This window comes from Flagellimonas zhangzhouensis, assembly GCF_900102925.1.
Lineage (GTDB): Bacteria > Bacteroidota > Bacteroidia > Flavobacteriales > Flavobacteriaceae > Flagellimonas > Flagellimonas zhangzhouensis.
In genome coordinates, this window is sequence record NZ_FNKI01000007.1 from 1 (window position 1) to 57,671 (window position 57,671).

Consider the following 57,671-nt stretch of genomic DNA (forward strand, 5'->3'; position numbering starts at 1 on the left):
TCTTCCGACATCCGGAAACCTCAGAGTCCCCGCATCAAAATGGTTCTTAATTCTCTTTACGCTGTCGTTACAATATGTATATGAACTTCTTTGTTCTAAAACCGAGTTTCAATCTCATTAAATCAATTCTCTCTCGGCTTTGACCGCACAACCTCGTTGGTTAAGCGGGTGCAAATGTACAACTGTTTTTTTAACCGGCAAGCTTTTTTTTGAAAAAAAATTCAAAACATTTTCTTGACCTCAAAACAATCCTTTTACATGAACTTTTTCCTGATACACCTTAGTGTTTTTCGGGCTGCAAATGTAAAACGCTTTTTTTGATTACACAATGCTTTTTTTGATATTTTTTTCAAGCCTTTCCGACTTATCAAAACAGTATGTCAATGAGCTTTTGAACTCGCCAAAAAACAAACCCTTTGTTGTTTTTGGGGCTGCAAATGTAACACCATTTATAATATAAACAAGAGGGTTCTTTGCTTTTAGGATAGATTTATTTTCAACTCACTGAAAACAAAGCAGATAAAAATACAACTTTTTTTAAAATATCAAAACCCCCTTTTAATACATATTACATCCATCCAAAAAACCAATCATATCAACCTTATAAAGGAAGAAAATTAGTCCATATATATAATGTAGGTATTGTAGCATCTACACAAGATATTATCTTTGTCCTCCAATAATAAACTTAGAAGTTTAAACAACATGATAAAAATCACACTGCCAGATGGTGCTGTAAAAGAAGTTGAAAAGGGAACTACCCCCATGGAAGTGGCTAAAGGTATTAGTGAAGGCTTGGCTAGAAACGTTATTTCTGCCAAATTCAATGACACTGTTGTGGAAACAGTGACCCCTTTGACCAGTGATGGCACCCTTACCTTATATACTTGGAACAATGATGAAGGCAAAAAGGCATTTTGGCACTCTACCTCACACGTGGTAGCCCAAGCTTTGGAGGAATTATATCCTGGTATAAAACTAACCATCGGTCCTGCCATTGAAAATGGTTTTTATTATGATGTTGATTTTGGAGATCAAAGTATTTCTGAAAAGGACTTTCCAAAAATTGAACAGAAGGCTTTGGAAATTGCCAGAGGCAAGCACGATTACAAAATGCGAAGTGTATCCAAAGCGGAGGCTTTACAATATTATAAGGACCAAGGCAACGAATTTAAGGTTGAGCTAATTGAAAACCTTGAAGATGGCACTATCACATTTTGTGACCACAGCACCTTTACCGATCTATGTCGTGGAGGTCATATTCCTAATACAGGCATCATTAAAGCAATTAAATTATTAAGTGTAGCCGGTGCTTATTGGAGAGGTGATGAAAAGAATCCTCAGTTGACCCGTGTTTATGGTATTTCATTCCCGAAACAAAAGGAGCTTACCGAATACTTGCATTTATTGGAGGAAGCCAAAAAACGTGACCACCGAAAATTGGGTAAAGAATTGGAGCTTTTTACTTTTAGCCAAAAAGTTGGACAAGGTTTACCATTATGGCTACCTAATGGTGCTGCACTTCGTGAGCGATTGGAGCAGTTTTTAAAGAAAGCACAAAAGAAAGCTGGCTACGAAATGGTGGTAACACCTCATATAGGTCAAAAGGAATTATATGTTACTTCTGGCCACTATGCCAAATATGGTGAAGATAGCTTTCAACCAATACGCACCCCAAAAGAAGATGAGGAGTTTTTGTTGAAACCTATGAACTGTCCGCACCACTGTGAGATATACAATAGCCAACCTTTCAGCTATAAAGATTTACCGAAACGATATGCTGAATTTGGTACCGTTTATAGATATGAACAAAGTGGTGAGCTTCATGGCTTGACCCGTGTTCGAGGGTTCACTCAAGATGATGCACACATTTTCTGTACTACGGAACAGCTGAACGATGAGTTCAAAAATGTGATCGACCTTACCTTATATGTATTAAATTCTTTAGGTTTCAATAATTTTACCGCACAAGTATCAGTAAGAGACCTTGACAACCCTGAAAAATATATAGGTAATACCGACGATTGGGAAAAAGCTGAACAAGCCATCATCAATGCAGCAGAGGAAAAAGGATTGAACTATGTGGTTGAAAGTGGTGAAGCTGCTTTTTATGGCCCTAAGCTGGACTTTATGGTAAAAGATGCTTTGGGTAGAAATTGGCAGTTAGGTACCATTCAGGTGGATTACAACCTACCTAAACGTTTTGACCTTTCGTATAAAGGAAGTGATAATGAGTTGCACAGACCTGTAATGATTCACCGTGCGCCCTTTGGAAGTATGGAGCGATTTGTGGCACTATTGCTAGAGCACACAGGTGGAAACTTCCCATTATGGCTGATTCCAACGCAAGCTATTGTACTGCCCGTCAGCGAGAAACATGAAAAATATGCGGAAAAAGTTTTGAATTCGCTGGAAAATCACGAAATTCGCGCGCTCATTGATAATAGGAATGAAACCGTAGGAAAGAAAATCCGCGAGGCCGAACTCAAGAAAATCCCTTTTATGATCATCGTAGGGGAACAAGAAGAGGAGTCCGGAACCCTTTCTGTAAGGAGACACGGGGGAGACGATTTAGGCGGATTGAGCATTGAAGCGTTTTCAGACTTGGTATCTACTGAAATAAATAGTACCTTAAAGTCGTTCTAAAAATTAAGTTTAATTAAAAAGTTTAAGTCATAGCAATAAGAAGAAGATTTAGGCCCCAGCCTAGGAGGGAAAATAAAAACCCTCACAACATCAATGAAAATATTAAAGCCCGAGAAGTACGTCTTGTCGGCGATAATGTAGAAATGGGAGTTTATCCAATTTCTAAAGCACGTGAACTTGCAACAGAATTGGAATTGGATTTGGTTGAAATTTCACCCAATGCTGAACCACCAGTTTGTAAGATCATCGATTACAAAAAGTTTCTTTATGAGCAAAAGAAACGAGACAAGGCCCTAAAGGCAAAAGCAACGAAAGTTGTTGTAAAAGAAATACGTTTTGGCCCTCAAACAGATGACCACGATTACGAATTTAAAAAGCGTCACGCGGAAAAATTCTTGAAAGACGGTGCCAAATTAAAAGCCTATGTGTTCTTTAAAGGACGTTCAATCGTTTACAAAGACCAAGGTGAAATATTATTGTTGAAGCTTGCCCAAGAACTAGAAGAACTTGGTAAAGTGGAACAAATGCCGAAATTGGAAGGTAAGCGTATGACCATGTTCATTGCGCCAAAAACCAATAAGAAATAAAAAATACTGAACCAAGTTCAGCATATAATAAGCGGAGTTAAATACTAGGAAAATGCCTAAGATGAAAACAAAATCCAGTGCCAAGAAGCGTTTTAAGCTTACAGGTTCTGGTAAAATTAAAAGAAAGCACGCTTTCAAGAGTCACATTTTGACCAAGAAATCTAAAAAGCGTAAGCTTAAGTTGACGCATTCCACATTGGTACACGAGTCCGATGTGAATAGCATCAAAGAACAATTACGTTTAAAATAATTGTTCAACAGGTACATTATTTAATAACCATGGAGTCGGGCCAAAAAAGTTCCCAAACGGGGCGCCTGCTACAAAAAAATGAATCATTATGCCAAGATCAGTAAATTCAGTTGCTTCAAGAGCTAGAAGAAAAAAAGTGATGAAGCAAGCCAAAGGTTACTTTGGAAGACGTAAAAACGTTTGGACAGTAGCCAAAAATGCGGTTGAAAAAGCAATGCTTTATGCTTACCGCGATAGACGTAACAAAAAACGTACTTTCCGCGCTTTGTGGATTACCCGTATCAATGCAGGTGCCAGATTACACGGAATGTCTTACTCTCAATTTATGGGTAAAGTAAAAGCCAACGGAATCGAATTGAACAGAAAAGTTCTTGCCGATTTGGCCATGAACCACCCAGATGCCTTTAAAGCCATCGTTGAAAGAGTAAAATAAAAAATCAATATAAACTTACCCCGCTTATTAAGATCCCGCGCCTTGTGCGGGATCTTTTGTTTCAAATAAGTTCTCGACTGCGCTCGAACTGACAAATTCCAATTTATTGTCCATAGGCAGTAATGACCAATTTTCTACCAGAGGCATAATTTCGGTGCTCACACAAATAAATACCCTGCCAAATACCCATATTCAATCTTCCGTTTGATATTGGAATTTGAACAGAAGCTCCCATTAACGAAGCTTTAATGTGTGCAGGCATATCATCTGGACCTTCATAATTATGAACGTAGTACGGCATATTCTCAGGTACCATTTTATTTATATGACTTTCAAAATCGTTCCGAACGGTAGGGTCGGCATTTTCATTGATGGTTAAACTTGCAGAAGTATGCTTGATGAAAACCTGAAGAAATCCGACTTTGATTTGTTTTAGACTTGGAATGGCTTCTAATATGGTATCCGTGATCAAATGAAATCCTCTTGAATACGATCGTAATTGTAATTCTTCCTGATAAAACTGCATCCCTCCTATTTTGCTTAAGCTGCTAAATTAATGCAAACTTTACCCATTGCACATTCCCAGTTGATTGAATTACGGTAACTTTGCAGCTTAATTTTTTTATATGGACCTATCGCAGATTAAAATGGTGGTGACCGATATGGATGGTACGCTACTCAACTCCAACCACGAAGTAAGCCCTCGCTTTTTCGAAATCTACGAAGAACTCAAAAAAAAGAATATTGCTTTTGTTGCTGCCAGTGGAAGACAATACCACAGCATGGTCGACAAATTGGAGTCCATTAAGAATGAAATTTTGGTCATTGCCGAGAATGGCGCTTTGATCAAGAAACAAGGAGAAACCTTATTGACCACTCCCATCAATAAAAATGAGGTTGGTCGTATTTTGGATACCGTGAAACCTCTAGAACATGTGCATCCCGTACTTTGCTGTGAAAACAATGCTTTTGTGGGGGGCGATTCGGATGAGTTTATTGAAATGCTACGGGAATATTATTCAGAGTTTGAGATTGTAAGCGACCAAAAGCAAGTGGATGCGGAAGTTTTAAAAATCGCTATTTACCATTTTGAAAGCTCCGAACAATATATTTATCCCTCAGTTAAACATCTGGAAGATGGATTAAAAGTAAAAGTTTCTGGAGCCAATTGGGTAGATGTTTCGGACTTGAATGCCCATAAAGGTTACGCGCTAAAAAAGGTGATGGACGAATATCAATTAGCATCACACGAAATTATGGTATTCGGGGATTACAACAACGATTTGGAAATGTTGGAACTTTCAGACTTTAGTTTTGCTATGGCCAATGCCCATCCCAATGTGCTAAAAACTGCAAAATATAGCACCAGTAGCAATAACGATTTTGGTGTAGAGCGTATCTTGGAGAAATTGCTTTAAGATTTTCATTTAACAAACTTCGCGATTGTTGCTTGTTCAAAATTTGTACCTTAAGAGGGCAAATTCACTAAACAACTACAACATGGCACCTTTAAAAAAAGACGACATTAAGCAGGAGGTCTTTGACCTTTATGATGATTATGCACACAATAAAATTGATCGAAGGGAATTTATGGAAAAGCTTTCGGTGTATGCCGTAGGCGGAATTACAATAGCCTCCCTCCTTAGTTTTATGATGCCCGATTACAAAACCACCCTTGAGGTTTCCCCAAATGACCCAAGTCTAGATACCAAATTCATCACCTATAATTCTCCTAAAGGAGGTGGAGAAATCAAAGGATTGTTATCCAAACCCAAAGAAAATACAGGAAAATTGGGCGGCGTCGTCGTTGTTCATGAAAATCGAGGGCTAAATCCTTATATAGAGGATGTGGGTCGGAGAGCTGCTTTGGCGGGTTTCATTTCTTTGGCTCCCGATGCGCTAACTCCACTCGGAGGGTATCCTGGTAATGATGATGAGGGCAGGACTTTGCAAAGACAACGGGACCGAAATGAGATGCTTGAAGATTTTATAGCAGCATACGAATATTTGAAAAACCACGAAGACTGCAATGGTAAAATCGGTGTGGTCGGATTTTGTTTTGGGGGATGGATTTCTAATATGATGGCCGTAAAAGTACCTGATCTCGCCGCTGCTGTTCCTTTTTATGGCGGACAACCTGCGGATGAGGAAGTAGCTCAAATCAATGCGCGCCTCCTACTACATTATGCTGGATTGGATGAAAGAGTGAATGCGGGTTGGCCGGCTTACGAAGCCAAATTAAAGGAATTGGATAAAAAGTATGAAGCTCATATTTATCCTGAAGTAAATCACGGGTTCCATAACAACACAACACCCCGTTACGACAAAGCTTCAGCAGATTTAGCTTGGGAGCGTACGGTTCAATTTTTCAAGGATAATTTGAGTTAGGTTTTTTGTTTTTTCTTGCGAGCTGCTGGAAATAGAACATTGTTCAAAATCAGACGATACCCTGGAGAGGTTGGGTGTAGGTCCAATTCTGTTTTGGGGTCCCCTACCCTGTGTTGGTAATCTTCTGGATCGTGACCACCATAAAATGTAAAGAAACCTTTTCCTTTTATGCCGTGAATGTAACGGGCTTCGCCATTGATTTTGTTTTCACCCATGACCATAACGGTGGGTTTTATTTCTTCTCTGGTGAAAGATGTAGTCTGTCCCATAAAACCTTTTACCAAACTGGTATGGTTTTGGGTCAACATGGTAGGCACTGGATCCCATTTGGCCGAAAATTCCATTAAGGAAAAATAATCGGACTCCTTTTGCACATTAAATCGTTTGTTGGTCATGTCGATGGAAGAAAACTCATAGCGCAATGGATTTCTTTCCAACATAAAATTGGTAAACGCAAAGGTGTTGCTGTAATCCAACTTGGATTGATAATTGGGTTCGGATGGATCACCGTCGAACATAGGTTCGCAGATATCAACGTTTTCTGCTGCCAAGGCGATATCAAAACTATCGGTGGCCGAGCACATGGCGAACATAAAGCCACCACCCACAACATAATTTCTAATTTTTAAGGCTACATCGCGTTTTTCCTCAGATACTTTGGAGTAACCTAACTTTTGTGCCAAGGCTTCTGCTTCCGCTTTGGCCTCAATGTACCAAGGTGCGGCGCGGTAATGCCCATAAAAACGTCCGTATTGTCCCGTAAAATCTTCATGGTGCAAGTGCAACCAGTCGTACAATGCCAATTTATCACCCAATACTTCTTCATCATAAACTGTGGTATAGGGAATTTCGGCATAAGTGAGCACCATGGTCACAGCATCATCCCAAGGTTGGTTTCCTTTAGGTGAGTACACCGCAATTTTGGGAGCTTTTTCTAATACAACCGCATCTTGGTTTTGCGATGGACTGCTGATATCATCCAATATTTGTTCCGCCTGTCCGTCCGAAAGCACTTCAAAAGAAACTCCTCGAATTTGGCATTCTTTGCGAATAGCATCACCATCGGGCAACATAAACGAACCTCCACGATAATTGAGCAACCATTGCACTTTTTGCTGTTTGGTCAGTACCCAATAAGTGATTCCGTAAGCTTTTAAATGGTTTTTTTGTCCGTCGGCATCCATAGGAATTAGGATGACGGAGGCGAAAGATTGTAATGAAAGTAAGAGCACTATAAAAAGGAGACCTCTCGACTTCGCTCGAGGTGACAGGTAGGTGCTTTTTTTAAAACGGTACGTCGTTATCATCTGGGCCATCGTCACTGTTCATTGCGCTACCAAATGCTTCATCCGTACTTGGGAATTTTGGCGTTGCAAAGGGATTTTCTTCGTCCGCATTCATTTTCGATTGGAATTCGAATGGGGAATCAAAGTCATCCAAGTTATCAAATTTACCCAGAGCACCCACAAATTTTAACCTAATATTTTCTAAACCACCGTTTCTGTGCTTAGCTACAATAAACTCTGCTTGACCTTGGGTCGGGGTGCGTTCCTCATCGTCCCACTCGTCAATTTTATAATATTCAGGTCTATAAATAAAGGAAACAATATCCGCATCCTGCTCAATCGCTCCAGATTCCCTAAGGTCGGAAAGAATAGGTCGTTTACTTCCTCCACGGGTTTCCACTGCCCTTGATAACTGCGAAAGTGCAATTACAGGAACATCCAATTCCTTGGCCAACGCTTTTAGGTTACGGGAAATGGTCGAAATTTCTTGTTCACGGTTCCCTCCTTTTTGGCTACCTCCAGCTGTCATCAACTGCAAGTAGTCAATAATGATAAGCCTAATATTGTGCTGCGAAGCCAAACGTCTAGCTTTTGCTCTAAGGTCAAAAATGGACAAGGATGGCGTATCATCTATAAACAAAGGGGCTTTTTCCAAGGCTTTCACCTTTACATTCAATTGCTCCCATTCGTGTTTTTCCAGTTTGCCTGTTCTTAATTTTTCCGAAGAAAGCCCAGTTTCCGAAGAAATCAAACGAGTAATCAGCTGCACCGATGACATTTCCAAAGAAAAGAAAGCCACCGCTGTATTGGAATTCACGGCAATGTTCCTCGCCATAGAAAGCGTTAAGGCCGTTTTACCCATACCAGGTCTTGCTGCCACAATGATCAAATCACTGGGTTGCCAACCAGAAGTAAGTTTGTCTAGTTTATCAAATCCAGATGGGATACCACTCAATCCCTCTTTATTGGAAATTTCCTCAATTCTTTTCTTGGCTTGAATCACCAAATTTTGGGCAGTTTCGGCAGAACGTTTTAAGTTCCCTTGGGTAACCTCGTATAATTTTGCTTCCGCATTGTCCAAAAGGTCAAAAACATCTGTAGCATCTCCGTAAGCTTCCTCGATTATCTCACTTGAAATTTTAATAAGGCTTCGCTGGATAAATTTCTGGAGAATGATTCTTGCGTGAAACTCAATATGGGCCGAAGAAGCCACTTTTTGAGTCAATTTAATTAGGTAAAAGTCGCCACCTACCGCTTCTAGGTGGCCATCTTTCTTTAATTGGGAGGAAACCGTTAATAAATCCACAGGTTCCGAAGTTTCAAACAATTTAAAGATGGCTTCATAAATATACTTATGGCCTTCTTTATAGAAAACATCGGCATGGAGAATGTCAATTACCTCATCGACACCTTTTTTGTCAATCATCATCGCACCCAACACAACTTCCTCTAAATCAACGGCTTGTGGAGGTATTTTCCCTCTCTCAAGATTGATGAGGGCGGATTTATCTATACGATGTCCGACAATGGGGCTAGGTTTATCCATGGTTGCGAATGTAGCTAATTAACCTTTAGTTAACTTAACGATTGATGTATCGGATTTCAACAGGTACTCAACAATTTAATTGTTGATAACTAAAAAATCCAGTTAATAACTTAAAAAAAATAATGGATCCAACCTAATAAAAATGGTCAGCCCTTGAAAAACAGGAATTATTCGTTGAAAACACCCATATTCGAGTACTTTTCCATACGGGATTTCACCAATTCTTTTGGTGATAACTTTTTAAGTTCTTCAAAATGCGAAGAAATTTTGTTTTTTACCGTTTCAAAAGTTTTCTCGCGGTTGGCATGAGCACCACCAAGGGGTTCTTTTACGATTTCGTCCACCAATTTTTGTTTCTTCATATCGGTGGCGGTTAATTTAAGCGCATCTGCTGCTTGTTCTTTGTATTCCCAGCTTCTCCAAAGAATAGATGAACAGGATTCTGGTGAAATAACAGAGTACCACGTGTTTTCCAACATCAGCACCTTATCTCCTACACCTATCCCCAATGCACCTCCAGAAGCTCCCTCTCCAATGATCACCACTATAATTGGTACTTGAAGACGGGTCATTTCCAAAATATTACGTGCAATGGCTTCACCTTGGCCTCTTTCTTCGGCCTCGATACCTGGATATGCACCTGGAGTATCGATAAAGCAAACAACTGGAATTCCGAACTTCTCGGCAGATTTCATCAACCTTAGGGCTTTGCGATAGCCTTCTGGGTTGGCCATACCGAAGTTACGGTACTGGCGGGTTTTGGTATTGTACCCTTTTTGTTGACCAATGAACATATAGCTTTGGTCTCCAATTTTTCCAAGACCACCTACCATGGCCTTGTCGTCCTTTACATTTCTATCGCCGTGTAGCTCCAAAAATGTGTCACCGCAAATGGCATTGATGTAATCCATGGTGTATGGACGGTTGGGATGCCTGGACAATTGCACCCGCTGCCATGCGGTTAAATTTTTATAGATATCCTTTCGGGTTTCGTCAAGTTTCTTTTCAATCTGCGTGCAGGTCTCGCTAACGTCTACATCACTTTCTTCCCCAATCACCATACATTTTTGAAGTTGATCTTCAAGTTCTTTGATGGGGAGTTCAAATTCTAGATATTCCATGGGAAATTTAAATTTTCTTGAAAAACAATGGGGACAAATATAAAACTTTATGGGCAACCATTGCTAATTGTACAATACGTTTAACTTCAACAATATACGTTGTTTTTTGCGATTTATCGCTTGGCTTTCATCAGCATATATACCGCAAAAACACCAAAAATAAGGTTTGGAATTACCACGGCCAAAAGTGGGGAGAACCCAGATTGTTCTGCCAAGGTTCCAAATACCTTATCAAAGAAAATATAGACGAAAGCCACACCGATTCCAAAGGCTAAATTGAGCCCCATTCCTCCTCTACGCTTTACGGATGAAACCGCTACAGCAATAACGGTAAGAATGAAAGCCGCAATAGGCAAGGCCCAACGCTTATACTTAACCAATATGTAGGCGTTGATGTTAGAGGCACCTTTTCTTTTTTGGTCTTCGATAAAATCGTTCAATTCGAAAAGGTTTTTGGTTTCGGCCACATAGGAAACTGGGGTTAGATCATCTATTTCAAATGAGAAAATGGTGTCCAACCTACTTTTTGTTTCAATATATTCTGTGGTGTCTCTCACCTCTCTTTTTTCGTAACGGGTCAATCGATAAATACTGTCAGCGGGTATCCAGCGAATATTGTTGGCCGATATTTTATACTCCAACTGCCCAATGGAATCAAAATGTTCGTAAGTGAAATTATATCCAATCTGGCGGTTAGGGTCAAAACTGCTTACATAAATGTAATCGGTCTCATTTAATTGGTTGAAAATGTTCTCAGTGATTCTGTCCCGCTTTCCTTTTTTAAAGTACTTGTATTCAAACTCATTGAAACCGATACTGGCATGGGGCACTATAAACATCCCCATCATAAATATAAGGATGGCCACCAAGGTCGCGCCTATAAAATAAGGACGTAAAAATCGTGAATAGGACACCCCTGAACTCAGAATAGCCACCACTTCGGTGTTACTGGCCAGTTTTGAGGTAAAGAAAATAATGGATAGGAACAAAAAGATGGGCAACAACAGGTTTCCAATCACCAAAGTAAAGTTTCCGTAGAACACAATCACCTCGGATAAAGGAGCTTCGTTGTCTATGATCTTCCCGATTTTTTCGGCCAAGTTGGCCATAATTCCGATGGGAACAAATAGCATAAGCATCCCCAAAAAGGTAACTAGGTAACGCTTTAAAATGTATCTATCCAGTATGGTGAGCATTATAGCCTTTTATCCATTTGTTGAACCATCTTGTTTTTCCACTCGTAAAAATCTCCCGCTAAAATACGTTCTCTAGCCGTACGCGTCAACCATAAATAAAAACCGAGGTTGTGAATGGTCGCGATTTGCTTGCCCAAATATTCGTTTGCGGCGAACAAATGGCGTAAATACGCTTTGGAGTATTCGGTATCCACAAAAGTGATACCCATTTCGTCAATGGGTGAAAAATCGTTTTCCCATTTTTTATTTTTAATGTTGATGGTACCGTGTGCCGTAAACAACATTCCGTTTCTGGCATTTCGGGTCGGCATCACACAATCGAACATATCAATTCCCAAAGCAATGTTCTCCAAAATGTTGATCGGAGTTCCCACCCCCATCAAATATCTTGGCTTGTCTTCTGGAAGAATATCACAAACAATCTCTGTCATTTCATACATCTCCTCTGCTGGTTCCCCAACGGAAAGTCCACCAATGGCATTTCCTTCAGCTCCAACCGATGCAATATATTCTGCAGACTGCTTTCTTAAATCTTTATAGGTGGATCCTTGGACAATCGGAAAAAAGCTTTGGGAATAGCCATATTTAAAAGGAAGCGTCTCCAAATGATTGATACACCTATCCAACCATCTGTGTGTAAGATGCATGGAGCGTTTGGCATATTGGTAATCGCAAGGGTAAGGCGTACATTCATCAAAAGCCATAATAATGTCGGCCCCGATGGTCCTTTGGATTTCCATTACGTTTTCAGGTGTGAACACATGATGTGATCCATCAATATGGGATTTGAACTTAACTCCCTCTTCCTTGATCTTTCTATTATCCGACAAAGAATACACTTGGTAGCCCCCACTATCGGTCAAAATATTACGGTCCCACCCCATAAATTTGTGCAGACCACCAGCTTCTTCAAGAATACCTGTACTTGGTCTCAGGTACAAATGATAGGTGTTTCCTAAAATAATATCAGGATTTATTTCATCTTTCAACTCACGCTGGTGCACCCCTTTTACAGAGGCTACGGTGCCCACGGGCATAAATATTGGCGTCTGAATTTCACCATGATCCGTGGTCATGATTCCAGCCCGCGCCTTACTTTGCTTGTCTTTTTGTACTAATGTAAAATCCAAAAGAGTGTTTTAAGTCCGCAAATATAACCAACTCCTTTTCTGTAACCCTTAACAAAAAAATAAAGTTTCTGAGTATAAAACGATTAATAAATGTATTATATACACTTGTTTAGGAACTTTATTGCGATTACCTTTGAAATCTAATTTAAAAAAGATGCCGAACACACAAGAATTACAAGACCTGGTTTTTCAGGTGAGAAGGGACATTTTAAGAATGGTCCACAAGGTAAGTTCTGGTCACCCAGGGGGGTCTTTGGGATGTACAGAATTTTTAGTGACGCTTTACAATGAAATCATGGATTTGAAAGATGGTTTTGATATGGACGGAATCGGAGAAGATCTTTTCTTCCTTTCCAACGGTCACATCTCTCCAGTCTTTTACAGCGTATTGGCCCGTAGAGGGTATTTTCCAGTAGAGGAACTAAATACGTTTAGATTGATCGATTCCAGATTACAAGGTCACCCAACCACCCACGAAGGACTTCCAGGTGTTCGTGTGGCATCTGGTTCATTAGGACAGGGTATGTCCGTAGCCATTGGAGCTGCCTTAGCCAAAAAATTAAACGGAGATGACCATTTGGTGTTCAGTCTTCATGGTGATGGTGAATTGCAGGAAGGTCAAAACTGGGAAGCTATTATGTATGCTGCTGGTAATAAAGTGGACAACCTAATCGCAACGGTTGACCGTAACGGACAACAAATTGATGGTCCTACCGAAAAAGTACTTCCTTTAGGGGATGTTTCTGAAAAATTCAAAGTGTTCGGATGGGACGTTCTTGAAATAGAAAACGGAAACGACCTTGAGCAAGTGATTGCTGGTTTAAATGAAGCCAAGAGCAGAACTGGAAAAGGAAAACCTGTTTGTGTGGTGATGACCACCGAAATGGGTAACGGTGTTGATTTTATGATGCACACCCACGCATGGCACGGAAAAGCGCCAAGTGATGAGCAATTGGCCACCGCATTGGCCCAAAACCCAGAGACTTTAGGCGATTATTAATTCAGAAACAGAAACAATGACCAAATATACAGATCAAGGAAAACAAGATACCCGCAGTGGATATGGTGCGGGAATGACTGAACTAGGGAGAACCAACCCAAACGTTGTTGCATTATGTGCCGACTTGGTAGGATCTCTTAAAATCGAAACTTTTATCGAGGAAAGCCCAGAGCGTTTCTTTCAAACAGGAATCGCTGAAGCGAATATGATGGGTATTGCCGCTGGTTTGACCATTGGTGGAAAGATTCCTTTTGCTTCTACCTTTGCCAACTTTGCAACAGGCCGTGTGTACGATCAGATTCGTCAGTCCATTGCTTATTCCGACAAGAACGTAAAAATATGTGCTTCCCACGCAGGTTTAACGCTTGGTGAAGATGGTGCAACCCACCAGATTCTGGAAGATATCGGTTTGATGAAAATGCTACCTGGCATGACGGTAATCAATCCATGTGATTTTAACCAGACCAAAGCGGCTACCATTGCGATTGCTGAGCACCACGGTCCTGTTTACCTTCGTTTTGGTAGACCAAAAGTGGCCAACTTCACACCTGTTGACCAAAAATTCGAAATTGGTAAAGCAGTAATGTTGAGTGAAGGTACTGATGTGACCATTATTGCAACAGGACATTTGGTATGGGAAGCTTTGATTGCTGCCGAAAGTTTGGAAAACCAAGGTATTTCTGCTGAAGTGATCAATATTCACACCATTAAACCTTTGGATGAAGAAGCCATTTTGGCCTCTGTGAAGAAAACTGGATGTGTGGTAACTGCAGAAGAGCACAATTATTTAGGTGGACTTGGAGAAAGTGTTTCAGGTGTATTATCATCTCACTACCCTGCCCCTCAAGAATTTGTGGCCACCAAAGATACTTTCGGAGAAAGTGGTACCCCAGAACAATTGATGGAGAAGTACGGATTAAACAATAAAGCCATAGAAGCAGCCGTTTTAAAAGTGTTGAAACGTAAATAGTTTCAGTATCTCTTCGGAGATATTTTAACCCTAAAACAACACTTATGAAAAAAACGCTTCTCGTGGTGGCTTTTGCCTTTTTTGGCGCCACTGCATTTGCACAAAGCGGTTCAGGCTTTGGTTTAAAGGCTGGATTATCCTACAACAAGAATGGAGACCTTATCAATTCCGTCGGAGATGGTGGTGCTGATATTATTGAAGGTGCCAAAGGTAAAGCTGGATACCACATTGGAGTATTCGGTAAGCTTGACTTCACCACTATTTACTTAAGACCAGAATTGGTGTATTCCAAAACCAAAAGTGAGTACGAAGTAGATGGAGATTCCCAAGATTATGATGTATCCAAATTGGATATGCCCGTTTTACTGGGATTGAAAGTAATAGGTCCATTGCACGTATTTGCAGGTCCTGCTTTTCAATATACCTTAAAAAATGAATTAGGGGATTTGGAAATTGACGACGTGGAAAATGACTTCACGGTTGGATTAAATATCGGTGCTGGCGTTAATTTAGGCCGACTTGGTTTGGATGTACGCTACGAAAGAGGTTTTTCCAAAAACGAAGCTGAATTTATTGGCGAGAATATTACCGATGTTTCAGGTCGTGTAGATTCAAGACCATCACAAGTAATTTTTGCATTATCGCTTATGCTTTAATCAAAAAGTAGTTCCATAAAAAAAGCCCCGACTTAAGTCGGGGCTTTTTTGTTTATATATGTTTCTTTTCCTTTAGTTCACTGTCGGATCTAAATAATCTGGAACTCCATCACCATTAGAATCTGGATAAGGGAAAATAATATCCCCATTCTCATCGGATATTTCACTTCTTGTTGATACCCCATCACCATCATCATCTGCATCCCTATAGTTAGGCAAAGCTGGAAGATTTAATGGTTCAGTATCTTCATCAGTGTTATCATCCAACAAATATCTGTTATTGTTCAAATCTTCCATGATAGAAGGAATTCCATCATTATCACTATCCGTATCTTCCACATACAACCCTAATTCCACTTTAAAAAGTACAGGAGCATACGTACCAGCAGCTCCAACAGTTCTGTTAAAAGCAGCCAATCCAGAAGGCATCACAATAATGGCAATACCTCTATCTGTAATCTCATAAGATCCATCAGGATTATCTACAATGTTTTCTGATGTTCCTGCATACATTTGTGAAATACCATCCCCATAACCACGATATGTAGATGGTAATTCTTGCCAAAGAAAATCTTGACTTTCATCAAACAAGGTACCGTCCAAAGCAGAACCTTGGTAACGCACTAGGGTAGAATCAGCATAGGTTGGGCTTCCTCCGCCCCCTTTTTGCACTTCAATATAGTAGTAGGTATGAGGAATATCTTCTTCTTCGGCACTTAAACCTAAATGAGTATTGGAAACGTTTAAAGTTATCGCTTGGGCAAAATCCATCATTGGAGTTTTGTCTGCATTTGCACCAGCAATGGTATCGATTACAATTTTATAATCGAATCCTTCTGGCATGGTAACTTCATCAAAATCTTCGTAATTGTAAAAGTGGGTGTTTAAAAACTCCTTGATGGTTTCATCATCTTCGGGCTCCACTTCTGCCAATAAGCTAGGTGGCACCGTTATTATTCCATCATCATCCTTCTTACAGGAAAAAAAAGTAATTCCAAATACCAATAATACAATCAATCTGTACTTCATCCAGTGTGTTATTTAGGCGCGCAAGATACAATTTTCCATTATTTTTGCTTTGTCCGTTAACAAAGATTTGCGAAGAGCATGCGAATAGACAAATACCTTTGGTGTACTCGATATTTCAAAACACGTAATCTGGCCTCAAATGCAGTAAAAAAAGGTCAGGTAAGGGTAAACGATAGTGTTGTAAAGCCATCCAGGGAGGTTTACCCGATGGATAAAATTGTGCTGCGCAAAAATCAAATCGACTATCAACTCACCGTTTTGGATTTGCCTGAAAGTCGTGTTGGGGCTAAATTGGTAGATATTTACCGCAAGGACACCACACCAAAAGAGGCGTTCGAACACAACGATCTGCTTCAATACGCAAAAAAACACTACAGAAAAAAAGGACTTGGGCGCCCCACAAAAAAAGACCGAAGGGATATTGACGATTTTTTGGATGACCCTGAATAATCTGTTTTATATCTTTGAAATAATTTCCGTAACATGATGAACCGTATTCTAAACCACGACCAGATCCAACATATTGCAAAGCGCATCGCTTATCAAATCTACGAAACCAATGTAGAGGAGAAAGAAATTGTGGTAGCGGGCATTAATGGGGGTGGTGTGGATTTTGCCAAAAAAATAATGGACATCCTTAAGAAAATCACGGATGCCGAAATAATTTTGTGCAGGGTGGATATGGATAAAAGCAATCCGCTGGAGAGTGGTGTTAAAACTTCCATTGGTATTGAGGACTACAAAAACAAATCCATAGTGTTGATAGACGATGTGCTTAACTCTGGCACAACATTAATCTATGGAACCCATCATTTCTTAAAAACTCCAATAAAACAATTGAAAACGGCTGTTTTGGTGAATCGCAACCACAAAAGGTACCCGATAAAAGCCGACTTTAAAGGCATTTCGCTTTCTACTTCGCTCAATGAGCACATTAAAGTGGTTTTTGAAAACAAGAACAATGCAGTGTATTTAGAGTAGGCTTCTTATCTCTGTTACTACATCTTCGGGAGAACCACTCCCATTCAAAGTATATTTCGCTTGAGAATAGAAAGGAATTCGTTCAAACAAATGCTTCCCTATAAATTCAGGTAAATCTTCATCAGGAATATTTTTTACCAAAGGGCGGTCTTCTTTTTCTTTAGAAATTCGGTTGACCAATTGTGGAATTGTCATACCTAAATACACGGAGCAATCCGATTTTTCCAGAATCATTTCAATATTATTTGCATAGCAAGGTGTGCCTCCCCCAGTCGATAAGACCAAAGATTCTTCTTTTTCGAGAACCTCCAAAAGCATTTTATGCTCCAATTTTCTAAAAAAGATTTCGCCTTTTTCAGAAAAAATGGTTTTAATGGATTTTTTTTCTGAAGCTTCAATATAATCGTCCAGATCAATAAACTGAACTCCTAATTGACTGGCCAACAACCTCCCAACAGTTGACTTTCCACTCGCCATATATCCCATTAAAACTATTTTCATTTACCCGAACTTTAATCGTTTTCAAAAAAACACAAATTTATCATTAATTCACCTTGGAAAATAAATTATTGATGTTATATTTGCACCCGCTTAGCCAAACAGCTAGGCGCTGAAATTTTGACCTGGTAGCTCAGTTGGTAGAGCATCTCCCTTTTAAGGAGAGGGTCCTGGGTTCGAGCCCCAGCCAGGTCACATTAAAAAACCCTTCAAAAGCAATTTTGAAGGGTTTTGTTTTTTAGGGATTATTTTTCGAGCCGTATTAAGCTACTGCTTCTTCGTGTCGGTTACGTTCTTTAACCAATTTTTCGATCAAATCGGGTACTTTTTCGAAAGCTGCCGCCAATCCGTGGGTTTTGCCAGCTTCCAAGAATGAGATTTCTTCTCCTTTGGTCACCAAAAATCCGATAGGTTCAATACCAACACCAGCTCCAGCACCTGCGCCTTCACCTTTTCGGTTTTTACCTTCAATACCTTCGCCACCTCCAGAACCAAAGCCCATACCAACTTTAATCACTGGCACACACTTAAATTCACCCAAATCAAAGGGTTCTCCAACAATCGTTTCCGTTTTGGTCTCAGACTTGATAAAGTCAGTCACCTTGTTCATTAATTCTTCAAAATGTAAATCCATGACCTTAATTTTTACTAGTTAAACAATGATTTCAACATCCTATAAGGTCTGTTTCGAATATCCAGCACCAGTCTATTTCTGTCTTCAAAATTTATATGAAAGGAAGCCACAAACTGATTGAGCAACACAAAAACAGGATACATTTTTGCGTTGGCCACATAATCCCCCGTGTCCATATCCAAATCAAATTGTCTTACCTCGAACGACTTCAAAAGCTGAAGCATTTTTTTAAAACTCACTTTCCGTTTTCGTTTGGCTTTGTTTTTTTCGGATTGTTTTTTTTGATTGATGGATCTTGTTAAGGGGTAAAAACAGCGTTCATAAAAAAGGACCTTTAAACGCACCCTTAAAAGTTCTTTCTCGTCGGGTTCAAAACTCGCCTTTGCCAAGCCCTTCAACCGCGCAAAATAGGTGTTTGCATCGGTATCGATAAAAACCTGTATTGGAATAAAAAGTAGCCAAAGGACCAGGAGTACAACTAACAATATTACGGCAGAAAGTATCATTAGCTTTTTATTGCAAAGGAAAGTGCCGAAATCCAAATAAACAATGACATCCGTCAGCATAACCACTTAAATAGCAAAAAGTTAATAACTTTTCATCCATGGCACAGATAATGACGGAACTCATGTTACAAATCAGTTTTTATTGGTAATTTGAAGTCACTATTTACGAATCCGATGAAATATTCCGTAGTAATCGTTTGTGTTTGCGCCCTGCTTTTTTCATGCAAGGACGAAAAAGAGAAAACTTACCCTAAAAAAATGCCCTTGACTGAATCGGTATATGCTTCGGCGACTATTCAACCTGATAGTTTATACCAAGCGTATTCCAAAGTATTGGGCATTCTGGACAAAATTTGGGTAGAAGAAGGAGATACCGTTAATCGAGGTGATCCTATTCTCCAAATTACGAATACTTCTCCTGAGCTCAATGTGCAAAATGCGCAATTGGCGCTAAAACTGGCTCAAGAAAACTATCAAGGTCGAGCTGCGGTCCTAACCAGCATCCAAGATGAAATTAACGCTGCAAAACTGAAATTGAGCAATGACTCTATCAATTACTTCCGCCAGAAGAACCTTTGGGACCAAAATATTGGCTCCAAAGTGGAATACGATTCCAAACAACTGGCCTATGAATTGTCGCGAAGCAATTTGAACCTCCTCCAAAGCAAATACACCCAAACCAAAAACGAACTGGAAACCCAGCTCAAACAATCCGAAAACAATTATAAATCCTCTTTGACCAACTCGGGCGACTTTACCATTACCAGTAAAATCAACGGAACGGTGTATGCCATTTATAAAAATCCAGGGGAAATTGTGAACACCCAAGAACCCGTAGCTGCATTGGGCAAAACCGATAAATTTATTATTGAGCTGTTGGTAGATGAAGTGGACATTGTGAAACTCAAAATAGGACAACAAGTATTCTTAACGCTGGACTCCTACAACTCACAAGTTTTTGAAGCCACTTTAGATAAAATTTATCCGAGAAAAGATGAGCGCTCCCAGACTTTTTTAGTAGAAGCATTATTTAATGACCCTCCAAATATTTTGTACCCTGGATTATCTGGCGAGGGAAATATTGTGGTCTCCAAAAAAGAAGAAGCGCTAACCATTCCAAAGGAATATCTTATTGGAGATTCCAAAGTGTTGACCGACGATGGAGAAACAACGATTACCCTCGGACTTCAAAATTTGGATATGGTAGAGGTTGTTGACGGATTGGATGAAACAACAGCGATCTATAAACCTGAGCCATGATCAATTGGAGTGTGATATTGGGCATTGCCAAAACCCATTTGCTGACCAAAATGAAATCTACGGTTACCGCAACTTTAGGGGTGACTTTCGGTATTGGGGCCTATATTACTTTGGTGAGTTTTATGACGGGGCTGAATGCCATGTTGGATGATTTGGTCTTGAACCAAACTCCCCATATTCATATGTACAACGAAATTAGGCCATCCCCTACCCAACCCATTTCCCAATATCAGGGATTTTCTGATGCTTTTAATGTGGTGCACTCCATCAAGCCCAAGCAAAACCAACAAAAAATTCATAATGCCTTACCCATTTTGAGCTATCTTAAAAAACATACCAATGTACGGGGCGCAACCCCGCAACTTCGGGCTCAAATTTTTTATTTATCTGGATCTATAGAATTGGGCGGCAACTTGATCGGAGTCGATATAATGGAAGAGGCCCGATTGTCCAATATTCAAGATAATATCGTCGAAGGTTCACCCCAAGCCCTAAAAAATAACACCAACGGTATTTTATTGGGCGCTGGTCTCGCCGAAAAGATGTCACTATCGATTGGTGATCGAGTACAGATCAGTACGGTTGAGGGAAATATATTTCCCTTAAAAATTGTGGGCATTTACCAAAGTGGGATCGCGGAGATTGATAATATCCAAAGTTTTGCCAATCTAAATACTGTGCAACGCATTCTGGGTGAAGCTGAAAACTATGTGACCGATATCAATATTAAGTTGTTGGATATTGCCGAAGCAGAGCCTATGGCTCGCAGTCTGGAAAAGCAGTTCAATATAAAGGCGGTAGACATCAATGAGGCCAATGCCCAATTTGAAACGGGCTCCAACATTCGAAACTTAATTACCTATGCCGTTTCCATAACGTTGTTGATCGTGGCAGGTTTTGGCATTTACAACATCTTAAATATGTTGATCTATGAAAAAATGAAGGACATTGCCATTTTAAAGGCCACAGGTTTCTCAGGAAAGGACGTGCAGTACATTTTTATGGCCCAAGCCATTATTATTGGACTCTTTGGTGGACTCATGGGGTTATTAATAGGATTTGGATTATCACACCTCATCGACAATACGCCATTTGAAACTGAAGCGCTTCCCACTATTACCACTTATCCTGTCAACTTTAATCCTAATTTTTATGTGATTGGGATAGCCTTTGCATTGATTTCCACCTTTATTGCTGGGTATTTACCCTCCAACAAAGCCAAAAAAATAGACCCCGTTAAAATTATTAGGGGCACTTAATTAGACCATGAATTTAGTTTTAGAAGCCAAACATATCAACAAGCACTTTCATAAGCCCAAGGATTTTCATGTGCTCAAGGATATTTCCTTTGACGTTAAAAAAGGAGAATTCGCTTCCATTATGGGAAAATCAGGTTCTGGAAAATCCACTTTGCTCTATATCCTATCTACAATGGATACCGATTATACGGGGGAACTGTACCTCAACAACCAATTGGTAACGGGAAAATCACATCGAGAATTGTCACGCATCAGAAACAAGAACATCGGGTTTGTATTTCAGTTTCATTACCTGCTTTCTGAATTTAGTGTGATTGAAAATGTGATGCTACCTGCCAAAAAACTGGCTGAGAAACCCTATGCTGAAATTGAACGAAATGCGAATCAAAAATTGGAAATGCTCAACATTGGCCATTTGGCGCATCAAAAGGCATCAAGAATTTCAGGAGGTGAAAAACAACGTGTCGCCATAGCACGCGCACTCATTAACGACCCCACCATTTTAATGGGTGATGAACCTACGGGTAATTTGGACAGTCACAATTCGGAAAACGTCTTCAATATTTTCAAAAATTTAAAAGAAGAACAAGGACTTTCGCTTTTGGTGGTTACCCATGATGAAGATTTTGCCAATCGCACGGACCGCATCATTCAAATGGAAGATGGCATCATCATGAACCATCTGGTGAACAGTTGAGAAAAATCAGTTAAATCCAGTTGGAATAGTCTTAAATTTATAAGATTAAATCATGAATCATGTTGAACTCAGAAAAAACGGCCAACGAATTTTATCAAAGCCTAGGAAAATTATTCTATGCAGTGGCCATGGCCGATGATGAAGTTAGACCCGCAGAAGTTACCCGATTGCGAAAATACGTTCGCAAATATTGGTTGGATGTTGATGGTTTTGAGGATGAATTTCATACCGATGCCGCTTATCAAATAGAAATTGTATTTGATTGGTTGGATGATGAAGAGAAAGGTGCCGATCACTATTTTGAAGAGTTCAAGGAATTCTACACGGAACATGCTGATAAATTCACGGACAAATTAAAAGCTTTGATTCTTGAAACCGCCGAATCCATTGCTAGTTCTTTCGCTGGAACAAACAGGGCTGAAATGTTGGCCATTTTCAAATTAAAACAACTTTTCAATCACTAAGATGACCATAGCCCCTTATATAGATCACACCAATTTAAAGGCCACCGCAACTCCTAGCGATATTAAAAAATTATGCCAGGAAGCTATGGAGTATCATTTTTATGCGGTCTGTGTAAATGGTTGTTACGTTTCCTTGGCCAAAGAGGCATTGCAAAACAGCAATGTAAAAGTAGCCGCGGTAATCGGATTTCCTTTAGGAGCTATGTCTACCGAGGCTAAAATTTTTGAAGCCAAGGATTGTGTAAAAAACGGAGCAGATGAAATTGATATGGTCATTAATATAGGATGGTTGAAAGCAAAAAAAAATGATGCTGTCCGAGATGAAATTAAAGCTCTTAAAAAAGCTATTGGGGGTACCATTTTGAAAGTGATCATTGAAACCTGTTACCTAACCGATGCAGAAAAAGAGATCGCTTGCACACTTTCGATGGAAGCCAATGCTGATTTTGTAAAAACCTCAACGGGTTTTGGCACTGGTGGTGCCACTTTGGAAGATGTACAACTCATGAAACGGGTTGTAGGCGATAAGGCAAAAATAAAAGCCTCTGGTGGCATAAAAGACAAAGCAACAGCACTTCAATATATTGAACTTGGGGTGAGTCGCATTGGCACCTCATCAGGTCCAACCCTACTTTAAACAAAACCATGAGCACACATATTGAAGCCAAAAAAGGAGAAATCGCAGAAACCGTCTTAATGCCAGGTGACCCTTTGCGTGCCAAATGGATTGCCGAGACCTTTTTGGAAAACCCCGTTTGCTACAATAAAATTCGAGGTATGCTCGGATACACTGGAACCTATAAAGGGCAACGGGTTTCTGTACAAGGCAGTGGAATGGGCATGCCCTCGGCCATGATCTATTTTCATGAGTTGATTAATGAGTATGATGTGAAAAACATTATTCGGGTCGGCTCCGCAGGTTCCTATCAAAAGGATGTGGGGTTAAATGACGTAGTTTTGGCCATGTCCGCCTCTACCACTTCGGGAATCAATAATTCCAGATTCATAAATTCCGATTACTCTCCTACTGCGGATTTCGGACTTTTCATCAAGGCAGTAAACTACGCCCAAAAACACAACATTCCACTCAAGGCTGGAAATGTGCTCTCTTCAGATGAGTTTTACAGTGATGATCCAGAAGAATACAAACTTTGGGCACAATATGGAGTGCTCTGCGTAGAAATGGAAACGGCAGGTCTCTACACCATCGCTGCCAAATACAATGTGCGTGCGCTCACCATTTTGACCATTTCAGATTCTTTGGTAACACGTGAAAGTTTATCGGCACATGCCCGAGAAACAACTTTTAGGGATATGGTTAAAATTGCTTTGGCTGCGGCTTTGGATTAAACTTTAGTTTCTGTAACTAATGAAGTGGGCAATTCAAAAACCTCTAAAGAAAAGTAGGGTAAGGCAGCCAACAAATGGTCGAAAATATCAGCCATTACGTACTCATAGTTTTCCCAACGCTTATCGGAGCTGAACGCATAAATTTCCAAAGGAATTCCTTGTGTGGTAGGTTCCAATTGGCGCACCATTAAGGTCATCTTTTTATTGATTGCTGAATGGCTTTCCAAATAATTAGTCACATATTTTCTGAAGACACCAAAGTTGGTCAGGTTTCTACCGTTGATCAGTAAAGACTTGTCAATTTGATGATCCTGGTTATAGGTTTTGATCTGCTCAGACCTCGAATCCATATACGATTGGATCAGTTGGATTTTGTTCAAAGCTTTAATGTCATCGGGCGTCAAGAATTTGATGCTCTGTTGACGAATAATCAATGCCCTTTTAATGCGTCGACCACCCGAATCCTGCATCCCCCTCCAGTTTTTGAACGAATCTGAAATAAGAGCGTAGGTTGGAATGGTGGTAATGGTCTTATCAAAATTCTGAACCTTAACCGTGGCCAATGAGATTTCAATTACATCACCATCGGCACCATATTTATCAAAAGTGATCCAGTCCCCAATACGAACCATATCGTTGATAGTGACTTGAATACTGGCCACCAAACCTAAAATGGTATCCTTGAATATCAACAGCACAACTGCCGAAGCCGCACCCAATGCGGTGACAAACTTCCAGACCGTAGTCTCTGTAATAATGGCAAAAATGGTAAAGATTCCGATGACCCAAGCGAATATCATAAATACCTGAACATAGCTATCAATGGGCTTGTCTTTAAATCGGGGGAGCGTTTTTAAATACCCATTAATGCTTTGGAATACCTTTCGGAAAATGACCAAAACTAAAAGCACAAATAGAATGCTCATGATTTTTATGGCCACTCCTTCGGCATACTCGAAATCGGTAAATGCGACAGGAATGAATTTTAAAAAAATCAACATGGGAAGTACATGCGCCAAATAGCGTGGCACTCGGTACATCACCAAAAAATTATCGAAGTTGTTTCTGGAGCTTCTTGCTAATTTAATGGAAACTGCTCGTAGGATTTTCCAGAGTAGAAAATCCAACAAAATCACCAACACCAACATTCCTGCAAGCAAAATCAGTAAGTTGAGGTATGAGGCCCATTCCTCTCCCATTCCTGCTTCCAAGAGTCGGTTGTACAGTAATCTTCCCAACTCCTTATCCATAAAATTCAACACTGTAAACATGGGTGCAAAATTACAGTTTATAATGAAGCTTAAAACTAAAATCGGATTAGATTGCCCGCTTTATGGAATCTTGCAATAAGTTGATGGCCCGCTCCGATGGCTCCACCTCGTAGGTAGCTTGTAAACGATCTATTTCCCTTCGGATACCATTCAAAAATTTAGCTTCGGTAATGTTACCCTCTTTGTGGTTGGCAAGGGCCAAATACCATTTGAAATAAGAAAAAGAAACGAAATTTTTCACGAACTGGGCTTCTCGGTCAATAAGGTTGAACCTACGAATGACTTTCTTTACTTTTTGGTATTCTCCAAGGTGAATCAAAGTCTCAACATACGTTCTGAAGAATTTGTTCCAGTTATGCTCCAAGATATCCTTTTCATACATTTCCAATCGATTCTCGGCATATTGCTTCGAATTTTGGTATTGATCATTATCATTATAGCATTTCATCAAAGATGAAATAAACAAGGTTCGGTTGTATTTATTGGACATTTGACGGGCAAAGGGACGAGCTTCAATCAACAATTTCAGGGCCTCTTTAGATCTTCCCAATTTGAGCAGGTTAAACGAATAGTTGTTCAGGTACATAATGTAATCGTTACCTTGTTCGGTAATGGACAATTTGCCATAATACAATGCCAAATCATACTGATGCATTTTCATAAGAATGAGCTGCTTGTTCCCGTAATAATTGAGCAGTAATTTCTTAGAATAATAAGAGCCATCTTCCAATTTGGGTTCCAATTCTTTGTAATAACCCAAGACCTCTTCCAAGGAATCATTTTTCAATAAGGCCACATAGCTCATCAAAATCAGCGTTTGATATTTGTTATAGCCATCCAAGCTTTGATCCGTCCAAAGTCGTGTGAGCCAAGAAATCCATTTTATGGAGTTTTGGGAAATCTTTAAATTGTGGTAATCGGTCACGATATCCACCGTGGCTTGCGTCATTCGGTTGCTCACCTCTTTGCAACGGGCATAATCATCGTGGTAGTCGTGCACAAATTTGTGAATGAGCTCGTAATCGTTCAAGCGTACCCGAACCAAAAGAAACATCAGGTAGTTTTTTACGACCTCATAAAAACGGATAAAATGAAAATGATGTGGTTCGTATTGTTTGATGAGTTGCAACAGTTCCTTTTCCTCATCAGAAGAAATAGTGTCGGTTTTAATACGAATATCGATGTAGTTGAGTCGCTCGTAGTATTGATCGGTGCAAAAACCATCCAATCGGCTTTGCATCCAGTTCATTAAATGGGAATACTTCCGCTTATCTATTTTGGGATCGTATTCCAGTTGCGTGTCCTTACTACAGACATTTTGGTAAAGCGTTACAAAAATACCAGCTCGCTCTTCATCTTGAAATTGCTTTACACTATTGAGCAAAATAACTTCATGTGGCAATAAAGAATCCGCATAGGTCTGAAATTTTTTAAGCTTCATATTTCAATCGCTTTATTTGTTCAATGGCCTGAATGCGGATTCTTTAAAAAGAGGGTTTTACATGACCAACCCACCATCCACACTAAGGACAATTCCGTTTATAAAACTTGCTTCTTCGGAAGAAAGGAACACATAGGCATTGGCAATATCTTCGGGAGTTCCCATTCGGCCCAGCGGTGTTTTTTCCTCAAGACCTTGAATTACCTTTTCTGGAATAGTGCCTACCATTTCGGTAGCAATAAAACCAGGAGCAACGGCATTTACACAAATACCTTTTCTCCCCAGCTCACGAGCCCAAACCTTGGTCATACCAATAACACCCGATTTTGTAGCCACATAATTGGTCTGGCCAAAATTGCCGTACAGACCCACAATAGATGCCGCACTTACTATTTTGCCACTACCCTGCTCTACCATATGTTCCGATACAGCTTGCGTACAATTAAATACTCCAGTCAGGTTTACATCGATAACCATTTTCCATTGCTCTGGAGTCATTTTCTTTAAAGTAGCATCCCTAGTGATTCCTGCATTATTGATTAATATATCAATACGACCATGGTTGTCCATGATTTCCTTAACGGCAGCGTCTACAGATTCACGATCCACAGTGTTCACCTCTTGAAAATGAAAAGGCATACCTTTATAGGTATTAAATAAATCTCCAGCTGCTTTGGCATCAATATCCCAACAAATCACGGTTGCTCCTTCTTCCAAAAACCGTTTAACCGTTGCCTTACCAATTCCTTTGGCACCACCTGTTACGATGGCTACTTTATTTTTTAGTCGTTCCATGTTTTAAATTTTGGATAAAGCTAAGGTTATTGGGTAACTGCAAAGTTAGATAAATTACTTTTTAAAATATTGACTTCCATCTTTTATATATTATATATAATTGATTTTTAATTATTTATATAATTTTTTAAATATATTGACTTATTAATTTTTCATTCAAAAAATTTGCCTATAAGATAGAATATTAGGTGAAAAAGTTCTAAATTTTATCCAAATTACCATAAATATTGAATATTACCTTAAAAAAGTCCATACCTACTATTTAATTATCCCTTGACTCTTTCTCAACAAAATCAATCATATTTAAATGCGATATTCACATTATATCGTCTTATGATTTAATGATTACTCATTTTATAGCAACCTAAGATACCATTCTTAAATTATGACCGAAGCTTACCAAATTACCACCTTAATTGTCCTTATTGGATTTATGTCCCTACTATTTTATTTGGTATACAAGTCAAGAGCATCCTCAGATAGTTTAGAGGTGTACGCTTTGGGGAATAAATCCTTTTCATCCATATCGGTTGCCTTATCATTGGCCGCATCCATTACCAGTGCAGCCACCTTTATTATAAATCCAGGTTTTATTGCGCTTTATGGATTAAGTGCCTTTATAGCATTTGGGGTAGTAATGCCCTTTGCCATTTATGCGGCCCTGATCATTTTTATAAAGCGTTTTCGAAAATATGGCATGGATGTAAAGTCCATATCCATTGCAGATTGGGTAGGTAAGCGATACGACTCTCGTTTTCTTAAAATCCTATTCGGGTTTTTAAGTATGTTATTGATCACTTTTATTGTTTTGATTTGCGTTGGGATGACCAAGGTGGTATCGAAGGCATTGAACGCCAATGAGCTTTCCATACTTATTATTATAGTGGCGGTTGTATTCACTTATATGATGATTGGCGGAGCCAACACCATGGTCTACACCAATTCGGTGCAAGCTATTTTAATGATTGTTGTTGCAGTGCTCCTTTTGGGTTCTGGAGCTTACCTACTTTTTAAAACTGGGGATGATGGTTTTATCAACCGTTTGAACGAAATAGACCCTTCACTAACGCAAACATTCAATAAACAAAGTCCGTTGTTTCGGGATTTCTTTGAAGTAGTGGTCTGCAACACCATAGTAGGTATTGCCATAGTTTGTCAACCACATATTTTGACCAAATCCCTTTTGATTAAAAAAGATTCACAGGTCAATAAGTTCCTTTTATATACTGTACTAGTTCTATTGCTGTTCTTCTCCGTGGTTTTTGTGGGCATTTATGCCCGAATAAGCTTCCCTGATTTAATGTACAATGGTGCCAAGCTGAACATGGATGGAATTGTTTCAGCTTATGTACTGTACCGATTCCCTGTTTATGTGGGCATTGTGGTGATTTTGGGACTTTTGGCCGCTGGCCTTTCCACTTTGGAAGGATTGATTCAATCGATACCCACCACAATTACCAACGATTTTGTAATGCCGTTGACCAAAATGGCGAAGTTAAAAGCAGCTCCGATGAAGATCAACAAAGTGTTGACCGTAATTGTAGGAGTGATAGCGATCCTTTTGTCGTATGATCAATTGGTGAACCCAAGTTTGAGCGTGGGAATTTTTGCCCAAAACGGGGTGTATGCCTTTTTCTCGGCAGCCTTTGTTCCCGTTTTCTTTGGCATATTCACCAAAACCCAAAACAAATGGATACCTATTGCAGCTTCTTTGGTAGCCATTACCACACACTTTAGTGTGTATTATTTGGAACTGACACCTTATATGGAAGGTATGGCAGTAAAAAACCCAGCCATTGCCTCTGCGCTTGCACTGATTTCATCAACCATTACGGGATTGGCCATTTACGCCATAAAACCCATGAACAAAAAAGTACAGGAGTATGCCAGCGCTTAAATTCATTCAGAAGTCATTGAAGTGGACCCTTAGTGCCATCCTCGCATTGACTTTTACACAAAATAGTATGGGACAAGATATTGCATCCAAGAAAATACATCTTCCAGATCAAAAATTGGAAATCCATTACCTGCAAGCAGGTCAAGGAAAAACCAAATGGGTTTTGATTCATGGATTGGGCAGCTATTCCAAAGCCTATAACAAAATATTGTCCAACCTACCTGAACATGTGGAAGCTTATGCTTTGGACCTCCCTGGATTTGGAGAAACAGCACTGAATGGGACAACCATTTCCATGGAAAATTATGCTTCGGTGGTAGATGAATTCATTAAAGAACTTGATTTACAACATGTGGTTTTGGCAGGGCATTCCATGGGTGGTCAAGTTGCCATGACGGCTGCCATAAATCAACCCAAATGGTTAAAAAGCCTAATTCTTTTTGCTCCAGCAGGTATCGAACAGTTTACAGCAAAAGACCATGCATGGTTCGAGGCCGTTGCCACAGAATCATTATATCTGAATTTGACCGACGAACAAATCCGTCAAAATTTCAATGTGAATTTCTACGGCATGCAACTCCCACAAGATGCAGAGTTCATGTACCAAGACCGTATAAAAATCAAAAAGGATTCTGAGGGTTATAAAACCTACTGCTCCACCACGGTTGCGAGCATAAAAGCTATGCTTTCGGGTCCTGTTTACGACCAAATTGGTCAAATTAAAGTGCCCACCCTGGTGCTTTTTGGAAAGAATGATCTTTTGATTCCCAATAAAATTCTACATCCTGATCTAACCATTGCCCAATTAATGGAAACGCTTCAAAACGACTATCCAACAACAACAAACAAACTACTAGACGAAGCGGGACATTTTATCATCTGGGACCAGTCGGAAAAGGTTGTGGAAGAAATTCAAAATTTCACAGATGCACACAAATAATTAATAACTAAACTAAACAAACAATGAAACTTTTACAGACACTATTAGTATTGTTCATGGGCGTTACTGGACTATTTGCCCAAGATGTTGCTGTAAGCGGTACCGTTACCGATGAGGATGGAAATCCTCTTGAAGGCGCAAGCGTATATGTAGCGGAGATCAGTGTTGGTACCACAACAGATGCCAGTGGACACTACGAATTACTATTAAAACAAGGAAAACACATCGTCCAATTCTCATACATCGGGTTTTCCCCCGTTGCGAGACCCATTACCTTAGGGGCATCGGGCATGACCATTGATGTGAGTTTACAGGCCAGCATGAGCTTGGATGAAGTAGTCATCGTATCAGGATCCAAAAAAGCTGAAAAAATTACTAGCTCACCTGCAACAGTTGTGACCATTTCACCAAGACAGATCAATGAATATGCTGGTAATCCAGCTGAATTGTTGGCCAGAAAAAAAGGGATAGACTACTTCAGAGCTGGTATTGCGACCCCAGCGTTCAACATTAGAGGTTTTAACTCCAACTTTAATTCAAAAAACCTTCAAGTTGCTGATGGAAGAATTTCCAGTCTAATTGCCACAGGTCTTCCAATGGGGCCATTGACAACCACTGTTAAAGAAGATATTGAACAAATTGAGGTGGTTTTGGGACCCAATGCAACGCTTTATGGACCCAATGCCCATAATGGATTGCTAAATACAATCACCAAAGACCCAAGAAGATACGAAGGCACCACCATCGCTACCAATTTAGGTGTAAACAGTGATGGAAATGGGTATTATTCAGGAAGACTTCGTTTTGCCAAAAAATTGAGTGACAAGTGGGCTTTCAAAGCTACTGGAGAATACACCAAGGCTACAGAATTTATCTATGCCGATTCTGTTTATATAGATAGAGATTTGGATGGCATCAAAGAAGGATATCCAGAATACGATTTGGACAACGACGTAAAGTTTTTCAAAACGGAAGCCAGCGCCTATTATTCACCTACAGAAGGTACAGACCTTATCGCAACTTACGGACACAGTAACAGCACTTATCTTTCCCCGACCAATGTGGGAAGAAACCAAATTATTGATTGGAGAATCAGCTTCTATCAATTACGTTTTAAAACCCGTAATTTCTTTGCTCAGGCCTATTATACCACCAGTAAAACGGATGACACTTATTCCATCGACGAAAGAACCAAGCAATACTATCGTGGTATCGACGCTGGACTTTCAGAAGAAGAGGCATCGGGCGATTTTTCCTATGCCAGTGCTGCTAAATTTGTAGATGATTCCAAGCGTTGGAATGCAGAAGTTCAATATTCAAACACCCTTTTTGATGATAAATTGGAATTTGTAACAGGGCTTCAATGGCAATTGGATATGGCCAACAGTAAAGGCTCCTATCTATTGGATGAAGGAGGCGATATAGAAGTAAACCAATTGGGAGGATACCTTCACTTGGATTACGACTTTGGAAGCGGGTTCCGAGGTATTGCAGCAACCCGTATCGATAACCACGAAATTTACGGCACCAATGTGATTCCAAAATTTGGAGTACTTAAAGAGTTTGACAAAGGAACGCTTCGTTTCACCTACGGTCAAGGTATTGCAGCACCGACCATTCTTAACATGTACGGAAACCTATTCTCTGGGTTGATCCTGGGTAACTCTGATGGTTTCACCCTTACCGATGGCACGGTTATCCCTGCACAAGGTGTTGAAAAAGTAGACACTTATGAAATAGGTTACCGAGGCTCATTGACTCCTAAATTATACGGGGACTTCAATGCCTATTACAATATTAACAAGGATTTCTTGAGTCCTGTCACAGTAATTGGAGTGGCTACGCACCGAGGTGACACCCCAATCGAGGAAGTTCAATCTGGATATGCCTTCTACAATGGTTTGGTGGCTACGTACATCAACTTTGGACGCGTAAACACTTATGGTGCCGATTTGTCTTTGACCTATAGCATTTCACCAAAATGGAGTGCAACAGCAAACTATTCTTATTTCGATTATTCATTTGATGAAAATGATTCGGACAATGATTTTAACAATGATGGCAATGTTGACTTTTTAGACTTCTTGATCAATTCACCTACCAATAAAATTGGAGCAGGAATCAATTATAGTGGAGATAAATTCTTTGGAGGAATGTTTGGAAGATGGGTTGAGGAATACAATTATTTCTCCAGCTATCAAATTGCCTCTGAGACTTTGCCAGGGTACACCTATAGAGGAACCCCGATTGTTGAAAATGCAAGAAGCACTGATTCATTCAACTATGGTCCATTGGGAGGTTTTGTAACCTTCGACCTCAACTTTGGATACCACTTTAATAAAAACTTTACGCTTTCGTTTGCGGCTACCAACCTTTTCAACACAGAAATGAGAGAGTTCACAGCAGCTCCCCCAACTGGTGGTCTGTACGTACTAGAAGCAAAATTGAACTTGGATTAATAAAACAGTCAAATAGCATAGATGAAAAATGCAAAGATTATAGCCTCGGGAATGTATGTTCCCGAGGACATATACACCAATGCCTATTTTAACGAGATTCTGGGTGAAGATGTAGACACATGGCTACGGGAAAATGTGGAAATTTATGAGCGCAGATGGTGCAAGGAAGGAGAGTCAACTGCCGATTTATGTGAAAAAGCAGCCAACTCCGCACTTAAAAATGCAGGAATGAAAGCTTCCGAGCTGGATTTGCTCATCATTGCGACCGATACGCCCGAATACATCTCCCCTTCCACTGCAGCAGTGGTGCAACATCGAATCGGAGCGGTAAATGCAGGTACTTTCGACCTCAATTCGGCCTGCGCTGGATTTGTGACCGCTACCGAAACTGCAGCGCACTACATTAAAAGTGGTGGACTGAATAAAATCATGGTAATAGGTGCCTATGGCATGAGTAAATATTTGGACAAAACGGATAAAAAAACCGTAACCCTATTTGCTGATGGCGCTGGAGCTGTCATCATGACTTCCACCGAAGAAAAAAACAAGGGGCACCAAACAGGGAAATTAATTTCCAAAGGGGAATATGCCGACTGGATGGGAATTTATGCAGGAGGAACCAAACATCCTTCTACACACAATGTGATAGACCACAAAGACCATCAACTCAAATTTGTAAAGAAGTTTCCGCCCGAACTCAATCCTCAAATGTGGAGCATGTTGGCCAATCAACTGGCAGAAAACATGGGAATTGGGGTTTCAGAAGTTGACCAGTTTCTCATTACGCAAATCAACATCAATGCCATTCGAGAAACCTTAAAACTTCTTGGCGTTCCAGAAGACAAAGCTTATACGGTAATGCACAATTATGGTTATACAGGATCCGCCTGTATTCCGATGGCGTTGCACAAGGCTTGGGAAAATCAAAAAATCAAAGAAGGCGACACCTTATTTTTTATTGGCTCAGGTGGTGGATTGGCCTTTGCTGCAAATGCTTTTATACTGTAACTTTAAAGTATTATGATCAACACCTTTGATTGGTTTAATAAATGGTCGGGCTACACCCCGAATAAAGTAGCCTTAAAGGATGCCGAAACGGGTAAGACCCTTACCTATGCACAAATCAACAATGCTGCAAATAGCATTGCACATTATCTAAAAGATAAACATCAGCTCGGGAAAGGGGATAGAATTGCCATAATTGCCGAAAACGAATTAACCCAGGTTTTACTATTTGGAGCGGCACAAAAAATGGGAATCATATTGGTCCCCATCAATTATAGGTTGGCTCCTGCAGAGGTAGAATATTTATTGAACGATTCTGCATCTACCTTGGTGCTCTTTGATGAAAATTGTTATGACGTCCATGCCTTAAAACATAAGGCCGAATACGAACCTATTGCTCCTTTTATTCATTTTGTTGAGGATGAAGGACCTGATTATGCCGTACAATTTCATGAAGAGGATCCTATCTTTATTTTATACACAAGTGGGACAACTGGATTCCCAAAAGGAACCTTGTACACTCACAAAATGTTGTTTTGGAACAGCATCAATACCGCCCTTAGTTTGGTAATAAGCAGTGCTACCAAAACATTGAACTGCATGCCACTTTTCCATACGGGTGGATGGAACGTGCTTTTGGCACCAGTGCTCCATCATGGAGGCACCATCATCATGTTCAAAAAGTTTGATGCTGAAAAAATATTGAATTCCATTGTCACGGAAAAACTGGACCTTTTTATGGGCGTTCCCACCATGCTTAAAATGATTGCCGAACTCCCACAATTTGATGCCACCGACATAAGTTTTCTCAACTACATTATTGTGGGTGGCGAAAGTATGCCCGTACCCTTGATTCGCAAATACCATGATAAAGAGGTACCCATTCGGCAAGGTTATGGTCTAACCGAAGTAGGCCCAAACCTGACTTCTTTGCACCAAAGCATGGCTGAAAAAAAGCAAGGATCCATCGGCAAGCCTAACTTTTATGTTCAAGTACGCGTGATGGACGACGAGGGCAATGAACTACCGCGAAACGAACCTGGAGAACTTTGGATTACAGGCCCGATGGTCACCCCTGGGTATTGGCAAAATACTAAAGCCACTAAAAACAGTATTGAAAATGGGTGGTTTAAAACGGGTGATGTGGCCATCATGGATGAAGAGGGCTTTATTTTTATAGTTGATCGCAAAAAGCATATGTACATTAGTGGTGGGGAAAATGTGTACCCTGTGGAAGTAGAGCGTGTACTTTTACAACACAAGTCCATCAACGAAGCTGTTGTATTCGGAATTCCACATGAAAAATGGGGTGAATGTGGAGCCGCCTTGATTGTGAAAGGATCAGAAATATCAGAAGAGGAAATAAAAGCTTACTGCTTGGAAAATTTGGCCAAATTCAAAGTGCCTTCCGAAATACATTTTATCGATTCCGTGCCTAAAGGAGATACAGGTAAAATTGACCGAAAGAACATGAAGAAAAACTTTATGTCCGAAAGAAATTTGATTTAAAATTTTTGCTCAAATTTTGATTTCATTCGATAGTTCAATCGAAAAAAAAGGGCGGCACCATTTGGTTGCCTCCCTTTTATCATTTTTTATCTAAAGCTTCTAAAATCTTTTCAAAGATCTCTGTGTTTTCATACACCCCACTGAAATTATCAGCCTGTGGACCATAGGCAAACAATGGCACCATAATTCCTGTATGATCTACCGTTAAAAAATCACCTTGAACTGTACCCAATTCCAAACTTCCACCCACAATGCCGAATCCTGAAGTTTCGTGATCAGCAGTAATGACTACCAAAGTATTTTTATTTGCATCGGCAAACTTTAATGCCTCGGCAATGGCTAGATCAAAATCCAACATTTCTTGAACAATATCCTTTGTACTGTTCGAATGCCCACCGTTGTCAATTTGCGCACCTTCGACCATCAATAAAAATGGTGCTTCTGAACTTTCCAATACCTCCAAACTTTTCCGAATGGCAGATGGAAAAACACCTCCTCTATCATTTTCCATGGTGGGGGCTTTGTTATCCCCCAAATAAATGGCAGTCGGTTTCTTAAAGTCCTCGAAAATTTCCAAAGTTTTTTCAGTAAAGACTTTATCAATGGTTCCTTTTTCGTTTTTACCTCCCGCAATGAAAAAATCCAACTGGCTTTTGTTCAGATCCTCAATCAATCCAGGCGTATCATCTCTTTCAATACGATGCGCATAAAATGAGGATGGCGTAGCGCCAAATATAGCATCGGTGGTTACAATTGCTGTGTTATAACCCCTACCTCCAAGTACATCCACCAAATTGGTCATCGCCTTTGCTTTAGGATCAACCCCAATAGCCCGATTGTTCGTTTTAGTACCTGTGGCCATCGCCGAAGCTCCCGCAGCAGAGTCCGTGATCAAATCATCCGCTGAAGCTATTTTTACCAGACCAATGTTTTTTAAACCTGTAACCGTAAGATTTCCACGATTCGCAATCATAGCTGATGAAATTTGTGCTAAACCGTTCCCATCTCCTATCATTAAAATGATATTCTTTGGAGTTGATTTCTCGTCATATAAAAACTTAGGTGCGTAGACCTCATTTTTCTGCTCCATATGAAAGGTGTTTGCATCTAATTTGTCCAAGTATTGTTTGGCCAAGGCTGGATGATCGGTGTTGATGTAATCCACACCCATTTTGGCCAATCGTGCCCAAGCTGTTTTGGTGTCGGGAGTAGCCCAAAAACGAAAAGGCTTTCCTGCTGATTTTGCCTTTTCGATGGCATTTGTAACTGCTTCAAGATCTGGGGCCGTCATTCTACCATAACCATTCCAAACAGAATAATTTTTAAAGCTAACACTGACCAAGGCTACTTTAGTTAGATCATTCCTGTTCAACTCCTCCAAGTTTTGATGATCGAACCAGATAAAATCAGGATAATTTTTATAATGCCCAGGTTCAGGTCTATTGCCCGAAATCACAAACTTCACTTTTCCACTTTCAATCAAAGTTGGGTAATCTCCTAATAGCTTAACCAATTTTGCAAGGGTGGTATAGGCTTCCGATTTTAGGTCAATGAGCAATTGAATTTCTCCTAACTCCCCATCAGCTTCCAAACCCTGCAACCTATCCAAATACAATTTTTTGAATGTATGTTTTGGATTGATTTCATCTTCGGCATGAGTCACATAAAGTACGTTGTCTTTTAAGAACAAATCAGCTTCAATTGAAGATGCCCCATTGCTATAAGCAAACCAAAAGGGTAATTCTTGAGCGTAATCGTTGTGGGAATGAATTTTATATGTGGATTGCGCATAAACCCCTTGAAGGATAACTAAGAAAACTATTAAACTCAAAACATGTCTCCAAGATAGGAATGAAGATTTCCTTAGCGTTTGTGTTAATAAACTCATTGAGGTTTAATTATTATTGTTAATACAACAAATTTGACCAAAAATAACTGGCTCCCATATTAACTTTCGGTAAAGTTTAAAAGTCAAAATAAAAATTGTGACCTAGCATTTTAGAGGAAAAAAATTATCTTTGCACACTCAAAATTCCAATGCCCACGTGGTGGAATTGGTAGACACGCTACCTTGAGGGGGTAGTGTTCGTAAGGACGTGCTGGTTCGACTCCAGTCGTGGGCACTTGTAAAACGCAATCTTTTTAGGTTGCGTTTTTTATTTCCACAAAGTTTATAGTGTATTGTATTTGGAATATCCTGGTGGCCGAATACCCTTAACTCGCAAATAGGAGACGGCTTGAGCCCTATGATGTGCAGTATGACTCTCTGCCCTTAAAATCAAATCCAAATTGGTGTGTCCCTCCAAATACCAAGGTTTTATCTTATCCAACCCTTGGGTTAAACTTTGATCACGTACACTTTCCAAACTTTCAATTACATAGTCGAATGTTTTTGAAACGTAACCTGACACTAAGGTCTTGTTATCCTCAGGAGCTCTTTCTTGTAAAAAATCGGGTTGAAACAAATTGATTGGATCAGGAAGTTCCAAGAAAAAATCGGCTTGCATCATAGCATTAAAGTCTGGGTAAGTTTTTTGGTCCATCAAAATGCCGATAAAGGAATTGTTTGTGAACCCTATATGCATAAAATGTTGGGCAAAACTCATTTGTTCCTGTGAAGGTTTGAACTCCAGTTCCTCGGCTGGCATGGTATCCAATACCGCCAAGGTATATTCCTTAGATCTTTTCCACCTTTTTATTAAATTATCAACTATTGGATTATCTAGGGATGGGATTTTTGAAGCCATAAACGACAATGGACCTAACCCCAATAATCCTAAGGTGAGTCTTCTTTTCATAAAATGGGATTTAAGATTACAATTCTTCTACTTTCGAAGATATATCTTTTATATCCACAACCACATGAAATTCAGGTTTTTTAGCGGATTCAGAAATACTTTTATCCAGGCTGTAAACCGTATAAATATATATAAAGGGAGCTCGCTTTTTTTCTAATTCAGCATGCGTTTCAATGCCATCTTTTTCAAGTTTTTTACGCAGCCTTTTTGCCTTAGCATCGGTTCGATAAATATCTTCCGCAGATGCAATCTTCTCATTCTCCTCGGTTAACCTTGTTCTAAAAACTTGCTTGGAGTTTAATTGCAATTTGTCATCTAGTTTTTCCCACATTTGGGCATTTTGTGCTTCAATGCTGTCCAAGGTCTTCCTGCTCAGCGATATATCCATTCGGACTAAATCGATATCCATCTCTTCGGCAACAAATTCCACGGCTTTATTAAGTCCATAATCTTCATTCCCCATGATCAACAATCTAAGGGATTCTTGATCAGTATTTTGGCCATGGCAAAACGAAACAAATAAGAAAAATACAAGGAGGGAGGTAATTTTATTAATCATGCGCAGGTTCAAATTCTGTAGTAAAATACATCGATTTGAGCACAAAACATGATAAAATCGATAGAATACACAGAAACTTTCTCAATATCTCACAAACAAAAACTCTAAGTTGCTGAATCACAAACATCCTTCTAAAATTTATGATAAAAAACTAGGTCACTATTTTTTAAATTGTAAATTTGTTTAACGTTTACTTCAAAAGAATGAACAACGTAAAGACATCGTTCAGCATTAGGGATATGGAGAACCTTTCTGGGATAAAGGCCCATACCATTCGTATTTGGGAAAAGAGGTACAATCTATTCAGTCCCGAAAGAACTGACACCAATATTAGAACATATAACCTCACCAGTCTACAAAAACTGTTGAACGTTACTCTACTATACCACAACGGGTATAAAATCTCCAAAATTGCTAAGCTGGAAGAAGGAAAGATTCCTGCTTTGGTCAAGGACATTGTAGCTCAAAAATCTGAAAAGAGCCATATTTTGAATTCATTAAAGTTGGCCATGATCAATTTTGACCAATCGCTTTTCCTCAAAACCTATAATGGCTTGCTTGCAGATAAAAATTTCACCGAAATTTTCAATCAAGTATTTATACCGTTATTAAATGAGCTGGGGCTTTTGTGGCAAACCAATACTATAAGTCCAGCGCACGAGCATTTCATTTCAAACTTGATCAAACAAAAAATATATATCCATACCGAGCAGCTTCAAATGGAGGAGCCTACGAATTCAGATAAAGTATTCGTACTCTTTCTTCCTGAAAATGAAATTCATGAATTGGGATTGTTGTATGTCAACTATCAATTGGCCGCCATGGGTTACAAGACCATTTATCTCGGGCAGACAATGCCAATTGATAGTTTGGAGGACCTCATCAAATACTATAATAACATCCGATTTGTATCCTATTTCACGGTTTCGCCCAATAAAAATGACTTAGACGAGTACTTTACCAGATTTAAGGACTTATTGGATAAATCGCCCAATTCGAAGCTTTACGCCTTGGGGTATCAAATACAAGATATTGGAGATCAAAAATTGCCAGAACATATAGAAACATTCAAAAGCATTGAGCAATTCATAAGCTCTATCTAACCATTACTATGAAAAAAGCTATTGTCGTCGGTTCTGGATTCTCTTCACTTTCTGCTGCCTGTTATTTGGCAAAATCAGGATTTGAGGTAGAAATTTTCGAAAAGAATTCAACCGTTGGCGGTCGGGCCAGACAATTGGTAAAAGATGGTTTTACTTTTGATATTGGGCCAAGTTGGTATTGGATGCCTGATATTTTTGATAAATTCTTTGCCGATTTTGGTAAAAAGACCTCGGATTATTACCAGTTGGACAAGTTGAATCCAGCCTACAAAATCTTTTTTGATGATGATACCATCACAATTGGAGATTGTATGGAAGCCATTTGTGATGAATTCGAACGGATTGAATCGGGCAGCAGTGAACATCTAAGGAACTTTATTGGACAAGCACAGGAAAACTACGACATAGCCATTAATAAAGTGGTGTTGCGTCCTGGACTTTCCCCTTTGGAACTTGTGACCAAAGAAACCATTTTAAAAGTTGACCAGTTTTTTAAAACCATAAGTCAAGAGGTGCGTAAACGGTTTAAAAACCCAAAATTGGTTTCAACTTTGGAGTTTCCTGTACTTTTTCTAGGTGCTAAACCGAGCAATACACCTTCCTTTTACAATTTTATGAACTTTGCGGATTTCGGTTTGGGTACTTGGCACCCAAAAGGAGGTATGTACGAAATCATAAAGGCCATGAAAAGTTTGGCTGAGGAACTTGGAGTCAAGATTCATACGGCCAGCCCTGTAAGCAATATTTTAGTTTCTGACGGACAAGTTTTGGGAATTCGGTCAAAAGGTAAAAACCATATTGCTAATTATGTGATCAGTGGAGCAGATTACCATCACTCGGAAACATTATTGGATAAAAAATACAGACAATACTCCGAATCTTACTGGGAAAAAAGAACCTATGCTCCTTCTTCTTTGTTATTTTACATCGGCTTCGATAAAAAATTACAAAACATAGAACATCACAATCTATTTTTTGACACAGATTTTGAGGTTCATGCCCAAGAAATTTATGATAACCCTCAATGGCCAAGCAACCCATTGTTCTATGTAAACTTTCCATCCAAAACCGACGCCAGCATGGCACCAGATGGGCAAGAGACAGGATTTTTCTTGGTTCCCATTGCACCAGGATTGGAGGATACACCCGAATTACGCGAGCAATATTTTGATATTGTGCTAGATAGATTTGAGCGATTGACCAACCAACAAATCAAAAAATCCATTATATTCAAGGAAAGTTTCTGTGTAAACGACTTTGTTGAACAGTACAATTCCTACAAAGGAAATGCGTATGGCATGGCCAACACGTTGAAACAGACTGCCTTTTTACGACCTAACCTCAAAAGTAGTAAGGTAAAAAACTTGTTTTTTACCGGTCAGTTAACAGTTCCGGGGCCAGGTGTGCCTCCATCGCTAATTTCAGGGAAATTGGTAGCTGATTTAATCACCAAAACCACTAACAAATGAAAACTATTTTTGATGATGTCTCTTACAATTGCAGCAAAATTGTAACCCAATCTTACAGTACTTCATTTTCATTGGCCACCAAAATGCTGGCTTCTTCCATTAGGGCGGATATTTACAACATTTATGGGTTTGTCCGTTTTGCGGATGAGATTGTGGACACCTTCCATGATTACGACAAATCCACCCTTTTTGATGATTTTGAAAAGGACATGAATTTGGCGATTCAAAATAAAATAAGTTTGAATCCAATCTTAAATGCCTTTCAACATACCTATCATAAATACGATATTCCACACCATTTAGTGGAAGCCTTTATGAAGAGTATGCGCATGGACCTTACGAAAAAGAAATACCTCACTTTTGAGGAATATCGAGAATATATTTACGGTTCTGCAGATGTTGTGGGACTTATGTGCCTTTGTGTTTTTGTAAAAGGCGACAAAGAAAAATATGAGGAATTGAAGGAATCTGCCATGGCTTTAGGATCGGCTTTTCAAAAAGTGAATTTTTTACGTGACCTAAAAGCAGATTTTGAAGATTTGAATCGCACCTATTTCCCAAACACCAACCTTTTGGAACTGGACGAGGTCTCCAAAAAACGAATTGTTGACGAAATAAAAGCTGATTTTGCCTTGGGTTATTCTGGTATTATTAAATTGCCCGAACAAGCCAAATTTGGAGTGTACACGGCCTATCGCTATTACAAAAAGTTATTGCACAAATTACAGGCCACTCCTCCCTTAGAAATTAAAAATGCTAGGATTCGAGTACCCAACTACCAAAAAATTGGGTTATTGGCTCAATCTTATGTGAACTATAAACTACAAATGGTACAATGAACATAGCAATTTGGATACTGATTTTTTTAGCCACTTTTTGCTTTATGGAATTTATGGCGTGGTTTACACACAAATATGTGATGCACGGTTTTTTGTGGACACTACATCGTGATCATCATAAAAAAGACCATGATTCTTGGTTCGAGCGCAACGACGCCTTTTTTATTTTCTACGCTATTGTGAGTATGGTGCTCTTTTATTTGGGCAGCTACACTACTTTTTGGTATGGATGGCCCTTAGGGTTTGGCATTTTGGCTTACGGAATTGCCTATTTTATGGTCCACGATATTTTTATCCATCAGCGGTTTAAGATATTTAGAAATGCCAATAACCGCTACGCTAAAGCTGTACGAAGAGCCCATAAAATGCATCACAAGCATTTGGGAAAAGAAGATGGAGAGTGTTTTGGAATGTTGGTGGTTCCGTTCAAATATTTTAAGAACAGCTAACTTATTCAGCTAAAAGTTCATCCAGCAATTCACGGGTTTCGGCGGAGTTCCAATTAACAGCTCCTTTTTCATCCACTACTATTTTTCCGTCTTTACTGATCACATAGGAAGCAGGAATTGAAGAACTTTCCATTTCTGCTGGGATTGGAGATGCTTGAAAATAAACAGGGAGTGTATAGCCTTTTTTATCTATAAAAGCTTCTACCTTATCCCTTTCATCGTTGGTCACGAATGCAAAAACTACTTTATCCTGATAATCTGCATGCAAATCGGCAAAACTAGGGAGTTCAGCTACACAAGGGGGACACCACGTAGCCCAAATATTGACTACTACTACTTTTCTTTTGGTCGACGCAAAAGAAAAACGATTGCCCTCCAAATCCACCAAATCCCAATTGTAGTTTTCCAAAGTGATTTGTTCATCTGTATCCACCTCATCGGCACTCATCACAAACATTTTGATCTTGTTTACAATTACCCGCGCATGAAATCCTACGGGAGTAAATAAAATCAACAGAATGGCCAATATCCAAATGCCATTGCTTATTTGTTCTTTGGTGATTTTCATTCGATTTTTTCAGCGATTAATTCATCCAGTAATTTGTAGACCTTGTTCGAGCTCCAATCTGAAATTCCCTCTTTATGAATGACCACATTCCCCGATTTATCAATCAAATAGGAAGCTGGTACCTCACTGGCATCCAACGGCATTTTTTCACCTATAATTAAATAGGTCACTGGAAAAGTAAACTCGTGCTCCGCCATAAAAGCTTCTACAGGAGCTTGTTCTTCGTTGGTGATGATATAAAAGTCAATCTTGTCCTTATAGGCATCATAAAGCTCTTGAATGCTCACCAACTCGGCCTCTGAAGGTAGTCGCCAAGAGGCCCAAAAGTTTACAAAAACCACATTTCCCTTAGATTTTTCAAAATTGAAAAAGTTCCAATCGGCATCTTTCAACTTCCAATCGTAATCGGTGATTTTCTGGCGTTCCGATGCTTCAATCACAGGTGGGGAGAATGAAAAAATTCGATTCAACAACAACTTTCCGTAATACCCTAAAGGGGTTACAAAAAAGGAAAGCACAAAGAGCATCAATAAAATATTGAGTACTGACTTTTTACTGATTTTCATCTATTGGGGGTTTCGTAAAAATTAAAAACTCCTGACAGCTTTTACCCTATCAGGAGTTCCTACAAATTATTTAGATACAATTAAGCATTCTGCTTTTTGATCAAGTTCAATGCTGAACCTTCATTAAACCATGCAATTTGAGCATTGTTGTACGAATGATTTGCAATGACAGTGTCCTTGCTTCCATCGCCATGTACAACCTCAATGGTCAATGGTTTATCCGGAGCGAACTGGTCGATGTCCAAGAAGTTGAAAGTGTCATCCTCTTGAATCAAATCGTAATCGCTTTCATTTGCGAAGGTCAAGGCCAACATTCCTTGTTTTTTCAAATTGGTTTCGTGAATCCTTGCGAAAGACTTCACCAAAACAGCGGCAACGCCCAAGTGACGAGGCTGCATGGCAGCGTGCTCTCTTGAAGAACCTTCTCCGTAGTTATGATCACCCACAACAATAGTTTTGATTCCCGCTTTTTTGTATTCACGTTGCGTATCTGGCACACCTCCGTACTCGCCTGTCAACTGATTTTTAACAAAGTTGGTCTTTTGGTTGAAGGCATTCACAGCACCAATCAAAGTGTTGTTGGCAATATTGTCCAAATGTCCTCTGTAACGCAACCATGGTCCAGCCATAGAAATATGATCCGTTGTACATTTTCCAAATGCTTTAATCAACAACTTCATCCCTTGAAGGCTTGCTGGAGTAATAGGCACGAACGGCTCCAAAAGTTGTAAACGCTCAGAATCTGGAGCAACGATTACATTTACACCGCTACCATCTTCCAATGGATCAACATATCCATTTTCCTTTACTTCAAATCCTTTTGGTGGCAATTCCCAGCCTGTTGGCTCATCCAACATAACTTCTTCACCATCCTCATTGATCAATTTATCAGTTAATGGGTTGAAGTCCAAACGACCCGCAATCGCAATCGCAGCGGTCATTTCTGGAGAAGCAACAAATGCGTGTGTGTTCGGGTTACCATCGGCACGCTTGGCGAAGTTACGGTTGAAGGAATGCACAATACTGTTCTTAGGTGCATTCTTAGGATCTTCGTAACGACCCCACTGACCGATACATGGTCCACAGGCGTTGGTGAAAATCTTGGCATCCAATTTTTCAAAGATTTCAAGAATACCGTCACGCTCTGTTGTATATCTTACCTGCTCAGAACCTGGGTTGATTCCAAATTCGGCTTTAGTTTTCAGTTTTTTGTCCAAGGCCTGTTGCGCAATGGATGATGCTCTGGACAAATCCTCGTAAGAAGAGTTGGTACAAGAACCGATCAATCCCCACTCTACTGCCAATGGCCAATCGTTAGCTTGCGCTTTTTCGGTCATGGTACCTACTTCGGTAGCCAAATCTGGAGTAAAAGGTCCGTTCAACAATGGCATCAATTCTGTCAAGTTGATTTCGATTACTTGATCAAAATATAGCTCTGGATTAGCATACACTTCTGGATCAGCAGTTAAATGCTCTTTTACTGCATTTGCAGCATCGGCAACATCCGCTCTATCAGTAGCTCTCAAGTAGCGCTCCATTGACTCATCGTAACCGAAAGTGGAGGTTGTAGCTCCAATTTCAGCACCCATGTTACAAATGGTTCCTTTTCCTGTACAAGACATGGAAGTGGCCCCTGGGCCAAAATATTCTACGATAGCTCCTGTTCCCCCTTTTACGGTAAGGATTTCAGCAACTTTTAGGATTACATCTTTTGGTGCAGTCCAACCAGAAAGCTTTCCAGTTAATTTTACACCGATCAGTTTTGGGAATTTCAACTCCCAAGCCATACCTGCCATTACATCAACAGCATCAGCACCACCAACACCGATGGCTACCATTCCCAATCCACCTGCGTTAACGGTGTGGGAATCCGTACCGATCATCATACCTCCTGGGAAAGCATAATTTTCAAGCACTACTTGGTGAATAATACCAGCTCCTGGCTCCCAGAATCCGATTCCGTATTTGTTGGAAACTGAACCCAAGAAATCAAAAACTTCCTTACTGGTTTCGTTAGCGTGTTTCAAATCCACCGCAGCACCTTGTTTCGCTTGGATCAAGTGGTCACAGTGAACCGTTGTTGGAACAGCTACTTTATCTTTACCTGCTTGCATAAACTGAAGCAATGCCATTTGGGCTGTTGCATCTTGACAAGCGATTCTATCTGGAGCAAAATCAACATAATCTTTACCACGGGTAAACTTGGTAGTGGGTGTACCATCCCATAGGTGGGAATACAATATTTTTTCAGCTAAAGTCAACGGTTTTCCAACCAATTCCCGGGCTTTGTCCACACGCTCCCCCATGGAAGCGTAGACACCCTTAATCATGTCTATATCAAATGCCATTCTATTAAATGAATTTTAAGATTTTAGTAATTCGGTAAATTTACTAAAATGCTAAGTATTTTGGAATTAGAATCAACCTAAATAATTGGCAAAAGTTTGATATCTATAACAAATGGGAAATTAGGGTTTCTTCTGAGATACCTTCGGCTTCTGCTTTGTAGTTTTTTAGGATTCGATGGCGAAGTATGCCAACAGCCACTGCTTTTACATCCTCGATGTCGGGAGAGAACTTACCATGAATGGCTGCATGTGCCTTGGCGGCCAATACCAAATTTTGAGAAGCCCGTGGGCCTGCTCCCCAATCAACATAATTATTTACGTAATCTGAAGAACCCTCCATACCCGGTCTGGTACTGTGAACCAATCTAACCGTATAGTCGACAACATTGTCCGCAACAGGAATTCTACGTACCAAATGTTGTACTTCGATAATCTCCTCTGCATTGAACAAGGTATTGATCTTCACCTCATCATCGGTGGTGGTGGATTTCACAACTTGAATTTCTTCCGCGATAGATGGGTATTTTAACTCAATCGCAAACATAAACCTATCCAATTGCGCTTCTGGAAGCGGATAGGTTCCTTCCTGCTCAATTGGGTTTTGAGTAGCCAATACAAAGTATGGCTTGTTGAGTTTGTGCTGTTTTCCAGCTATGGTCACTGCTCTTTCTTGCATAGCCTCCAAGAGGGCTGCCTGCGTTTTGGGAGGTGTTCGGTTAATCTCATCGGCAAGAATGATATTACCAAAAACAGGTCCCATGATAAATTTGAAGTTGCGGTCTTTGTCCAAAACCTCACTTCCTAAAATATCACTGGGCATTAAATCGGGTGTAAACTGAATGCGTTTAAAATCTAGCCCTAAGGTTTGTGCAATTGTGTTGACCATTAAGGTCTTTGCCAAACCAGGAACACCAATTAAAAGGGAGTGTCCACCTGTATAAATGGACAGTAGAATTTGTTCAATCACCTGTTCTTGGCCTACAATGACCTTGGCAATTTCCTTTTTAAGTTCTTGGTGTTTTTTTACTAGATTTTCAACAGCTGTTACGTCCGACATGCAATTATTCTTTTACCCAGTTGTTTGCAAAATCGCAACTTCTGTTATACTCGTTCACATGAATATAGGTGTCCTCGATATGCTCATTCATCCATTCTTTGATGGCCTTAAATTGCTTTTCACGCAAGGCCAATTCTTGGATTTTAAGGTAATCTTTTGCAAAATCTGCCTTGTGCTCGTCATAACGATTGGAGATTTTCATGATTTTCAACTTTGGAGCTCCACCTCTTGGATCATCTTCGCGAATTGGTCGGGAAATTTCCTCATCCTTTAAATTTCGTACTTGATTGTACAGGGATGGGTCCATCTTGGTCAATTCAAAACGAGAATCGAAGTTTACAGGATTTCTCAATAATCCACCATCAAACTTTGTTTCTTTTTCATCGGAAAAGTTCAATGCCGCATCAGCAAATGTGTATTTTCCATCCAATACTTGCTGACGAATACTATCCAATTCGGCCATCGCCTTATCAATGGCACTTTGAGGAATTTCAGGAATCATTAAAATGTGACGAATATCTCTTTCCTGCCCTCTGATTTTTTCCACAAAAATAATGTGGTATCCAAAAATGGTTTCAAAAGGTTCCGAAACCTCGCCTTCTCTTAAACTGAAAGCAACATCTTTAAATTCCTTTACAAAACCAGTTTCCTTTGTAATGCTATAAAAACCACCGTTTGGTCTTGAAGCTGGATCTTGGGAATGCAGAATCGCCTTTACACGGAAATTTCCATCATTCTCAACAACATCCTGTCTAATCTCCTTTAAAGTATTAATCACTTTTTGCTTTTCCTCTTCAGGTGCTTCTGGTTGTTTTACGATTTGGGCGATTTCCAACTCCGCACCAAAAACAGGTCTTTCATCCTCTGGGATTCTATAAAAGAACTGACGCACTTCTTCAGGAGTCACCTCAATTTCTTTTACAATTTTGCTCTGCATTTGTTCAGAAAGCATACGCAGTTTATTGATCTCAAAAAGCTCTTCACGGAAGCTTTCCATATCGGGCTTTTTGTAATAGCGTAGCATTTTTTCCACACTACCAATTTGTTGGGATAACTGCTGAATCTGTGCATCACTTTGTGCGTTCACTTGATCATCACTTACCAACAAACTATCCTGTACTGCTTGGTGGGCATATAATCGATCTTCCATCAACTTGCCCAACAATCCGCAACGGGTAACATCTTCAGTAGATGCTCCCTGGTTTTGCAAATCGATCAAGGTCTTATCAATATCGGATTCCAAAATCACGTAGTCCCCAATTACGGCGGCGATACCATCCAATTTTACTCTGTTTGCACTGGCAGTTGTGTCTTTGGACGCCAAGGCCTCATCTGTTTCTTGTGCTTGGGCGGTCAGGGCCAATCCCATAAATGCAAGGACTAAAAATCCGTTAGTTGTTATTTTCATAAACCTCAAATTCTTTCTTCTTAATAGCTTCATCTATTATTTCGGTTTCCAATTTTTTAACGTAGTTCAATCGTCTACGGTTCAATATTAATTGCTTGATATCTGGCTCTACATATTCAAAAGGTGCTGTATCGTTGACTTCCAACACATTGGTCACCATGCCCAAATATACCTCTAAGGAGTCTTGCAACTCAAAAAATTGTGATTTTTTTAAGTTCGCTTCTTCATTTAAGGTGGTCAATGGAGGAATCTCTTCAATTACCCTTGAGGCACTCACCCAAATTGAATCGTTGAAATGTATTTTTTTGAACTGTACCGCAATGGAGTCCAAATAGGTTTTATCGGAATCGTTCCAATCCCTGATTTTATCCTTCACCCCTTCTAAATCCAAAAATTGATTGGACATGCCCACAAATCGCAATTGCACCAACTTTTCACTTAACTTAAAGTTTTCCATTTCGCGTTCATAAAAATCACGAAGTTGGCTTTTGGTCACAGCAGTGTCTTGCGCTTGCATTACAAGGGCTTCTATATAGGCTCTAGTGTACAAATCGGCCCGATAATCGGAAACCAATCGATCGAACTCGGCCAGTTTTTCCTCTGGTAAATTGATTTTGGATTTGGATAACAACAATTGTTTTGACGCCCAATTGTTGATATAGTTGGTAATGAACAAGGTACTGTCTTGAGCCGACATGTCATCCTGCACCAATCGTGCTATATCCTCTTTATAGAGGTATTTTTCCCCGACCCTGGCCACTGGTTGGCCCTCTTCCTCTTTATTGAAAAACTCCCCACAGGAGGAAAGTAACAAGCCACTTAGCGCAAAGAGAAAAGTCAGGCTATTTTTTTGGAGCTTAAGCATTTCGCAAAAATAACAATTAGAAATTCCCCAACAAGAAGGTTTCAATTTCATTAACAGATTTTTTATCGAAAGTAGCTGCGTAGAAATTGTTACATTAGTGCCAAACCCAAACCAATGAAGTATTCCACAGAAATTGTTGTTGATGTTCCCAGGGAAGAATTCGTAAAAAAAATGGGGGACCCTGAAAATTTTAAACATTGGCAACGCGGGTTGATTTCTTATGAGATACTTTCCAAAAACCCTGGGCAAGAGGGTGCACAACTAAAGTTACAATACAAAATGGGCAGTCGAGAAATTACCATGGTGGAAACTATTTTTAAGAGTAACTTGCCCAACGAAATGCATTCTAGCTATGACACTAAAGGTGTGCAGAACATTCAGAAAAACTATTTTAAGGATGAGGATGGAAAGACCCGTTGGATTTCCGAATCGGAATTTGAGTTTTCGGGTTTTGGAATGAAATTAATGGGATTTTTGATGCCCGGTGCATTCAAAAAACAGAGTTTGAAATATATGGAGGATTTTAAGGCCTTCGCGGAGGATGGAATTTCCGTAATCAATTCATAAAGCATGGAAAAGGTATTGGACAGAAAAATTAAAATCATTTGGGACTTTAGAGGTCCTGGGGCAGCTAAAACGGCAGAACACTACAAGATACATTTGGAAGAATTTGTGGTCATTGAAGAATTGAAATTTGACTTATCCGGTGTGGAACATTTTGGCCCAACACACAGCATCGCCTATTTAGTAGTGGCCGAATTCGAACTGAAAGAAATAAGGGAAATATTAAAACCTCATCGCGGACAGGTCTACACTGGAAATATATAGCCCATAAAAAATGGGACATTACCTCTGGAAACCAACCCTAGGTAACATCCCACTTTCCGGACCTATGGTCCATATAAATCAAGAAACCTCAACCAACCATTTCTGGTTGTTCATTCCAATTTTCATTGGCCAAGAGGACTTGGTCAAAATCTACTCCTTCAACGGGTACAAGTTGTTCACTTGCAGCATCCCATTCTATTCTTCGACCCAATTTCCATGACAAGCCTGCCATGTGGGCCGAAATGGCTTCATCAAAACCTTCATTGATTCCACAACTAACTTTTCCACCGTTTTTAATGACGCTCAACCATTCACGCATGTGTAAAAAGGTTGAATCTACCCGAACTCCATCGATGTACGTCCACATCAAACCTTTATCGGCAAAATATTGTGATGTTGCTGAAGACACTGCATCTGTAGAGCTCGCCGCTGGATCGTATTGATAAATGGGCACATTGGGTCTCATTTTTTCAGCTTCCAACATATCCGCATAGCGGGTTGATGCACCATCGGGCCACACGGTCAATCGATTACCGAGTTCCATAGTGGCATCGTGTCCCATTATAATGGTAGGTCGGTTAAACCCGTTGCCCAAGGTAGCACTATAGCAAAAAGTCATCCCTTTTTCTTTGCCATTGGTTTGACTACTGCCTGTGCTGAAATTCGGAAATTCCATATTTACCTGAATCACATCGGGCACATTTCTACCATCGTTGTGGGTATACACGCCACCTGATGCACTTACCGAGGATGGAATTCCCATGTTGAGCACACAATTCAATCTATCGTAATCATGGGTCAACAAATCTCCAGAAAGTCCAGAGCCATAGGCCCACCATTTACGCCATCTAAAAAAGTGGTTTTTATTGAACGGCACCTTTGGTGCTGAACCTAAAAATTGCTCCCAATCAATGGTTTCAGGACTTGCTTTTTCATGAATATCGTAGTTCCAAGCACCATTATCATCGTTTCGGTTGGTATTGGTTTGGATAAGCGACACATGACCCAGGGTTCCTTTTTCCACAATATCCCTAGCCGTACTAAAACTTAAGGTTTGTCTGTGCTGGTGCCCTACCGCAAATACTGCATTCGATTTTGCAGCAGCTTCGCGCAATAAATAGGTTTCACTCACGGTGTGTGTCATGGGTTTTTCCACATATACATGCACCCCATTGTTTAAAGCTTCTATGGACATTGGCGCGTGCCAATGATCAGGCGTTGCAATCACAACGGCATCCACATCCCCACTTTGAATCATTTCTTGATGGGTAAGGTATCTTTTGATCTTATTATCTTCTGTGGAAAATGAATTGATAAAGTTCTCTGCCCTCACATCAAAAACATCACAGATACCGACCAACTTCACATTCAGCTTTTCTTGACGTTTAAAATCTTCCAAAGCTTTATGATCTGGGTTTTCCAAATTGGCCAAACGCTGCTCTTCCATCCATTGTGGTGTAGCGTAACCCAAAGCACGGGTCAATTGTTCACCACGAATACCAAAACCGATCACCCCAATTCTTACCGGTTCTCCACCAATCCCAGGAACTGCCAGAGGCAAAGAAGGTGTAATATTAAGTTGTTCCAATATTTCATCACGACTACTTCTGGACCCGGTAACCTTTGCGGCTCCGGCCCACCAAACTGCCCCAAGTATAGGAAGTCCGCCCAATCCTATTAAAAGGTCTCTTCTTGTCCACTTCATGTTTCTTGAATTTTGAGTTTATTTTTTCTTAAGTAGTCGAGTCCAAAATACCTTCCAGTGGGTAATTGATAGATCACAAGACAGGCAACAAGCTCAATCAAGTTTTTATTGACCAGCCAGTAACTTCCTTCCACATTCATTTGGGTCAACCCTGGAAAAGGCGGGTGCGCCATAAAGTAAAGTGCCAATAGGCCAATACCAACAATGGCACCCAAGCGTTCGAAAATGCCCAAGGTAAAGGTGATTCCCACCACCATAAGGGCCACAATGTTCAAGGTATTTACGAGACCTATGTTTACATTGCCCAGTAAAAAGGTGAAGAACCAATCAAATGGACCCTGTGCCGTAGCGAGGTACCCAAAAGAGGTCCAGTCGGGGTTGTACATTTTCACAACGCCCTCAAATAAAAAATGCCACCCAATAAGAATACGGAGCAGGGTAACACTTATGTTTAACTTTTTTAGATTTTGTTCCATAATTGCAGATTATTTGTTGTATTCCAATACCCCTTTTGCAGCACGACAATAATCCGTGAAACAAACAAAGGTCAAGAGTTCTTAAAATTCAGATTAAAAGTATCAAAAGGCACATTCGGAAACCATGACCAATGTCATGTATTCAGTTTATTCCTACGAAATAAGAAGCACCACATCAAAGACTTAAATAAGCAATTCCTCCTCTTTTGAAATTAGGGATTTACCAAGGAGCACACCAAATTTTACCAAATTCTCGACCGCCCAGTAGTCTTTTTTTGAATATGATTTTTATTTCTTAAGACTTTCGGTACTCGCTTTTTTTTTATGATGTTCGCCATACCAAACCATACTTTTATCAAGGCCAGTGAGGCAGATTGAACTAGACATCGAATACCTTCAGCAACGTTTCCCCAACGGTGTCGTTAGCACATACCATAAAGGTCATGTAATTTGCAATATCCACTCCAAAGTCCAAACCTTCAGATGGCTTTTGCAGGGTACTTTCGACTATTTCACTGCCATGGAAGCACCAGAAAACGAAGTACTGGTCTGTCAAATTTCGGAGCCCATGAGCACTTTGGGTCTAAATGGGCTCAACGAACGGAAACGCTATACCTATAAAATTGTGGTTGCTTCGGATGAGGCCCTCTTTTTTGAAGCGCCCATTGAAGATGTTTTGGACTTTTTACATGCTGATGTTGAAAATGATGTTTTAAGCAAAATTTCCAGCTCCCTTTATCACCAGCTACGCCATGCCTTATTAAAGCAAACGGATCTGCTGCAAGCCGCCAGATACAAACCATTGCGTAAAGACCGTGAATTTTTTGTGAGCCCAGAAGCCGAAAAATCGGAAGTGGTATCCTTGATGCGTCGTTCTCCGTTTTTAGATCATTTTGAGGAAAAGCATTTATCCCAAATTGCTGCCATTGCGGAACGAAGGGAATACGAACCCGACGAAGTCCTATACATTCAAGATCGATTGACCAATGGCTTGTTTATTCTCATCCACGGTGAAGTGGATATCAAACGCATAGAGGGTAATATTGAAATCCACCAAAGGGCCATCAACAATCCTGGATTTATCTTTGGTTGGTCGTGCACTTTGGGCGAAAAAGATATTTGCTCTGCTGTCACCACCCAGAAAACATCCCTCTATTTCATCCATCAAAAAGATTTATTGTCCCTTTTACATAAGGACAAACTATTTGCCCAAAGCTTTTTTATGCGGTTGCTATGGTTAATGGGCAATCAAATCAATGCAGCTTTTGTGCGCTACGTCGGACTTTTAGGAAAACACAATTTGCAAGCGGTTTTTCAATTGATAGAGAACAATAAATCCCGATTAGCACTTTCATCCCCCCTGCATCAGGTTGCCCATTTACTTTCCAACACCAACACCAAACAATTGGCCTACGATGCTCTTTCTGATTTGATCAGCAAAGGCTCGCATTTGGAACGACATATTGCCTCCTTAAGTTTGGAGCTCCTTCAAGAGGACATGCAAGAGCTAAAGTTTGCGAAAGGACTTCAACATATTTATGAAACCGTTGCCGAGAAACACAGCAAAGACCCCGAAGCCATCCGAAAGGCCTGTGCCAATGCTACCAGTGAAGTTTTCGACCATACTCCATATCACATTGAAGGTTGGGAAAACCTGCCCGATAAGAGCGGATGTATATTTATATACAATCACCTATACAACCATTCCTATTATACGCTGAACAATAAATTTCAAATTACCTTGGACTCCCACTTTATCAGCGCCAAGATTTTGAATGATAAATACGGTTCCCCAGGTATTCGAACGGTTCGAATAGGTCGTGGTCAGGAATACGGTCATCAGAATTATTACAATAAATTGGGATACATTAATGTGTACACCAAAGAATCGGAAACGGTTGACAAACAAAGTAAAAAAGAGACCCGAAGTATATTTTATAAAACGGCCTCTGACTGTTTAAAAAGTGGGCAGAATTTGGTCATAAGTCCAGAGGGCACTTCGTATTCTACCGAAGAATCTCCAGGGCCATTTAAAATGGGCGTGTTTAAATTGGCCATTACGGCAGAACCTGAGCCCTATATTGTTCCGTTGGTATTGGCGAATTTTGATAAAAGAATATCCGATGGACCATTGTATTGCAAAATACTTCCGCCTTTTAAATTGAGCGAAACCCTGCCCAACAAGGATATGGATTCGCTTGCTAAGTTTGTGAGATACTACCAAGAGTCCTATAAAAATTACGTGGACCAAGCCCGAAAGCGTGCCGAAGAACTTTTAATGGCTCCAGTTTCTACCATATCGGAAGAACCGCCAGAAATTTGGCGCAACGAAATCAAGCGATTAAAGCGTCGCGTAGCCACTTTAAAGGAAAAAGAAGACCTTATTATTTTTTATGGTAGTTCTTCCGTGCGACTTTGGGTAAGCATGAAAAAAGATTTGGAACCTTTTAATGTGATGAACCTTGGATTTGGTGGTTCCACTTTTGCATGGTGCATCCATTATTTCGATGAAATTTTTGATGGTGCAGCACCTAGCAAAATTGTACTCTACGCGGGAGAGAATGACCTTCATCAAGGAAAAACGCCTCAAGAGGTCTTGAACGATTGCAACAAATTGGTCGGCCTTATTCAAAACAAATACCCTGAAATTCCTTTAGCTTTTGTGAGTTTAAAACCAAGTATTGAGCGAGAGGCCATGATTCCATTGATCATTGAAACCAATCTTTTACTTTCCAAATATGTAATCGGGGAATTAAATGCGCAATTTATTAATGTGTTTGGACAAATGATCACAGCGGACAACCGACCCAAACCCGAACTCTACATGTCCGACGGATTACACTTGAATAAAAAAGGGTACGCCATTTGGAGCGAAGTGATCAAAACTGCATTGCTCTCGGTGGAAAATCCAGTAGAACAAGAAAGTATCAATCTTTTACAAGACCGTTAGGCAGGCTCCCCGTACAAATCGTAATCGGTGGCATCCACAATTTTAATGTTGACGAAATCACCGATCTTCACATAGTGTTTTGTGGCATCTATCAAAACCTCATTATCCACATCAGGTGAATCGTACTCGGTACGCCCCACAAAATGATTGCCCTCTTTTCTATCGATGATACAACTGAACGTCTCGCCAATTTTTTCTTGGTTCAATTCCCAAGAAATCTGTGATTGAATTTCCATAATGGCATTGGCGCGTTCTTGTTTCACCTCTTCGGGAACATCATCTTCGAGATTATAGGCATGGGTATTCTCCTCGTGACTATAGGTAAAACAGCCCAAACGCTCAAAACGCATTTCTTTTACCCAATCTTTCAAAATCTGGAAATCTTCTTCGGTCTCCCCAGGATACCCCACAATTAAAGTGGTACGGATGGCCATTTCGGGAACAGCCGCTCTAAATTCTTGCAACAACTTGGTGGTTTTTGCTTGGGTAGTTCCACGACGCATACTTTTAAGTATGGCATCTGAAATATGCTGCAACGGAATGTCGATATAGTTGCAAATTTTAGGCTCATTGCGCATCACATCCAACACATCCATCGGGAATCCTGTTGGGAATGCGTAGTGCAATCGAATCCATTCAATTCCCCCCACTTTAACCAATGCTTGTAGCAATTCGGCCAAGTTTCGTTTTTTATACAGATCAAGACCATAATAGGTAAGGTCCTGTGCTATCAAGATCAATTCTTTCACCCCTTTGGCAGCCAATTTTTCAGCTTCTGCCACCAAATCCTCAATAGGTGTACTCTTGTGTTTTCCGCGCATCAATGGGATGGCACAAAATGAACAAGGGCGATCACAACCTTCGGCGATTTTTAAATAGGCATAGTTTTTTGGAGTTGTGGTCAAACGTTCCCCAATTAACTCATGCTTATAATCCGCACCGAGTGCTTTCAATAAATTGGGCAAGTCGCTGGTTCCGAAATATTCGTCTACATTCGGAATCTCCTTTTCCAAATCTGGTTTATAGCGCTCACTCAAACATCCAGTGACAAAAACCTTGTCCACATCACCAGATTCCTTTTTCTGAACATACTCCAAAATAGTATTGACGCTTTCCTCTTTAGCATTGGCAATAAATCCACAGGTGTTGATGACCACAACATTGCCTTCCTCTTCATGTACCACCTCTTTGTTGTTGGCACGCAATTGCCCCATCAACACTTCGGAATCGTAGACATTCTTGCTGCAACCCAAGGTTACCACATTGATCTTGTTCTTCTTTAAGGATTTTGTCCGCATAGCTGCTATAATTGGGGTGCAAAAATACAACAACACAGCGCATTACGTCGATTTGCATGCATATTTTTCATACCTGATCGTTAAACTTATAGCTCAAAGTGGAGTCAAAAAGCTAAAACACAGCATAATGAAACACTTACCATTCTTATTTTTTGCCAGTTTGTTCTTTTTTATGAGTTGTAGTAGCGACAACGAAGTGGCTGACATTGACCCAGGACCAGAAGCAAGTGCATTGTATTTCCCTCCAATCGGTGGTTCCGAATGGGAAACGGTTTCTGCTTCGGATTTAAGTTGGAATTCTTCAGCTGAATCGGAACTCTATGATTTCTTGAACGAAAAAGGCACTGATGGCTTTATCATTTTGAAAGATGGAAAAATTGTGGTGGAATGGTATTTTGGCGATTTTATAGCCAGTGACAACCATTCATGGAATTCTGCTGGCAAAACTTTGACAGCCATGACTGTTGGTATTGCCCAAACAGAAGGGTTCTTATCCATTGAAGATTCCTCCCAAATTTATTTGGGCGAAGGTTGGTCTATGCTTACTCCAAAACAGGAAGCCAATATTAAAATTCGCCATCATTTGACCATGACCACGGGATTGGATTATACGGTGGATGATCCTTTTTGTTATGATCAAGAATGCCTTTTATATAAAAACGAACCTGGCACCTATTGGTACTATCACAATGCCGCTTATACCATTTTGGACCAAATCATCACCAATGCGACTGCAACAGACTTCAAACAATATTCCTATCAAAAAATACGGGACAAAATTGGTATGCAGGGCAATTGGATAAAAGTGGGGTACAACAACCTGTTTTTCAGCAATACCCGAAGCATGGCCCGTTTTGGACTGCTCTGTTTGAACCAAGGCACTTGGGACACTGTTGAAGTTTTAGCTGACAAGAGTTATTTTACCGAAATGACCAACACCTCCCAAAACCTCAACTCCTCCTACGGTTATTTATGGTGGCTGAATGGAAAAAGTGGATTTAAAGCTCCAGGTTCAGAAGCCAATTTTCAAGGGGAGTTAATTCCCAATGCTCCAAGCGAATTGATTGCAGGACTTGGCGCATTTGACCAAAAACTGTATTTGGTTCCCAGTGAGAATTTAGTCGTTGTTCGGTTGGGCGATGATGCGGGTGAAAGTCAATTGGCATCTTCTAGTTTTGACA

At 40.0% G+C, this 57,671-nt stretch carries 55 protein-coding genes and 2 tRNA genes (1 of these 57 running past the window's edge); 32 read left to right on the forward strand and 25 right to left on the reverse strand.

Annotation, left to right across the window (positions count from 1 at the left end; translation table 11 throughout):
• Positions 1-705 precede the first annotated feature (705 nt).
• The 4 genes from thrS (at position 706) to rplT (ending at position 3,916) form a co-directional block, all read left to right on the forward strand.
• A complete protein-coding gene (thrS, locus tag BLQ18_RS16350) occupies positions 706-2,646 on the forward strand; it encodes a threonine--tRNA ligase (RefSeq protein WP_090299372.1) in 1,941 nt (646 codons plus the stop codon).
• A 35-nt stretch (positions 2,647-2,681) separates the two neighbouring features.
• A complete protein-coding gene (gene infC, locus BLQ18_RS16355; protein ID WP_262492782.1) occupies positions 2,682-3,233 on the forward strand; it encodes a translation initiation factor IF-3 in 552 nt (183 codons plus the stop codon).
• 52 nt (positions 3,234-3,285) lie between these two features.
• A complete protein-coding gene (gene rpmI, locus BLQ18_RS16360) occupies positions 3,286-3,483 on the forward strand; it encodes a 50S ribosomal protein L35 (protein WP_073181711.1) in 198 nt (65 codons plus the stop codon).
• Between the two features lie 88 nt (positions 3,484-3,571).
• On the forward strand, positions 3,572-3,916 hold the full coding sequence (rplT, locus tag BLQ18_RS16365; protein ID WP_090299380.1) for a 50S ribosomal protein L20: 345 nt from the start codon (positions 3,572-3,574) through the stop codon (positions 3,914-3,916).
• Between the two features lie 103 nt (positions 3,917-4,019).
• Here the strand turns inward: rplT and BLQ18_RS16370 are convergent, their stop codons facing one another.
• Positions 4,020-4,442: a secondary thiamine-phosphate synthase enzyme YjbQ gene (locus BLQ18_RS16370; RefSeq protein ID WP_090299382.1), complete on the reverse strand. Its 423-nt coding sequence runs from the start codon at positions 4,440-4,442 to the stop codon at positions 4,020-4,022.
• 100 nt (positions 4,443-4,542) lie between these two features.
• On the opposite strand from BLQ18_RS16370, the gene BLQ18_RS16375 reads away from it, so the two are divergent.
• Positions 4,543-5,334 carry an HAD family hydrolase gene (locus BLQ18_RS16375; RefSeq protein ID WP_090299386.1) on the forward strand — a complete coding sequence of 264 codons (792 nt, stop codon included), beginning with the start codon at positions 4,543-4,545 and terminating at the stop codon, positions 5,332-5,334.
• Between the two features lie 82 nt (positions 5,335-5,416).
• Positions 5,417-6,304 carry a dienelactone hydrolase family protein gene (locus BLQ18_RS16380; protein ID WP_090299663.1) on the forward strand — a complete coding sequence of 296 codons (888 nt, stop codon included), beginning with the start codon at positions 5,417-5,419 and terminating at the stop codon, positions 6,302-6,304.
• Here BLQ18_RS16380 and BLQ18_RS16385 read toward each other — a convergent pair.
• The 5 genes from BLQ18_RS16385 to tgt form a co-directional block, all read right to left on the reverse strand.
• Positions 6,301-7,620, reverse strand: coding sequence for an asparagine synthetase B (locus BLQ18_RS16385; protein ID WP_417935116.1), 1,320 nt, complete (start codon positions 7,618-7,620; stop codon positions 6,301-6,303). The two genes, BLQ18_RS16380 and BLQ18_RS16385, sit on opposite strands and share 4 nt — an antisense overlap.
• Positions 7,589-9,136 carry a replicative DNA helicase gene (dnaB, locus tag BLQ18_RS16390; protein WP_090299389.1) on the reverse strand — a complete coding sequence of 516 codons (1,548 nt, stop codon included), beginning with the start codon at positions 9,134-9,136 and terminating at the stop codon, positions 7,589-7,591. The genes BLQ18_RS16385 and dnaB overlap by 32 nt, the downstream gene beginning before the upstream one ends.
• Positions 9,137-9,303: 167 nt before the next feature.
• On the reverse strand, positions 9,304-10,257 hold the full coding sequence (locus tag BLQ18_RS16395; RefSeq protein WP_090299392.1) for an acetyl-CoA carboxylase carboxyltransferase subunit alpha: 954 nt from the start codon (positions 10,255-10,257) through the stop codon (positions 9,304-9,306).
• A gap of 113 nt (positions 10,258-10,370) precedes the next feature.
• Positions 10,371-11,453, reverse strand: a complete 1,083-nt coding sequence (locus tag BLQ18_RS16400; RefSeq protein ID WP_090299395.1) for an LptF/LptG family permease — start codon at positions 11,451-11,453, stop codon at positions 10,371-10,373.
• A complete protein-coding gene (gene tgt, locus BLQ18_RS16405) occupies positions 11,453-12,583 on the reverse strand; it encodes a tRNA guanosine(34) transglycosylase Tgt (protein ID WP_090299398.1) in 1,131 nt (376 codons plus the stop codon). The genes BLQ18_RS16400 and tgt overlap by 1 nt, the downstream gene beginning before the upstream one ends.
• Positions 12,584-12,716: 133 nt before the next feature.
• Between tgt and BLQ18_RS16410 the strand changes: the two genes are divergently transcribed.
• From BLQ18_RS16410 to BLQ18_RS16420, 3 genes are read left to right on the forward strand one after another with little or no spacing between them, the layout of a single operon-like run.
• Positions 12,717-13,583, forward strand: coding sequence for a transketolase (locus tag BLQ18_RS16410; RefSeq protein ID WP_262492781.1), 867 nt, complete (start codon positions 12,717-12,719; stop codon positions 13,581-13,583).
• Positions 13,584-13,599: 16 nt separating this feature from the next.
• Entirely contained in the window at positions 13,600-14,553 is a 954-nt protein-coding gene (locus tag BLQ18_RS16415; protein ID WP_090299406.1) for a transketolase family protein, read from the forward strand.
• 44 nt (positions 14,554-14,597) lie between these two features.
• Positions 14,598-15,209, forward strand: coding sequence for an outer membrane beta-barrel protein (locus BLQ18_RS16420; protein ID WP_090299410.1), 612 nt, complete (start codon positions 14,598-14,600; stop codon positions 15,207-15,209).
• 72 nt (positions 15,210-15,281) lie between these two features.
• Here the strand turns inward: BLQ18_RS16420 and BLQ18_RS16425 are convergent, their stop codons facing one another.
• Positions 15,282-16,238 (reverse strand): FKBP-type peptidyl-prolyl cis-trans isomerase, encoded by a 957-nt coding sequence (locus BLQ18_RS16425; protein WP_090299414.1) that lies wholly within the window; start codon positions 16,236-16,238, stop codon positions 15,282-15,284.
• A gap of 78 nt (positions 16,239-16,316) precedes the next feature.
• Between BLQ18_RS16425 and BLQ18_RS16430 the strand changes: the two genes are divergently transcribed.
• The gene (locus tag BLQ18_RS16430; RefSeq protein ID WP_090299418.1) at positions 16,317-16,688 is read left to right on the forward strand and encodes an RNA-binding S4 domain-containing protein; all 372 of its coding nucleotides are present in this window, start codon (positions 16,317-16,319) and stop codon (positions 16,686-16,688) included.
• Positions 16,689-16,721: 33 nt separating this feature from the next.
• Complete coding sequence (locus BLQ18_RS16435; RefSeq protein ID WP_090299420.1) at positions 16,722-17,219, forward strand: phosphoribosyltransferase family protein; 498 nt, start codon at positions 16,722-16,724, stop codon at positions 17,217-17,219.
• Here BLQ18_RS16435 and BLQ18_RS16440 read toward each other — a convergent pair.
• Positions 17,211-17,720 (reverse strand): shikimate kinase, encoded by a 510-nt coding sequence (locus tag BLQ18_RS16440; RefSeq protein WP_090299423.1) that lies wholly within the window; start codon positions 17,718-17,720, stop codon positions 17,211-17,213. The genes BLQ18_RS16435 and BLQ18_RS16440 overlap by 9 nt on opposite strands.
• Before the next feature lie 119 nt (positions 17,721-17,839).
• On the opposite strand from BLQ18_RS16440, the gene BLQ18_RS16445 reads away from it, so the two are divergent.
• Positions 17,840-17,912, forward strand: a tRNA-Lys gene (locus BLQ18_RS16445).
• Between the two features lie 67 nt (positions 17,913-17,979).
• Here BLQ18_RS16445 and BLQ18_RS16450 read toward each other — a convergent pair.
• Complete coding sequence (locus tag BLQ18_RS16450) at positions 17,980-18,351, reverse strand: GerW family sporulation protein (protein WP_090299426.1); 372 nt, start codon at positions 18,349-18,351, stop codon at positions 17,980-17,982.
• A 14-nt stretch (positions 18,352-18,365) separates the two neighbouring features.
• Positions 18,366-18,917 carry a hypothetical protein gene (locus BLQ18_RS16455; protein ID WP_090299430.1) on the reverse strand — a complete coding sequence of 184 codons (552 nt, stop codon included), beginning with the start codon at positions 18,915-18,917 and terminating at the stop codon, positions 18,366-18,368.
• A 114-nt stretch (positions 18,918-19,031) separates the two neighbouring features.
• Here BLQ18_RS16455 and BLQ18_RS16460 point away from each other — a divergent pair, with 114 nt between their 5' ends.
• Genes BLQ18_RS16460 through deoD form a run of 6 tightly spaced genes read left to right on the forward strand, consistent with a single transcriptional unit; the run spans position 19,032 to position 23,887 of the window.
• Entirely contained in the window at positions 19,032-20,117 is a 1,086-nt protein-coding gene (locus tag BLQ18_RS16460; RefSeq protein WP_090299432.1) for an efflux RND transporter periplasmic adaptor subunit, read from the forward strand.
• A complete protein-coding gene (locus BLQ18_RS16465; RefSeq protein WP_090299435.1) occupies positions 20,114-21,376 on the forward strand; it encodes an ABC transporter permease in 1,263 nt (420 codons plus the stop codon). The genes BLQ18_RS16460 and BLQ18_RS16465 overlap by 4 nt, the downstream gene beginning before the upstream one ends.
• Positions 21,377-21,383: 7 nt before the next feature.
• Positions 21,384-22,073 (forward strand): ABC transporter ATP-binding protein, encoded by a 690-nt coding sequence (locus BLQ18_RS16470; RefSeq protein ID WP_090299440.1) that lies wholly within the window; start codon positions 21,384-21,386, stop codon positions 22,071-22,073.
• A gap of 59 nt (positions 22,074-22,132) precedes the next feature.
• On the forward strand, positions 22,133-22,537 hold the full coding sequence (locus tag BLQ18_RS16475; RefSeq protein ID WP_090299444.1) for a hypothetical protein: 405 nt from the start codon (positions 22,133-22,135) through the stop codon (positions 22,535-22,537).
• Between the two features lies 1 nt (position 22,538).
• Positions 22,539-23,174 (forward strand): deoxyribose-phosphate aldolase, encoded by a 636-nt coding sequence (deoC, locus tag BLQ18_RS16480; RefSeq protein ID WP_090299447.1) that lies wholly within the window; start codon positions 22,539-22,541, stop codon positions 23,172-23,174.
• 8 nt (positions 23,175-23,182) lie between these two features.
• Entirely contained in the window at positions 23,183-23,887 is a 705-nt protein-coding gene (gene deoD / locus BLQ18_RS16485) for a purine-nucleoside phosphorylase (protein WP_090299451.1), read from the forward strand.
• Here deoD and BLQ18_RS16490 read toward each other — a convergent pair.
• The 3 genes from BLQ18_RS16490 to BLQ18_RS16500 are packed head-to-tail and all read right to left on the reverse strand — an operon-like array spanning position 23,884 to position 27,394.
• A complete protein-coding gene (locus tag BLQ18_RS16490; RefSeq protein ID WP_245668174.1) occupies positions 23,884-25,158 on the reverse strand; it encodes a mechanosensitive ion channel family protein in 1,275 nt (424 codons plus the stop codon). The genes deoD and BLQ18_RS16490 overlap by 4 nt on opposite strands.
• Positions 25,159-25,204: 46 nt before the next feature.
• Entirely contained in the window at positions 25,205-26,599 is a 1,395-nt protein-coding gene (locus BLQ18_RS16495) for a hypothetical protein (protein WP_090299454.1), read from the reverse strand.
• A gap of 57 nt (positions 26,600-26,656) precedes the next feature.
• Positions 26,657-27,394: a beta-ketoacyl-ACP reductase gene (locus BLQ18_RS16500; RefSeq protein WP_090299458.1), complete on the reverse strand. Its 738-nt coding sequence runs from the start codon at positions 27,392-27,394 to the stop codon at positions 26,657-26,659.
• Between the two features lie 385 nt (positions 27,395-27,779).
• Here BLQ18_RS16500 and BLQ18_RS16505 point away from each other — a divergent pair, with 385 nt between their 5' ends.
• Genes BLQ18_RS16505 through menE form a run of 5 tightly spaced genes read left to right on the forward strand, consistent with a single transcriptional unit; the run spans position 27,780 to position 35,204 of the window.
• On the forward strand, positions 27,780-29,291 hold the full coding sequence (locus BLQ18_RS16505; RefSeq protein WP_090299461.1) for a sodium:solute symporter family transporter: 1,512 nt from the start codon (positions 27,780-27,782) through the stop codon (positions 29,289-29,291).
• The gene (locus BLQ18_RS16510; protein ID WP_090299465.1) at positions 29,278-30,231 is read left to right on the forward strand and encodes an alpha/beta fold hydrolase; all 954 of its coding nucleotides are present in this window, start codon (positions 29,278-29,280) and stop codon (positions 30,229-30,231) included. Before BLQ18_RS16505 ends, BLQ18_RS16510 begins: the two co-directional genes overlap by 14 nt.
• A gap of 23 nt (positions 30,232-30,254) precedes the next feature.
• Positions 30,255-32,690, forward strand: coding sequence for a TonB-dependent receptor (locus BLQ18_RS16515; protein WP_090299469.1), 2,436 nt, complete (start codon positions 30,255-30,257; stop codon positions 32,688-32,690).
• Between the two features lie 21 nt (positions 32,691-32,711).
• Positions 32,712-33,698, forward strand: a complete 987-nt coding sequence (locus BLQ18_RS16520; protein ID WP_090299472.1) for a 3-oxoacyl-ACP synthase III family protein — start codon at positions 32,712-32,714, stop codon at positions 33,696-33,698.
• A 12-nt stretch (positions 33,699-33,710) separates the two neighbouring features.
• Complete coding sequence (gene menE / locus BLQ18_RS16525) at positions 33,711-35,204, forward strand: o-succinylbenzoate--CoA ligase (protein ID WP_090299475.1); 1,494 nt, start codon at positions 33,711-33,713, stop codon at positions 35,202-35,204.
• Between the two features lie 79 nt (positions 35,205-35,283).
• Here menE and BLQ18_RS16530 read toward each other — a convergent pair whose 3' ends face one another.
• Entirely contained in the window at positions 35,284-37,092 is a 1,809-nt protein-coding gene (locus tag BLQ18_RS16530; protein WP_090299479.1) for an alkaline phosphatase, read from the reverse strand.
• A gap of 151 nt (positions 37,093-37,243) precedes the next feature.
• On the opposite strand from BLQ18_RS16530, the gene BLQ18_RS16535 reads away from it, so the two are divergent.
• Positions 37,244-37,327, forward strand: a tRNA-Leu gene (locus BLQ18_RS16535).
• A gap of 48 nt (positions 37,328-37,375) precedes the next feature.
• Here BLQ18_RS16535 and BLQ18_RS16540 read toward each other — a convergent pair.
• Positions 37,376-38,002, reverse strand: a complete 627-nt coding sequence (locus BLQ18_RS16540; protein ID WP_090299483.1) for a DinB family protein — start codon at positions 38,000-38,002, stop codon at positions 37,376-37,378.
• Between the two features lie 16 nt (positions 38,003-38,018).
• Complete coding sequence (locus BLQ18_RS16545) at positions 38,019-38,561, reverse strand: hypothetical protein (protein ID WP_090299487.1); 543 nt, start codon at positions 38,559-38,561, stop codon at positions 38,019-38,021.
• Positions 38,562-38,764: 203 nt separating this feature from the next.
• Here BLQ18_RS16545 and BLQ18_RS16550 point away from each other — a divergent pair, with 203 nt between their 5' ends.
• Genes BLQ18_RS16550 through BLQ18_RS16565 form a run of 4 tightly spaced genes read left to right on the forward strand, consistent with a single transcriptional unit; the run spans position 38,765 to position 42,421 of the window.
• The gene (locus BLQ18_RS16550; RefSeq protein ID WP_090299493.1) at positions 38,765-39,664 is read left to right on the forward strand and encodes a MerR family transcriptional regulator; all 900 of its coding nucleotides are present in this window, start codon (positions 38,765-38,767) and stop codon (positions 39,662-39,664) included.
• 8 nt (positions 39,665-39,672) lie between these two features.
• On the forward strand, positions 39,673-41,133 hold the full coding sequence (locus BLQ18_RS16555; protein WP_090299498.1) for a phytoene desaturase family protein: 1,461 nt from the start codon (positions 39,673-39,675) through the stop codon (positions 41,131-41,133).
• Positions 41,130-41,972: a phytoene/squalene synthase family protein gene (locus BLQ18_RS16560; RefSeq protein ID WP_090299503.1), complete on the forward strand. Its 843-nt coding sequence runs from the start codon at positions 41,130-41,132 to the stop codon at positions 41,970-41,972. The genes BLQ18_RS16555 and BLQ18_RS16560 overlap by 4 nt, the downstream gene beginning before the upstream one ends.
• Entirely contained in the window at positions 41,969-42,421 is a 453-nt protein-coding gene (locus BLQ18_RS16565) for a sterol desaturase family protein (protein ID WP_090299506.1), read from the forward strand. The genes BLQ18_RS16560 and BLQ18_RS16565 overlap by 4 nt, the downstream gene beginning before the upstream one ends.
• A 1-nt stretch (position 42,422) precedes the next feature.
• On the opposite strand, the gene BLQ18_RS16570 is transcribed toward BLQ18_RS16565, so the two are convergent.
• The 6 genes from BLQ18_RS16570 to BLQ18_RS16595 all read right to left on the reverse strand — a co-directional run bounded on the left by BLQ18_RS16570 (position 42,423) and on the right by BLQ18_RS16595 (position 49,233).
• The gene (locus BLQ18_RS16570; RefSeq protein ID WP_090299509.1) at positions 42,423-42,989 is read right to left on the reverse strand and encodes a TlpA family protein disulfide reductase; all 567 of its coding nucleotides are present in this window, start codon (positions 42,987-42,989) and stop codon (positions 42,423-42,425) included.
• The gene (locus tag BLQ18_RS16575; protein WP_175443796.1) at positions 42,986-43,555 is read right to left on the reverse strand and encodes a TlpA family protein disulfide reductase; all 570 of its coding nucleotides are present in this window, start codon (positions 43,553-43,555) and stop codon (positions 42,986-42,988) included. The genes BLQ18_RS16570 and BLQ18_RS16575 overlap by 4 nt, the downstream gene beginning before the upstream one ends.
• An 80-nt stretch (positions 43,556-43,635) precedes the next feature.
• Positions 43,636-45,903 (reverse strand): aconitate hydratase, encoded by a 2,268-nt coding sequence (locus tag BLQ18_RS16580; RefSeq protein WP_090299513.1) that lies wholly within the window; start codon positions 45,901-45,903, stop codon positions 43,636-43,638.
• A gap of 103 nt (positions 45,904-46,006) precedes the next feature.
• The gene (locus tag BLQ18_RS16585; RefSeq protein ID WP_090299516.1) at positions 46,007-46,960 is read right to left on the reverse strand and encodes an AAA family ATPase; all 954 of its coding nucleotides are present in this window, start codon (positions 46,958-46,960) and stop codon (positions 46,007-46,009) included.
• Between the two features lie 4 nt (positions 46,961-46,964).
• The gene (locus BLQ18_RS16590; RefSeq protein ID WP_090299519.1) at positions 46,965-48,368 is read right to left on the reverse strand and encodes a peptidylprolyl isomerase; all 1,404 of its coding nucleotides are present in this window, start codon (positions 48,366-48,368) and stop codon (positions 46,965-46,967) included.
• Positions 48,352-49,233 carry a peptidyl-prolyl cis-trans isomerase gene (locus tag BLQ18_RS16595; RefSeq protein ID WP_245668175.1) on the reverse strand — a complete coding sequence of 294 codons (882 nt, stop codon included), beginning with the start codon at positions 49,231-49,233 and terminating at the stop codon, positions 48,352-48,354. Before BLQ18_RS16595 ends, BLQ18_RS16590 begins: the two co-directional genes overlap by 17 nt.
• Before the next feature lie 114 nt (positions 49,234-49,347).
• On the opposite strand from BLQ18_RS16595, the gene BLQ18_RS16600 reads away from it, so the two are divergent.
• A complete protein-coding gene (locus BLQ18_RS16600; RefSeq protein WP_090299526.1) occupies positions 49,348-49,800 on the forward strand; it encodes an SRPBCC family protein in 453 nt (150 codons plus the stop codon).
• Positions 49,801-49,803: 3 nt separating this feature from the next.
• Positions 49,804-50,061 carry a hypothetical protein gene (locus tag BLQ18_RS16605; protein ID WP_090299529.1) on the forward strand — a complete coding sequence of 86 codons (258 nt, stop codon included), beginning with the start codon at positions 49,804-49,806 and terminating at the stop codon, positions 50,059-50,061.
• An 88-nt stretch (positions 50,062-50,149) separates the two neighbouring features.
• On the opposite strand, the gene BLQ18_RS16610 is transcribed toward BLQ18_RS16605, so the two are convergent.
• Complete coding sequence (locus BLQ18_RS16610) at positions 50,150-51,766, reverse strand: Gfo/Idh/MocA family protein (RefSeq protein ID WP_090299532.1); 1,617 nt, start codon at positions 51,764-51,766, stop codon at positions 50,150-50,152.
• Positions 51,763-52,242, reverse strand: a complete 480-nt coding sequence (locus BLQ18_RS16615) for a DoxX family protein (RefSeq protein ID WP_090299535.1) — start codon at positions 52,240-52,242, stop codon at positions 51,763-51,765. Before BLQ18_RS16615 ends, BLQ18_RS16610 begins: the two co-directional genes overlap by 4 nt.
• 490 nt (positions 52,243-52,732) lie before the next feature.
• Between BLQ18_RS16615 and BLQ18_RS16620 the strand changes: the two genes are divergently transcribed.
• On the forward strand, positions 52,733-55,192 hold the full coding sequence (locus BLQ18_RS16620) for a GDSL-type esterase/lipase family protein (RefSeq protein WP_245668176.1): 2,460 nt from the start codon (positions 52,733-52,735) through the stop codon (positions 55,190-55,192).
• Here the strand turns inward: BLQ18_RS16620 and rimO are convergent.
• Positions 55,189-56,490 carry a 30S ribosomal protein S12 methylthiotransferase RimO gene (gene rimO / locus BLQ18_RS16625; RefSeq protein ID WP_090299542.1) on the reverse strand — a complete coding sequence of 434 codons (1,302 nt, stop codon included), beginning with the start codon at positions 56,488-56,490 and terminating at the stop codon, positions 55,189-55,191. The two genes, BLQ18_RS16620 and rimO, sit on opposite strands and share 4 nt — an antisense overlap.
• A 127-nt stretch (positions 56,491-56,617) precedes the next feature.
• Here rimO and BLQ18_RS16630 point away from each other — a divergent pair, with 127 nt between their 5' ends.
• Positions 56,618-57,671, forward strand: partial view of a serine hydrolase domain-containing protein gene (locus tag BLQ18_RS16630; RefSeq protein ID WP_090299679.1) — the 5' portion only. It continues 41 nt past the right edge of the window; only the first 1,054 of its 1,095 coding nucleotides appear in the window; it begins with the start codon at positions 56,618-56,620; the stop codon falls past the right edge of the window.

Bases quoted from the DNA above. Each gene is read 5' to 3' on its own strand.
- BLQ18_RS16460 (WP_090299432.1), top strand. From the start codon at position 19,032: ATGAAATATTCCGTAGTAATCGTTTGTGTTTGCGCCCTGCTTTTTTCA.
- deoD (WP_090299451.1), top strand. From the start codon at position 23,183: ATGAGCACACATATTGAAGCCAAAAAAGGAGAAATCGCAGAAACCGTC.
- rimO (WP_090299542.1), bottom strand. From the start codon at position 56,490: ATGCGGACAAAATCCTTAAAGAAGAACAAGATCAATGTGGTAACCTTG.
- BLQ18_RS16605 (WP_090299529.1), top strand. From the start codon at position 49,804: ATGGAAAAGGTATTGGACAGAAAAATTAAAATCATTTGGGACTTTAGA.
- BLQ18_RS16440 (WP_090299423.1), bottom strand. From the start codon at position 17,720: ATGAAAATAGTTTTAATGGGATATATGGCGAGTGGAAAGTCAACTGTT.
- BLQ18_RS16530 (WP_090299479.1), bottom strand. From the start codon at position 37,092: ATGAGTTTATTAACACAAACGCTAAGGAAATCTTCATTCCTATCTTGG.
- BLQ18_RS16370 (WP_090299382.1), bottom strand. From the start codon at position 4,442: ATGCAGTTTTATCAGGAAGAATTACAATTACGATCGTATTCAAGAGGA.
- BLQ18_RS16615 (WP_090299535.1), bottom strand. From the start codon at position 52,242: ATGGAACAAAATCTAAAAAAGTTAAACATAAGTGTTACCCTGCTCCGT.
- BLQ18_RS16495 (WP_090299454.1), bottom strand. From the start codon at position 26,599: ATGAAGCTTAAAAAATTTCAGACCTATGCGGATTCTTTATTGCCACAT.
- BLQ18_RS16565 (WP_090299506.1), top strand. From the start codon at position 41,969: ATGAACATAGCAATTTGGATACTGATTTTTTTAGCCACTTTTTGCTTT.
- BLQ18_RS16435 (WP_090299420.1), top strand. From the start codon at position 16,722: ATGATGAACCGTATTCTAAACCACGACCAGATCCAACATATTGCAAAG.
- BLQ18_RS16555 (WP_090299498.1), top strand. From the start codon at position 39,673: ATGAAAAAAGCTATTGTCGTCGGTTCTGGATTCTCTTCACTTTCTGCT.
- BLQ18_RS16430 (WP_090299418.1), top strand. From the start codon at position 16,317: ATGCGAATAGACAAATACCTTTGGTGTACTCGATATTTCAAAACACGT.
- BLQ18_RS16385 (WP_417935116.1), bottom strand. From the start codon at position 7,620: ATGGCCCAGATGATAACGACGTACCGTTTTAAAAAAAGCACCTACCTG.
- BLQ18_RS16590 (WP_090299519.1), bottom strand. From the start codon at position 48,368: ATGAAAATAACAACTAACGGATTTTTAGTCCTTGCATTTATGGGATTG.
- BLQ18_RS16415 (WP_090299406.1), top strand. From the start codon at position 13,600: ATGACCAAATATACAGATCAAGGAAAACAAGATACCCGCAGTGGATAT.
- BLQ18_RS16575 (WP_175443796.1), bottom strand. From the start codon at position 43,555: ATGAAAATCAGTAAAAAGTCAGTACTCAATATTTTATTGATGCTCTTT.
- BLQ18_RS16500 (WP_090299458.1), bottom strand. From the start codon at position 27,394: ATGGAACGACTAAAAAATAAAGTAGCCATCGTAACAGGTGGTGCCAAA.
- BLQ18_RS16455 (WP_090299430.1), bottom strand. From the start codon at position 18,917: ATGCTGACGGATGTCATTGTTTATTTGGATTTCGGCACTTTCCTTTGC.
- BLQ18_RS16540 (WP_090299483.1), bottom strand. From the start codon at position 38,002: ATGAAAAGAAGACTCACCTTAGGATTATTGGGGTTAGGTCCATTGTCG.
- rplT (WP_090299380.1), top strand. From the start codon at position 3,572: ATGCCAAGATCAGTAAATTCAGTTGCTTCAAGAGCTAGAAGAAAAAAA.
- BLQ18_RS16585 (WP_090299516.1), bottom strand. From the start codon at position 46,960: ATGTCGGACGTAACAGCTGTTGAAAATCTAGTAAAAAAACACCAAGAA.
- BLQ18_RS16465 (WP_090299435.1), top strand. From the start codon at position 20,114: ATGATCAATTGGAGTGTGATATTGGGCATTGCCAAAACCCATTTGCTG.
- BLQ18_RS16580 (WP_090299513.1), bottom strand. From the start codon at position 45,903: ATGGCATTTGATATAGACATGATTAAGGGTGTCTACGCTTCCATGGGG.
- BLQ18_RS16610 (WP_090299532.1), bottom strand. From the start codon at position 51,766: ATGAAGTGGACAAGAAGAGACCTTTTAATAGGATTGGGCGGACTTCCT.
- BLQ18_RS16380 (WP_090299663.1), top strand. From the start codon at position 5,417: ATGGCACCTTTAAAAAAAGACGACATTAAGCAGGAGGTCTTTGACCTT.
- BLQ18_RS16570 (WP_090299509.1), bottom strand. From the start codon at position 42,989: ATGAAAATCACCAAAGAACAAATAAGCAATGGCATTTGGATATTGGCC.
- BLQ18_RS16375 (WP_090299386.1), top strand. From the start codon at position 4,543: ATGGACCTATCGCAGATTAAAATGGTGGTGACCGATATGGATGGTACG.
- BLQ18_RS16510 (WP_090299465.1), top strand. From the start codon at position 29,278: ATGCCAGCGCTTAAATTCATTCAGAAGTCATTGAAGTGGACCCTTAGT.
- BLQ18_RS16425 (WP_090299414.1), bottom strand. From the start codon at position 16,238: ATGAAGTACAGATTGATTGTATTATTGGTATTTGGAATTACTTTTTTT.
- BLQ18_RS16475 (WP_090299444.1), top strand. From the start codon at position 22,133: ATGTTGAACTCAGAAAAAACGGCCAACGAATTTTATCAAAGCCTAGGA.
- thrS (WP_090299372.1), top strand. From the start codon at position 706: ATGATAAAAATCACACTGCCAGATGGTGCTGTAAAAGAAGTTGAAAAG.
- BLQ18_RS16560 (WP_090299503.1), top strand. From the start codon at position 41,130: ATGAAAACTATTTTTGATGATGTCTCTTACAATTGCAGCAAAATTGTA.
- BLQ18_RS16595 (WP_245668175.1), bottom strand. From the start codon at position 49,233: ATGCTTAAGCTCCAAAAAAATAGCCTGACTTTTCTCTTTGCGCTAAGT.
- BLQ18_RS16550 (WP_090299493.1), top strand. From the start codon at position 38,765: ATGAACAACGTAAAGACATCGTTCAGCATTAGGGATATGGAGAACCTT.
- BLQ18_RS16420 (WP_090299410.1), top strand. From the start codon at position 14,598: ATGAAAAAAACGCTTCTCGTGGTGGCTTTTGCCTTTTTTGGCGCCACT.
- BLQ18_RS16490 (WP_245668174.1), bottom strand. From the start codon at position 25,158: ATGTTTACAGTGTTGAATTTTATGGATAAGGAGTTGGGAAGATTACTG.
- BLQ18_RS16505 (WP_090299461.1), top strand. From the start codon at position 27,780: ATGACCGAAGCTTACCAAATTACCACCTTAATTGTCCTTATTGGATTT.
- BLQ18_RS16395 (WP_090299392.1), bottom strand. From the start codon at position 10,257: ATGGAATATCTAGAATTTGAACTCCCCATCAAAGAACTTGAAGATCAA.
- BLQ18_RS16400 (WP_090299395.1), bottom strand. From the start codon at position 11,453: ATGCTCACCATACTGGATAGATACATTTTAAAGCGTTACCTAGTTACC.
- BLQ18_RS16470 (WP_090299440.1), top strand. From the start codon at position 21,384: ATGAATTTAGTTTTAGAAGCCAAACATATCAACAAGCACTTTCATAAG.
- BLQ18_RS16600 (WP_090299526.1), top strand. From the start codon at position 49,348: ATGAAGTATTCCACAGAAATTGTTGTTGATGTTCCCAGGGAAGAATTC.
- dnaB (WP_090299389.1), bottom strand. From the start codon at position 9,136: ATGGATAAACCTAGCCCCATTGTCGGACATCGTATAGATAAATCCGCC.
- deoC (WP_090299447.1), top strand. From the start codon at position 22,539: ATGACCATAGCCCCTTATATAGATCACACCAATTTAAAGGCCACCGCA.
- BLQ18_RS16450 (WP_090299426.1), bottom strand. From the start codon at position 18,351: ATGGATTTACATTTTGAAGAATTAATGAACAAGGTGACTGACTTTATC.
- BLQ18_RS16545 (WP_090299487.1), bottom strand. From the start codon at position 38,561: ATGATTAATAAAATTACCTCCCTCCTTGTATTTTTCTTATTTGTTTCG.
- BLQ18_RS16515 (WP_090299469.1), top strand. From the start codon at position 30,255: ATGAAACTTTTACAGACACTATTAGTATTGTTCATGGGCGTTACTGGA.
- menE (WP_090299475.1), top strand. From the start codon at position 33,711: ATGATCAACACCTTTGATTGGTTTAATAAATGGTCGGGCTACACCCCG.
- rpmI (WP_073181711.1), top strand. From the start codon at position 3,286: ATGCCTAAGATGAAAACAAAATCCAGTGCCAAGAAGCGTTTTAAGCTT.
- BLQ18_RS16520 (WP_090299472.1), top strand. From the start codon at position 32,712: ATGAAAAATGCAAAGATTATAGCCTCGGGAATGTATGTTCCCGAGGAC.